Source organism: Streptomyces sp. NPDC041784 (assembly GCF_055591025.1).
In genome coordinates this window covers 67,668-122,554 of sequence record NZ_JBVJAB010000021.1, presented here as the reverse complement: position 1 = coordinate 122,554, position 54,887 = coordinate 67,668, and the positions used below count along the sequence as shown (strand labels likewise).

General features: G+C 71.0%; 59 protein-coding genes and 2 pseudogenes (2 of these 61 cut by a window edge). 44 read left to right on the top strand and 17 right to left on the bottom strand.

Going from position 1 to position 54,887, the window contains the following annotated elements:
• Positions 1-536: the end of a bifunctional salicylyl-CoA 5-hydroxylase/oxidoreductase gene (locus ACZ6D7_RS34560; protein ID WP_469499710.1), read on the top strand. Its footprint begins 1,732 nt before the window's first position; the window shows 536 of its 2,268 coding nt (coding positions 1,733-2,268); the start codon falls outside the window, past its left edge; the stop codon is at positions 534-536.
• On the opposite strand, the gene ACZ6D7_RS34555 is transcribed toward ACZ6D7_RS34560, so the two are convergent.
• The 4 genes from ACZ6D7_RS34555 to ACZ6D7_RS34540 form a co-directional block, all read right to left on the bottom strand.
• Positions 526-867, bottom strand: coding sequence for an elongation factor 1-alpha C-terminal domain-related protein (locus tag ACZ6D7_RS34555; RefSeq protein WP_469499708.1), 342 nt, complete (start codon positions 865-867; stop codon positions 526-528). The genes ACZ6D7_RS34560 and ACZ6D7_RS34555 overlap by 11 nt on opposite strands.
• The gene (locus ACZ6D7_RS34550) at positions 849-1,307 is read right to left on the bottom strand and encodes an adenylyl-sulfate kinase (RefSeq protein WP_469499706.1); all 459 of its coding nucleotides are present in this window, start codon (positions 1,305-1,307) and stop codon (positions 849-851) included. Before ACZ6D7_RS34550 ends, ACZ6D7_RS34555 begins: the two co-directional genes overlap by 19 nt.
• A gap of 102 nt (positions 1,308-1,409) precedes the next feature.
• Complete coding sequence (locus tag ACZ6D7_RS34545; protein WP_469499705.1) at positions 1,410-2,222, bottom strand: PaaX family transcriptional regulator; 813 nt, start codon at positions 2,220-2,222, stop codon at positions 1,410-1,412.
• A 15-nt stretch (positions 2,223-2,237) separates the two neighbouring features.
• A complete protein-coding gene (locus tag ACZ6D7_RS34540) occupies positions 2,238-3,824 on the bottom strand; it encodes an AMP-binding protein (protein WP_469499703.1) in 1,587 nt (528 codons plus the stop codon).
• 215 nt (positions 3,825-4,039) lie between these two features.
• Here ACZ6D7_RS34540 and ACZ6D7_RS34535 point away from each other — a divergent pair, with 215 nt between their 5' ends.
• A complete protein-coding gene (locus tag ACZ6D7_RS34535; RefSeq protein ID WP_469499701.1) occupies positions 4,040-5,170 on the top strand; it encodes an acyl-CoA dehydrogenase family protein in 1,131 nt (376 codons plus the stop codon).
• Positions 5,167-5,568: a RidA family protein gene (locus tag ACZ6D7_RS34530; protein WP_469499698.1), complete on the top strand. Its 402-nt coding sequence runs from the start codon at positions 5,167-5,169 to the stop codon at positions 5,566-5,568. The genes ACZ6D7_RS34535 and ACZ6D7_RS34530 overlap by 4 nt, the downstream gene beginning before the upstream one ends.
• A gap of 44 nt (positions 5,569-5,612) precedes the next feature.
• On the opposite strand, the gene ACZ6D7_RS34525 is transcribed toward ACZ6D7_RS34530, so the two are convergent.
• Complete coding sequence (locus ACZ6D7_RS34525) at positions 5,613-5,807, bottom strand: DUF5999 family protein (protein WP_469499695.1); 195 nt, start codon at positions 5,805-5,807, stop codon at positions 5,613-5,615.
• A gap of 231 nt (positions 5,808-6,038) precedes the next feature.
• Here ACZ6D7_RS34525 and ACZ6D7_RS34520 point away from each other — a divergent pair, with 231 nt between their 5' ends.
• Positions 6,039-6,470 carry a DUF6299 family protein gene (locus ACZ6D7_RS34520; protein WP_469499692.1) on the top strand — a complete coding sequence of 144 codons (432 nt, stop codon included), beginning with the start codon at positions 6,039-6,041 and terminating at the stop codon, positions 6,468-6,470.
• A 51-nt stretch (positions 6,471-6,521) separates the two neighbouring features.
• Here the strand turns inward: ACZ6D7_RS34520 and ACZ6D7_RS34515 are convergent, their stop codons facing one another.
• The 4 genes from ACZ6D7_RS34515 to ACZ6D7_RS34500 form a co-directional block, all read right to left on the bottom strand.
• On the bottom strand, positions 6,522-6,722 hold the full coding sequence (locus ACZ6D7_RS34515) for a Pycsar system effector family protein (RefSeq protein ID WP_469499745.1): 201 nt from the start codon (positions 6,720-6,722) through the stop codon (positions 6,522-6,524).
• On the bottom strand, positions 6,658-6,981 hold the full coding sequence (locus tag ACZ6D7_RS34510; protein ID WP_469499743.1) for a Pycsar system effector family protein: 324 nt from the start codon (positions 6,979-6,981) through the stop codon (positions 6,658-6,660). The genes ACZ6D7_RS34515 and ACZ6D7_RS34510 overlap by 65 nt, the downstream gene beginning before the upstream one ends.
• Positions 6,982-7,042: 61 nt before the next feature.
• Entirely contained in the window at positions 7,043-7,798 is a 756-nt protein-coding gene (locus ACZ6D7_RS34505; RefSeq protein WP_469499689.1) for a Crp/Fnr family transcriptional regulator, read from the bottom strand.
• Between the two features lie 230 nt (positions 7,799-8,028).
• Positions 8,029-8,217, bottom strand: a complete 189-nt coding sequence (locus ACZ6D7_RS34500) for a hypothetical protein (RefSeq protein ID WP_469499686.1) — start codon at positions 8,215-8,217, stop codon at positions 8,029-8,031.
• On the opposite strand from ACZ6D7_RS34500, the gene ACZ6D7_RS34495 reads away from it, so the two are divergent.
• The 6 genes from ACZ6D7_RS34495 to ACZ6D7_RS34470 all read left to right on the top strand — a co-directional run bounded on the left by ACZ6D7_RS34495 (position 8,216) and on the right by ACZ6D7_RS34470 (position 16,820).
• Positions 8,216-9,403: an Hsp70 family protein gene (locus ACZ6D7_RS34495; RefSeq protein WP_469499683.1), complete on the top strand. Its 1,188-nt coding sequence runs from the start codon at positions 8,216-8,218 to the stop codon at positions 9,401-9,403. The genes ACZ6D7_RS34500 and ACZ6D7_RS34495 overlap by 2 nt on opposite strands.
• Before the next feature lie 64 nt (positions 9,404-9,467).
• Positions 9,468-10,535, top strand: a complete 1,068-nt coding sequence (locus tag ACZ6D7_RS34490) for a hypothetical protein (RefSeq protein WP_469499680.1) — start codon at positions 9,468-9,470, stop codon at positions 10,533-10,535.
• A 3-nt stretch (positions 10,536-10,538) separates the two neighbouring features.
• Positions 10,539-12,182 carry a hypothetical protein gene (locus ACZ6D7_RS34485; protein ID WP_469499677.1) on the top strand — a complete coding sequence of 548 codons (1,644 nt, stop codon included), beginning with the start codon at positions 10,539-10,541 and terminating at the stop codon, positions 12,180-12,182.
• Positions 12,179-14,302, top strand: coding sequence for a dynamin family protein (locus ACZ6D7_RS34480; protein ID WP_469499674.1), 2,124 nt, complete (start codon positions 12,179-12,181; stop codon positions 14,300-14,302). Before ACZ6D7_RS34485 ends, ACZ6D7_RS34480 begins: the two co-directional genes overlap by 4 nt.
• The gene (locus tag ACZ6D7_RS34475; RefSeq protein ID WP_469499672.1) at positions 14,299-15,246 is read left to right on the top strand and encodes a TRAFAC clade GTPase domain-containing protein; all 948 of its coding nucleotides are present in this window, start codon (positions 14,299-14,301) and stop codon (positions 15,244-15,246) included. The genes ACZ6D7_RS34480 and ACZ6D7_RS34475 overlap by 4 nt, the downstream gene beginning before the upstream one ends.
• Positions 15,243-16,820, top strand: coding sequence for a dynamin family protein (locus ACZ6D7_RS34470; protein ID WP_469499666.1), 1,578 nt, complete (start codon positions 15,243-15,245; stop codon positions 16,818-16,820). Before ACZ6D7_RS34475 ends, ACZ6D7_RS34470 begins: the two co-directional genes overlap by 4 nt.
• On the opposite strand, the gene ACZ6D7_RS34465 is transcribed toward ACZ6D7_RS34470, so the two are convergent.
• Positions 16,805-18,007 (bottom strand): hypothetical protein, encoded by a 1,203-nt coding sequence (locus ACZ6D7_RS34465; RefSeq protein WP_469499663.1) that lies wholly within the window; start codon positions 18,005-18,007, stop codon positions 16,805-16,807. The genes ACZ6D7_RS34470 and ACZ6D7_RS34465 overlap by 16 nt on opposite strands.
• A gap of 225 nt (positions 18,008-18,232) precedes the next feature.
• On the opposite strand from ACZ6D7_RS34465, the gene ACZ6D7_RS34460 reads away from it, so the two are divergent.
• Positions 18,233-19,405 (top strand): hypothetical protein, encoded by a 1,173-nt coding sequence (locus ACZ6D7_RS34460; RefSeq protein ID WP_469499660.1) that lies wholly within the window; start codon positions 18,233-18,235, stop codon positions 19,403-19,405.
• A gap of 120 nt (positions 19,406-19,525) precedes the next feature.
• Positions 19,526-20,083 carry a DM13 domain-containing protein gene (locus ACZ6D7_RS34455; protein ID WP_469499657.1) on the top strand — a complete coding sequence of 186 codons (558 nt, stop codon included), beginning with the start codon at positions 19,526-19,528 and terminating at the stop codon, positions 20,081-20,083.
• A 21-nt stretch (positions 20,084-20,104) separates the two neighbouring features.
• Here the strand turns inward: ACZ6D7_RS34455 and ACZ6D7_RS34450 are convergent, their stop codons facing one another.
• Positions 20,105-20,284 (bottom strand): hypothetical protein, encoded by a 180-nt coding sequence (locus tag ACZ6D7_RS34450; RefSeq protein WP_469499654.1) that lies wholly within the window; start codon positions 20,282-20,284, stop codon positions 20,105-20,107.
• A gap of 490 nt (positions 20,285-20,774) precedes the next feature.
• Here ACZ6D7_RS34450 and ACZ6D7_RS34445 point away from each other — a divergent pair, with 490 nt between their 5' ends.
• The 14 genes from ACZ6D7_RS34445 (at position 20,775) to ACZ6D7_RS34380 (ending at position 28,235) form a co-directional block, all read left to right on the top strand.
• The gene (locus ACZ6D7_RS34445; RefSeq protein WP_469499652.1) at positions 20,775-21,206 is read left to right on the top strand and encodes an Asp23/Gls24 family envelope stress response protein; all 432 of its coding nucleotides are present in this window, start codon (positions 20,775-20,777) and stop codon (positions 21,204-21,206) included.
• 38 nt (positions 21,207-21,244) lie between these two features.
• Entirely contained in the window at positions 21,245-21,472 is a 228-nt protein-coding gene (locus tag ACZ6D7_RS34440; RefSeq protein WP_469499649.1) for a hypothetical protein, read from the top strand.
• Positions 21,469-21,927, top strand: coding sequence for an Asp23/Gls24 family envelope stress response protein (locus tag ACZ6D7_RS34435; RefSeq protein WP_469499646.1), 459 nt, complete (start codon positions 21,469-21,471; stop codon positions 21,925-21,927). Before ACZ6D7_RS34440 ends, ACZ6D7_RS34435 begins: the two co-directional genes overlap by 4 nt.
• An 82-nt stretch (positions 21,928-22,009) precedes the next feature.
• Positions 22,010-22,333, top strand: coding sequence for a gas vesicle protein GvpO (locus tag ACZ6D7_RS34430; protein WP_469499643.1), 324 nt, complete (start codon positions 22,010-22,012; stop codon positions 22,331-22,333).
• Positions 22,334-22,367: 34 nt separating this feature from the next.
• Positions 22,368-22,835 carry a gas vesicle protein GvpJ gene (gene gvpJ, locus ACZ6D7_RS34425; protein WP_469499640.1) on the top strand — a complete coding sequence of 156 codons (468 nt, stop codon included), beginning with the start codon at positions 22,368-22,370 and terminating at the stop codon, positions 22,833-22,835.
• Positions 22,836-22,847: 12 nt separating this feature from the next.
• Positions 22,848-23,597 (top strand): GvpL/GvpF family gas vesicle protein, encoded by a 750-nt coding sequence (locus ACZ6D7_RS34420; RefSeq protein ID WP_469499742.1) that lies wholly within the window; start codon positions 22,848-22,850, stop codon positions 23,595-23,597.
• A 1-nt stretch (position 23,598) separates the two neighbouring features.
• Positions 23,599-23,853, top strand: coding sequence for a gas vesicle protein GvpG (locus ACZ6D7_RS34415; protein WP_469499637.1), 255 nt, complete (start codon positions 23,599-23,601; stop codon positions 23,851-23,853).
• A gap of 6 nt (positions 23,854-23,859) precedes the next feature.
• Positions 23,860-24,789, top strand: coding sequence for a histone protein (locus ACZ6D7_RS34410; protein WP_469499634.1), 930 nt, complete (start codon positions 23,860-23,862; stop codon positions 24,787-24,789).
• 6 nt (positions 24,790-24,795) lie between these two features.
• Positions 24,796-25,905, top strand: coding sequence for an SRPBCC family protein (locus ACZ6D7_RS34405; RefSeq protein WP_469499631.1), 1,110 nt, complete (start codon positions 24,796-24,798; stop codon positions 25,903-25,905).
• Positions 25,898-26,248 (top strand): gas vesicle protein, encoded by a 351-nt coding sequence (locus ACZ6D7_RS34400; RefSeq protein ID WP_469499628.1) that lies wholly within the window; start codon positions 25,898-25,900, stop codon positions 26,246-26,248. Before ACZ6D7_RS34405 ends, ACZ6D7_RS34400 begins: the two co-directional genes overlap by 8 nt.
• Positions 26,249-26,293: 45 nt before the next feature.
• On the top strand, positions 26,294-27,097 hold the full coding sequence (locus ACZ6D7_RS34395; protein WP_469499626.1) for a GvpL/GvpF family gas vesicle protein: 804 nt from the start codon (positions 26,294-26,296) through the stop codon (positions 27,095-27,097).
• A 15-nt stretch (positions 27,098-27,112) separates the two neighbouring features.
• Positions 27,113-27,340, top strand: coding sequence for a gas vesicle protein (locus tag ACZ6D7_RS34390; protein WP_469499740.1), 228 nt, complete (start codon positions 27,113-27,115; stop codon positions 27,338-27,340).
• Positions 27,337-27,615: a gas vesicle protein K gene (locus ACZ6D7_RS34385; protein ID WP_469499623.1), complete on the top strand. Its 279-nt coding sequence runs from the start codon at positions 27,337-27,339 to the stop codon at positions 27,613-27,615. The genes ACZ6D7_RS34390 and ACZ6D7_RS34385 overlap by 4 nt, the downstream gene beginning before the upstream one ends.
• A 107-nt stretch (positions 27,616-27,722) precedes the next feature.
• Entirely contained in the window at positions 27,723-28,235 is a 513-nt protein-coding gene (locus ACZ6D7_RS34380; RefSeq protein WP_469499620.1) for an SRPBCC family protein, read from the top strand.
• 177 nt (positions 28,236-28,412) lie between these two features.
• Here the strand turns inward: ACZ6D7_RS34380 and ACZ6D7_RS34375 are convergent, their stop codons facing one another.
• Together ACZ6D7_RS34375 and ACZ6D7_RS34370 are read right to left on the bottom strand one after the other, a co-directional pair.
• Entirely contained in the window at positions 28,413-28,799 is a 387-nt protein-coding gene (locus ACZ6D7_RS34375; protein ID WP_469499618.1) for a hypothetical protein, read from the bottom strand.
• Between the two features lie 106 nt (positions 28,800-28,905).
• Positions 28,906-30,438, bottom strand: coding sequence for an FAD-dependent oxidoreductase (locus tag ACZ6D7_RS34370; protein WP_469499615.1), 1,533 nt, complete (start codon positions 30,436-30,438; stop codon positions 28,906-28,908).
• Between the two features lie 156 nt (positions 30,439-30,594).
• Here ACZ6D7_RS34370 and ACZ6D7_RS34365 point away from each other — a divergent pair, with 156 nt between their 5' ends.
• The 5 genes from ACZ6D7_RS34365 (at position 30,595) to ACZ6D7_RS34345 (ending at position 34,387) form a co-directional block, all read left to right on the top strand.
• Positions 30,595-31,071, top strand: coding sequence for an SRPBCC family protein (locus ACZ6D7_RS34365; protein WP_469499612.1), 477 nt, complete (start codon positions 30,595-30,597; stop codon positions 31,069-31,071).
• Between the two features lie 147 nt (positions 31,072-31,218).
• A complete protein-coding gene (locus ACZ6D7_RS34360) occupies positions 31,219-32,280 on the top strand; it encodes a YihY/virulence factor BrkB family protein (RefSeq protein WP_469499609.1) in 1,062 nt (353 codons plus the stop codon).
• 153 nt (positions 32,281-32,433) lie between these two features.
• Entirely contained in the window at positions 32,434-33,423 is a 990-nt protein-coding gene (locus ACZ6D7_RS34355) for an iron-containing redox enzyme family protein (protein WP_469499606.1), read from the top strand.
• A gap of 78 nt (positions 33,424-33,501) precedes the next feature.
• Positions 33,502-34,170: a HemK2/MTQ2 family protein methyltransferase gene (locus ACZ6D7_RS34350; protein ID WP_469499603.1), complete on the top strand. Its 669-nt coding sequence runs from the start codon at positions 33,502-33,504 to the stop codon at positions 34,168-34,170.
• The gene (locus ACZ6D7_RS34345) at positions 34,154-34,387 is read left to right on the top strand and encodes a CDGSH iron-sulfur domain-containing protein (protein ID WP_469499738.1); all 234 of its coding nucleotides are present in this window, start codon (positions 34,154-34,156) and stop codon (positions 34,385-34,387) included. Before ACZ6D7_RS34350 ends, ACZ6D7_RS34345 begins: the two co-directional genes overlap by 17 nt.
• A gap of 181 nt (positions 34,388-34,568) precedes the next feature.
• On the opposite strand, the gene ACZ6D7_RS34340 is transcribed toward ACZ6D7_RS34345, so the two are convergent.
• The 3 genes and pseudogenes from ACZ6D7_RS34340 to ACZ6D7_RS34330 form a co-directional block, all read right to left on the bottom strand.
• On the bottom strand, positions 34,569-36,098 hold the full coding sequence (locus tag ACZ6D7_RS34340) for a UDP-N-acetylglucosamine 1-carboxyvinyltransferase (RefSeq protein WP_469499600.1): 1,530 nt from the start codon (positions 36,096-36,098) through the stop codon (positions 34,569-34,571).
• 64 nt (positions 36,099-36,162) lie between these two features.
• Positions 36,163-36,258 (bottom strand): annotated as a pseudogene (locus tag ACZ6D7_RS34335) (DUF4236 domain-containing protein); the annotation flags it as partial.
• Positions 36,259-36,266: 8 nt separating this feature from the next.
• Positions 36,267-36,914 carry a shikimate kinase gene (locus ACZ6D7_RS34330; RefSeq protein ID WP_469499598.1) on the bottom strand — a complete coding sequence of 216 codons (648 nt, stop codon included), beginning with the start codon at positions 36,912-36,914 and terminating at the stop codon, positions 36,267-36,269.
• A 326-nt stretch (positions 36,915-37,240) separates the two neighbouring features.
• Between ACZ6D7_RS34330 and acnA the strand changes: the two genes are divergently transcribed.
• From acnA to ACZ6D7_RS34295, 7 genes and pseudogenes are all read left to right on the top strand, one after another.
• Positions 37,241-39,958, top strand: a complete 2,718-nt coding sequence (gene acnA, locus ACZ6D7_RS34325; RefSeq protein ID WP_469499595.1) for an aconitate hydratase AcnA — start codon at positions 37,241-37,243, stop codon at positions 39,956-39,958.
• A gap of 134 nt (positions 39,959-40,092) precedes the next feature.
• The gene (locus tag ACZ6D7_RS34320; RefSeq protein ID WP_469499593.1) at positions 40,093-40,818 is read left to right on the top strand and encodes a response regulator transcription factor; all 726 of its coding nucleotides are present in this window, start codon (positions 40,093-40,095) and stop codon (positions 40,816-40,818) included.
• Positions 40,815-42,329, top strand: a complete 1,515-nt coding sequence (locus ACZ6D7_RS34315; protein ID WP_469499591.1) for a HAMP domain-containing sensor histidine kinase — start codon at positions 40,815-40,817, stop codon at positions 42,327-42,329. Before ACZ6D7_RS34320 ends, ACZ6D7_RS34315 begins: the two co-directional genes overlap by 4 nt.
• Positions 42,330-42,524: 195 nt before the next feature.
• A complete protein-coding gene (locus ACZ6D7_RS34310) occupies positions 42,525-42,917 on the top strand; it encodes a hypothetical protein (protein WP_469499588.1) in 393 nt (130 codons plus the stop codon).
• 120 nt (positions 42,918-43,037) lie between these two features.
• The gene (locus ACZ6D7_RS34305) at positions 43,038-43,619 is read left to right on the top strand and encodes a DUF3500 domain-containing protein (protein WP_469499585.1); all 582 of its coding nucleotides are present in this window, start codon (positions 43,038-43,040) and stop codon (positions 43,617-43,619) included.
• A 98-nt stretch (positions 43,620-43,717) separates the two neighbouring features.
• Positions 43,718-44,200, top strand: a pseudogene (locus ACZ6D7_RS34300) (DUF3500 domain-containing protein); the annotation flags it as partial.
• Between the two features lie 397 nt (positions 44,201-44,597).
• Entirely contained in the window at positions 44,598-45,665 is a 1,068-nt protein-coding gene (locus ACZ6D7_RS34295; protein ID WP_469499582.1) for a lytic polysaccharide monooxygenase auxiliary activity family 9 protein, read from the top strand.
• A gap of 289 nt (positions 45,666-45,954) precedes the next feature.
• On the opposite strand, the gene ACZ6D7_RS34290 is transcribed toward ACZ6D7_RS34295, so the two are convergent.
• Complete coding sequence (locus tag ACZ6D7_RS34290; RefSeq protein WP_469499579.1) at positions 45,955-46,950, bottom strand: acetylxylan esterase; 996 nt, start codon at positions 46,948-46,950, stop codon at positions 45,955-45,957.
• A gap of 271 nt (positions 46,951-47,221) precedes the next feature.
• On the opposite strand from ACZ6D7_RS34290, the gene ACZ6D7_RS34285 reads away from it, so the two are divergent.
• The 6 genes from ACZ6D7_RS34285 to ACZ6D7_RS34260 all read left to right on the top strand — a co-directional run.
• Entirely contained in the window at positions 47,222-48,211 is a 990-nt protein-coding gene (locus ACZ6D7_RS34285; protein ID WP_469499577.1) for an ABC transporter permease, read from the top strand.
• Positions 48,208-49,122 carry a carbohydrate ABC transporter permease gene (locus ACZ6D7_RS34280; RefSeq protein ID WP_469499574.1) on the top strand — a complete coding sequence of 305 codons (915 nt, stop codon included), beginning with the start codon at positions 48,208-48,210 and terminating at the stop codon, positions 49,120-49,122. The genes ACZ6D7_RS34285 and ACZ6D7_RS34280 overlap by 4 nt, the downstream gene beginning before the upstream one ends.
• 84 nt (positions 49,123-49,206) lie before the next feature.
• Positions 49,207-50,862, top strand: coding sequence for an ABC transporter substrate-binding protein (locus tag ACZ6D7_RS34275; protein ID WP_469499571.1), 1,656 nt, complete (start codon positions 49,207-49,209; stop codon positions 50,860-50,862).
• Positions 50,859-52,391 (top strand): GH39 family glycosyl hydrolase, encoded by a 1,533-nt coding sequence (locus ACZ6D7_RS34270; protein ID WP_469499569.1) that lies wholly within the window; start codon positions 50,859-50,861, stop codon positions 52,389-52,391. The genes ACZ6D7_RS34275 and ACZ6D7_RS34270 overlap by 4 nt, the downstream gene beginning before the upstream one ends.
• A gap of 49 nt (positions 52,392-52,440) precedes the next feature.
• Complete coding sequence (locus ACZ6D7_RS34265) at positions 52,441-53,121, top strand: hypothetical protein (RefSeq protein WP_469499567.1); 681 nt, start codon at positions 52,441-52,443, stop codon at positions 53,119-53,121.
• Positions 53,118-54,887: the 5' portion of a beta-galactosidase gene (locus tag ACZ6D7_RS34260; RefSeq protein WP_469499564.1), read on the top strand. It continues 252 nt past the right edge of the window; 1,770 of the gene's 2,022 nt are visible here — the first part of the coding sequence; it begins with the start codon at positions 53,118-53,120; the stop codon falls past the right edge of the window. The genes ACZ6D7_RS34265 and ACZ6D7_RS34260 overlap by 4 nt, the downstream gene beginning before the upstream one ends.

The window sequence follows — 54,887 nt, the reverse complement described above, 5'->3', positions numbered from 1 at the left end:
ACGGCGGCTCGCTCGCGAAACGGCTGCGGTTCCCGCTGGAGGTCTTCGACGCCGTACGCGGGGTGTGGCCGGCGGAACGTCCGATGACCGTACGCATCTCCGCCACCGACTGGGCCGAGGGCGGGACGTCGGCGGACGACGCCGTCGAGATCGCCCGCGCCTTCGCCGCGCACGGTGTCGACGCGATCGACGTGTCGACCGGGCAGGTCGTCGCCGACGAGACACCGGAGTTCGGGCGGTCGTACCAGACACCGTTCGCGGACCGCATCCGGCACGAGGCGGGCGTCCCGGTGATCGCCGTCGGCGCGATCTCTTCCTGGGACGACGTCAACTCCCTGATACTGGCGGGCCGTACGGACCTCTGCGCCCTCGCGCGCCCCCATCTCCACGACCCGAACTGGACCCTGCACGCCGCCGCCGAGCAGGGCTACACGGGCCCGGCGGCCGAGTGGCCCGCCCCCTATCGGGCGGGCAGTCGGCCGCCGCGCACCGGGCGCACCGACGCGCCCAAACCCCGTCTGACCCTTATGAGGTGAACCCTGGGAGAGTCACCATGCCGGCGGTCAGGGTCGCGCCGTCGGCCGGGTCGATCAGGAGGAAGGCGCCCGTACGCCGGGAGACCCCGTAGTCGTCCAGCGCGAGCGGCTCGGCCGTGCGCAGCGTGACCCGGCCCAGGTCGTTCACCGCCAGCGCGGAGGCCCCGTCGAGGTCCTTCACGATCGCCTTGACAGTCCTGGTCGTGTGCTTCAGCAGTACCCGGTCGCCGACCCGCAGCGGGCGGTCGGACAGATGGCACACGGCCGCCCGCACGTCCTGGGTGAGCGTCGGCACGTCCGGACCCGCCGTGATCATGTCGCCGCGCGCCACGTCCCGCTGGTCGGCCAGCCGCACCCCGAGGGACTGCGGCGCGTACGCCACCTCGACGGCCGTGCCCAGCACGTCGATGCCGGCGATCTCCGAGGTCTCCCCGGACGGATGGACGGTCCCCCGGTCGCCGACCCGCAGCGAACCTCGGAGCAGGGGGCGATCACCGGGACGACGGACAGGACGCCGTTGCGTGCCAGCACCTCGGAGACGAGCCCGATGCGCTGCACGTTGGTGTTGCGGTCCTCGCGGGAGAAGCCGAGGCCGGCGGAGAGGAAGCGGCGGATCTCGTCGCCGTCCAGGACCTCCACGCGGTGTCCCTCGGCCTTCAGCCGGTCGCCCAGGAGGCGGGCGATCGTCGTCTTGCCCGCGCTCGGCAGACCCGTGAGCCAGACCGTGGCCCCCTGGGCCCTCGGAGTGACGGCCCTTGGCGTGGTGGTCATGCGCAACAGTCCTCTTTCCTACCGGCGTGCAACGCGTCGAACGGTAGGTAAGGAGTCTGAGAGGACCTGTTGGGGAACCTGAGGTTTGGCTGAGTGACTCGTCTACACCCCCGCGAACCCCGCCCCCGCATCCCGGAGCCGCTCGTGCAGCCCCTGGAACACCGCCGTCGACCTCGCACCCGGCCAGTCCGCCGGGAGCAGGCGGGTGGGCAGGCCGGGGTCGGTGTAGGGCAGGTGGCGCCAGGAGTCCAGGGCGAGGAGATAGTCGCGGTAGGCCTCTTCCGGCGGGGTGTCCATGCGCTGCTGCCAGGAGCGCAGCACATGTGCGTGGCGGTCGAGGAACGCCTCGTGGGCCTTGGCGATGGCGGCCAGGTCCCACCAGCGGGCGACGGCCTCGACGGTCGGCGCGAAGCCGAGATGGTCGCCGCGGAAGAAGTCGACGTAGGGGTCGAGCCGGAGGCGCTGGAGGGTGTGCCGGGTCTCCTCGTAGAGACGGGCCGGTGCGATCCACACCCCGGGGGCCGCCGTGCCGAAGCCCAGTCCGGCGAGCCGTGACCTGAGGACATGGCGCTTCTGGCGTTCCGACTCCGGAACGGAGAACACCGCCAGCACCCAGCCCTCGTCCTCGGGGGGCGCCGTGGCGTAGATGCGCTGGTCGCCGTCGTCGAGCAACTGCCGTGCCTCGTCGGAGAGTTCGTAGCCGGCCGCGCCCTGCGCCGTGCGGGCCGGAAGCAGCAGGCCGCGTCGCTTGAGCCGGGACACGGAGGAGCGTACGGAGGGTGCGTCGACGCCCACCGCGGCGAGCAGCCGGATCAGCTCGGCGACGGGCACGGGGCCCGGCGCGAAGCGGCCGTAGGCGCCGTAGAGCGTGACGATGAGAGACCGAGGTGCGGGCTGGTCGGACACGTTGATCATCTTAGGTCGTCGCTGTCAGTCCGTGGCGCGCAGCCTGAACCGCTGGAGCTTGCCGGTCGCCGTGCGCGGCAACGCGTCCAGGAAGACGATCTCGCGCGGACACTTGTACGGCGCCAGCTCCTCGTTGAGGAAGGCGCGCAGGGCCTCGGTGTCGCGTGGCGCGCCCTCGCGCAGGACGGTGAACGCGACGACCACCTGGCCCCGGTGCTCGTCGGGCCGTCCGACGACCGCCGCCTCGACGACGTCCGGGTGGCGCAGCAGGGCCTCCTCGACCTCCGGTCCGGCGATGTTGTACCCGGCCGAGATGATCATGTCGTCGGCGCGGGCGACGTACCGGAAGTAGCCGTCGGGTTCGCGGACGTAGGTGTCGCCGGTGACGTTCCAGCCGTCCCGCACGTACTCCCGCTGGCGGGGGTCGGCGAGGTAGCGGCAGCCGACCGGGCCGCGCACGGCGAGCAGTCCGGGCTCTCCGTCGGGCACGGGCGCGCCGGCCGCGTCCTGCACGCGCGCGTGCCAGCCGGGGACGGGGGTCCCGGTGGTGCCGGGGCGGATGTGCTCGTCGGCGGCGGAGATGAAGATGTGCAGCAGTTCGGTGGCGCCGATGCCGTTGATCAGCCGTAGCCCGGTCCGCTCGTGCCAGGCCTGCCAGGTCGCCGCGGGCAGGTTCTCGCCCGCGGAGACGCAGCGGCGCAGGGACGAGATGTCGTGCCCGTCGAGGTCGTCGAGCATCGCGCGGTAGGCGGTGGGCGCCGTGAACAGCACGCTCACCCCGTGCTCGGCGACCGCGGGCAGCAACTGCCGGGGACCGGCCTGTTCCAGCAGCAGGGCGCTGGCGCCGGCCCGCATCGGGAAGACGACCAGTCCGCCGAGGCCGAAGGTGAAGCCGAGCGGGGGACTGCCGGCGAAGACATCGTCCGGAAGCGGTTTCAGAACGTGCCGCGAGAACGTGTCGGCGATCGCCAGCACATCCCGGTGGAAGTGCAGACACCCCTTCGGCCGACCGGTCGTCCCGGAGGTGAAGGCGATCAGCGCCACGTCGTCGGCCGCGGTGTCCACGGCGGTGTAGGGCGTGCCGGGTGCCGGGCGGCGCAGCAGGTCGTCGGGGGTGTCACCGCCGTACGTCGTGATCCGCAGCCCGGGTATCTCGGCCTTGGCGAGGTCGTCGACGGCGCGGACGTCGCACAGGGCGTGGTCCACCCGGGCGATCTCGCACATGGTGCGCAGTTCGTGCGGCCGCTGTTGGGCCAGCACGGTGACCGCGATCCCGCCCGCCTTCAGTACCGCCAGCCAGCAGGCCGCGAGCCATGGTGTGGTCGGGCCGCGCAGCAGTACGCGGTTGCCGGGGACGATTCCGAGGTCGTGGGTGAGTGTGTGGGCGATCCGGTCGACGCGGGCCCGCAGCTCCCCGTACGTCCAGGTGGGTCCGGACGGGGTGTGGAACACGGGCCGGTCGGGGGCGGCGGCCCGGTCGAGCAGCTCGGCGGCGCAGTTCACCCGGTCGGGGTAGGCCAGCTCGGGCAGCTCGAAGCGGAGGTCGGGCCACTGGCCGGGTGGCGGGAGATGGTCGCGCGCGAAGGTGTCGACGTGGGCCGAGACGTTCATGGGCGTTCGCCCCCTTGCCTGGACGGGCTCCCGGGTGGGCGTCGTGGTGCACTCGCGATGTCCCGCGGCGGTTTCGCAGAGGTCTCGTTGCGGGTCTCGCGGTGCGGTCGCGGTGGCCTCGCCCCCCGAGCGTATCGGGTTGGTGACGACAGTCAATGGGACGCGATACCTTCGGTGGAAGGGCTGCTGGACAGGGACGGCAGAGGGGACTGGCGATGCCCGCATTCTCGCTCGAACCGGCACAGACCGCCTGGCGCGCCGAACTGCGCGCGCTGGCCGCCGACCGGCTGCGCCCGCTCGCCGAGAAGGGCGAACCGGGCCGCGTCAACCGCCCGCTCCTCGCCGAACTGGGCCGGCTCGGGCTGCTCTCCCGGCTGTTCACCTCGGGTGCCGTCGATCTCTGCCTGATGCGCGAGTCCCTCGCCCAGGTCTGCACGGAGGCGGAGACCGCGCTCGCCCTCCAGGGCCTGGGCGCCCACCCGGTGCACGCCCACGGCACCGCCGCCCAGCGGGAGCGCTGGCTGCCCCCGGTCGCCGACGGCACCGCGGTCGCCGCCTTCGCGCTGTCCGAATCCGGGGCGGGCTCCGACGCGGCCGCGCTCTCCCTCGCCGCCGAGCGCGACGGCCCGCACGGCTGGCGTCTGACCGGCGAGAAACGCTGGATCTCCAACGCCCCCGAGGCCGACTTCTACACCGTCTTCACCCGCACGACCGAGGGCGCCGGTGCCCGGGGCGTCACCGCCTTCCTGGTCCCCGCCGACCGCCCCGGCCTCACCGGCACCCCGCTCGACATGCTCTCCCCGCACCCCATCGGCGCCCTGGCCCTCGACGGCGTCCCGGTCACCGCCGACGACGTCCTCGGCGAACCCGACCGCGGCTTCCGTGTCGCCATGGGCACCCTCAATCTGTTCCGCCCCAGCGTCGGAGCCTTCGCGGTCGGCATGGCCCAGGCCGCACTCGACGCGACCCTCGAGTGGACCGCCCAACGGGACGCCTTCGGCGGCAAGTTGAGGGACCTTCAGACCGTCGCGCACACCCTCGCGGAGATGGCCCTGCGCACGGAGGCGGCCCGTCTGATGGTCTACGCGGCGGCCGCCGCCCACGACCGCGGCGCCCCGGACGTCCCCCAGCGGGCCGCCATGGCCAAGCTGCTGGCCACCGAGACCGCGCAGTACGTCGTCGACGCGGCCGTCCAGCTCCACGGCGCCCGCGCGCTGCACCGCGGCCATCTGCTCGAACACCTCTACCGCGAGGTGCGCGCGCCCCGCATCTACGAAGGGGCGAGCGAGGTCCAACGCGGCATCATCGCCCGCGAGTTGTTCGCCGCATGGAAGGCCTCCCGGTGACCGCGGAACGCGTCAACCCGCCCACCCTCTCCCCGCCCACCGGCTTCTCGCACGCCGTGGTCGCCACCGGCTCCCGGCTGGTGTTCCTGGCCGGCCAGACGGCGCTGGACGCCGACGGGAAGATCGTGGGGGACACCCTGCCCGAGCAGTTCGCGCGGGCGCTGGCGAATCTGCTGGCGGCGCTGACGGCGGCCGGCGGCACGGCGTCGGATCTGGCGCGCGTCACGGTGTACGTCACGGACGTCGCCGCGTACCGCGCGGGCGCCGCCGAACTGGGCCGCGTCTGGCGGGAGTTGGCCGGAAGGGACTATCCGGCGATGGCCGTCGTCGGGATCGTACGGCTGTGGGACGAGGAGGCCCTCGTCGAGGTGGACGGGTTCGCGGTGCTGGATCCGTGAACCCGTGCAGGGCGTGCGGGCGTGCAGGGCGTGCGGGCGTGCGGTCAGGCCGCGACGGCCAGGCGCTGGGCGGTCACCCGGTGCGGGTCCACGACACGGCCGTCGGGGAGCAGCTCGCCGGAGTCGTCGAAGACGATCGTGCCGTCGCACAGCAGGCTCCAGCCCTGCTCGGGGTGGGCGGCGACGACGTGTGCGGCGGGGGCTTCGGCAGTGGGGCCGGGGAGCTGGTGGGAACACATGGCGCACCTCCACGTCGGTGGCGGCCGGCCGTGCGGTCGGCCTCGCATGAGTCGACCTTGCGCCCGTCGCGGCGCCATCGCCAGGGGATGCCCACAAGCGTGACAGCACCAGGACATCTCCGGGACGGTTCGACGACGACGGGTGCGGACTCGCCACCGAAGGGGTGACGGTCACCGCGCCGGACCCGTCCGCCCGGTACCAGTGGAGACCCCCACCACAGGAGGTCTTCCATGCTGTTCCGCCCTCTCCTGACCGCGACCGCGAGCGCGGCCCTACTTCTGCTGGCCGCCGCCGCTGCCCCGGCCGCCACCGCCGACCCGCTGGAAAGCGTCACCGTCAACCCGACCGGCCGGATCGCCGCCGACGGCACGATCACCCTCTCCGGCACCTACCGCTGCGTCGGCGCCACGGGCCCCGTCTACATCAGCTCCTCCGTCGGGCAGGGAACCGGCTACGTCAAGCACGGCATCGGCGGCACCCGGGCGGTGTGCGACGGCGCCGAGCACACCTGGGAGAACACCGGCAAGGCATTCCTGGACGCGCCGACGCCCGGCGCGGCGCACGTCGAGGCCATGGTGATGGAGCTGAGGTCCGAGGGCGGCCTGCCGCTGCCCCGTTTCCACGCGGCCCGGCAGCAGGACATCACGCTGACCGAGGGCTGAGCGCCCGTGCAGGCGGGAGGCCCGTAAGTCCTTCCGAAGGGATTCCGGGCCTCACCGCAACAGGATCACCAGGCACAGCAGGACCGCGCCGGCACCCGAGAGGGCGAAGGGCAGTTCGACCCAGCGGTGCTTGCGCCAGGCGATGCGGCTCATGACGACGAGCTGGCGGCTCAGCATCGGCAGCGGGTCACGGGTGGTCAGGGCGTGGCGCAGCCCGTCCGGGTCCCAGTGCCGCATATGGCCGAAGTAGATGGAAGTAGATGAAGTTGTCCGTCGCCTCGGCGGCGGTGCTCTCGCCGCGCATCCGGGGCGCGACGACCAGCATGGCGCAACAGGTCGCGCCCAGCAGCGACAGCAGCCCGGCCACGAAGACGACGAGCAGCGCGACCGGCAGCGTCCGCAGGCCCAGGACGCCGCCGGAGGCCGGCGCGGTGACGGCGGCCGGCGCAGCGGCCTCCAGGGTCAGCGCGAAGCTCGCCTTCGTGTCGACGCGCGCCGTCCACTCGCCCAGCGCCGCGTGGATGCGCCACGCGCTCTCGTAGGGCTGGAGGGCGCCGACGGGGGGATGCCCGTCACGAGGTCTCCCGGGTGGCGATCGTCGTCTCTCGGGTGGCGATCGTCCGCAGCAGGCCCGGCTCCCGGACGAGAACGTTGCGGTAGCGGGTGGTGACCGCTCCGGTGTCGCGCAGCGAGCGCAGCGCCCGCTGCACGCTCGCGTCGGAGATGTTCGCCAGCGCCGCGAGGTCGGTGTGGCTGAGCGGCACACTGATCCGCAGTCCGTCCGGCGACGGCTGGGCGTGGTGCTGGAGCAGGTAGTCCAGCACCCGTGCCACGCGGGTGGTGGCGTCGCCCGAGGCCGCGTCGACCCGGTAGCGGGTGGCGCCGCGCAGTTTGGCGGCCATCGCCCGGTGCATCGCCTCGGCCGCGTCCGCGCTGCCGCGCAGATGCTCCCGCAGCGCCCGCGCGGTCATGACCCGGGTCAGGGTCGGCCGGACCGCGGTCACCGTGGCCGACCGCGGCCGGTCGTCCAGCGCCGCCAGCTCGCCGACGACCTCGCCCGGTGTGCGCAGTGCGAGCAGCACCGTGCCGCCGTCCTGAGCGTCGCTGGTCACCTTGACGCAGCCGGTCAGGATCAGGAACGGGGAGGTCTCCGAGGAACCCTCGCTGATCAGCCTCTCCCCGGCCGCGAAGGTCACCGGGCGCCCCAGCCCGAGGAACCGTTCGGCGGCGTCCGGCGGCAGCTCGGCGAGCAGACTGCCGGGCGTCCAGTGGTATCTGCCGCCCGGGGACCGCCCCCCGCGTCCCGGCCGTATCGCGTCAGTGCGCACTCTGTCGGACCTCCCCCGAAGCCGGGCACGGACAGCTGACATGTTGCCCGGATGTCGTCATGTGACCGGATTCTGCCCGTCCGAAGTGCTCAAGATGTCAGAAACGCCGATACCCGTACGGCGGCACGCGGGGTGTCCTATCTTCGTGCCGCGAGCGGGCACGGCGGGTCGTAGGGGACGGCAACGTGCCCGTGGGGGCTGGGGGGTTCCTTGAACGCGTTCGCGTCCGGTCACGCGTGCGGAGACACGGGTGACCATCCGCCGTGGTCGCTGTCCGTCGACTTCGGTACGTGTTTCACGACGGCTGCCACGGCTGATACGGCCGTCAGGGCGGCCTCCGCAGCCACCGCAGCCACCGCAGCCACCGCGGGCACCGCGGGCACGGTGGCGTCGGCGGCCTCGGCGGTCGGTGTGGCCATGACCGGCACGGCAGTCGCGGCCGCGCCGCCGGTGATGCTGGAGATCGACAACAGCCGTTATCTGCCGTCCGTCGTCGCCCTGGACGCCGACGGGGCGCCGCTGACCGGTCGGGCCGCGCTCCAACGGGCCGTCAACCGGCCCGACCTGACCGAGCGGGCGCCCAAACGGGCGCTGGTCCGGCAGGACGCCGTGCTGCTCGGCGGACGGGCCGTGCCCACCGAGGAACTGGCGGCCGCCGTCCTGCGCCGGGTCCGGGAGGCCGCGCTCGCCGCGCACGGCGGGACGGCACCCGCCAGGACCGTCCTCACCCACCCGGTGCGCTGGGGCGCGGCCGAACTCGGGCGGCTCACCCGGGCGGCCGCCCTCGCCGGGATCGAGGAGCCCGAGCTGCTGCCCGAGCCGGTGGCGGCGGCGCTGCACCACACCCGCACGGCCGAAGTGCCCGAGGGTGCCTGCCTGGCGGTCTACGACCTCGGCGGCGGCACCTTCGACACGGCGGTGTTACGCCGCACCGCGACCGGGTTCGAGACGGTGGCCGTCGGCGGCGACCCGGACCTCGGCGGCGAGGACCTCGACGACTGCCTGGCCGACCTGCTCCGCGAGCGCGCCGTGGCCCGCGACCCCGACCCCTGGAAGGAGCTGACGGAGTCGGGGGAACCGGCGCTCACGGCCCAACTCGCCCTGCTGCGACGGGAGATCGTGGCAGCCAAGGAGGCGCTGTCCACCGCCGGGTCGGTCGAGATCGCCGTACCCGGCTATCCCGAACCCTTCCTGCTGCGCGCCCACGAGTACCGGGCGGCCGCCACCCCGTTGCTGACGCGCAGTCATGAAGTGCTCTCCGCGACCGTGTCGGAGGCCGGCCTCGACGCGGCCGCGCTGCACGCCGTCGTCCTCACCGGCGGCGCCAGCCGGACGCCGCTGATCTCCGACCTGATCGCCGAGCGCGAGGGCCGGCTGCCCGTGCTCAGCGTCGACCCCAAGGCGACCGTGGCGCTCGGTGCGCTCGCGGCCACCATCCCTGCCCCGGCGGGGAGTTCCACTCCGGCGGAGGACTCCGTCCGGCCCGGCCACGGCCCTCGCTCCGGCTCCGGATCCGGGGGCGGCCCGGACCGTGTCGTCCGCGGGCCGCGCTATCTGCGGCCCGACGGCGACCCCGACTTCGAGTTCGACCCCTACGACGACTGAGCCGCCCGCGCCACACCGGGCCGCACCGTCCGCGCACACCACCATCACCCAGGGACCGATCGCCATGTATCAGGCACCCCGTATCACCATGACCATGCTCGGCGCCTCCGGCTGCGGGAAGACGACGTACCTGCACGGCATGTACGCCGTTCTCTCCAGCGGCCTCAACGGCTACTTCCTCTACGCCACCGACCCCGACAAGGACCTCGACCTCGCCGACGCGTGGGACGAACTGTGCGTGGCGGGCACCCTGCCCGAGGCCACCGACGTGGTGCCCGTCGACTACGAGTTCGCCTTCAAACACGGCATGACCACCCTCCTGGAGATCGACTTCCAGGACTACCGGGGCGGCGCCGGCACCGACCGGATGGGCACGGCCGGGGCGTCCGCCGACGTCACCGCGCTGAAGGAGCGGCTGGCCATCTCCGACACCATCATCCTCACCCTCGACGGACAGCACGTCGCCGACTGGATCAACGACGCGGCCGGTGCCGAGGGACTGCGGAACCGGTCCGGAGACCCCATGCACATCGCCCGTTTCTCCCGGGCCATCTCCACCGTCGTGGAGGCCCACGTCCGGGAGGGCAACCAGACCCCGGCGATCATCGTGCTGCTCACCAAGACCGACCTGCTCGCCGACATCACGGGACGGCCCACCCGGGAGGCGCTGGACGTCGTACGGCGCAACCTGTTCGACCTCGTGCCGGTCCTCGCCCACCAGGTCACGGTGCTGCTCTGCCCGGTCCAGATCGGCACGTTCGGCCTGGACCGGCAGGACGCGCTGAAGGTACGGCCCGACCAGGTCAACCCCAAGAACCTGCACAAGCCGATCTCCTTCGCCCTGATGCACTACCTCACCGAGCGGCTGCCCCGTCAGCAGCAGGCCCTGAGCGGGCTCGACCAGCGGCTCGACAGCCAGCGGCAGGAGGTGGAGAGCCTGCGGAACGGCTTTCTGGGCTCCTGGATCAAGCGCGGCCGGATCAATGCCCTGAATTCCTCCATCGACGCCGACCGGACGCGGCGCGGCGAGACCGCCGGGGAGATCAGCGGGGCCCGCGTCTGGGCCGAGCAGATGGCCGAGGACCTGCGCACGAGCCCGATCTACCGGGACGGAAAGCTTCAGGAGGACTGACCGATGAGCGAACAACCACCGTCCTGGTCCGATGACCGGAAGGCAGCGGAAAGGGGTTACTCGGCGGGGCCGGAGTACGCGGCGGAAACCGGCTACCCGGCCGACGCGGACGACTGGGTGGACACGGGTGACCGGGTGGGTGCGGCGGCGGCTTCGCGAGGGGTGGACGCCGACGGGTGGTACGCCGTGGTCTACGGCCGTACCCACCGGGTCGACGAGTGGTGGCGGGCGCTGCCCCCGGGCATGCGGGCCGCCGGTCCGGTGGGGCAGGCGGTGCGGGCCGCGGTGGCCGGCGGTCGCCGACTCGCCGCCGGGCCGCGGCAGTTGCTGGCCCGGGGCGCGCACGGCGTGCTCGTGGGGGCGGCCTGCCGCATCGAGCTGATCGACTCCGACATGGCCGCGGAGCAGCACGGCAGGCCGCTGTACGGCTTCGTCGGCTGGCACCATCCCGACCCGCGTGCGTCCGTGCCCACGCTGACCGTGCTGGCCGAGGGATTCGCGCCCTGGGCGCACGCCGCGTATCAGCAGTACGTCGAGCCTGTCTGGCGTGCGCGTTCGGCGCCGGTGCGCATGTCGGCGCCACAGGCCGCGCCCTGGTCCGCGCACGCGGCGTACCCGCCCGGGCAGGCCGGTGGGCGGGATCCGGAGTGGCTCCCGGCCCGGCCGCACACCCTTCACCTGTTGCCGCAGCGGGAGGCGCGGCGGTGGTGGGACACCGCCGCGCACAGCGAGGTGCAGTGCGTTCTGGCCACCGGGTGGCAGGTGTCCCGGGACGCCGACCCCGCGGTCCTCACCCACGTGTGCGGCGCGGACGTCACCGCCCGGCAGACCGTCCGCCACACCCCGCCGAAGGAGCCCGCGCCGCCCAAAGCCACCCCGGCTCAAGCCCCGGCGCCCGCCGAGGAACGGCCGTCCAAGCCCAGGCACGGACTGTGCCACATCGCCAAACGGGCGGTGGGGCTCGGCTCCGGCAGCTCCGGCGGCTCCGGCGACGACAAGGCTTCGGCCCAGGGCGGACAGCAGGGGGACGGCCCGCAGCCGGGTGGTCACGACGGGCGGGACGCGGAGGACGGGTTCCTCGCCGGGATGGCCCGGGCGGTCGGCGAGTTCGTCGGTCTCGGAAAGCCGGAGCACCCACGGCAGGAGGACTTCGGCGGGCTCACCGGCCCGGCCGCGTACGAGGAGGACCTCGCGTACGACGCCGGGGCCGCCGCGCGTCCTCAGCAGCCCGTGCGTACGCCTCCGCCCGAAGGCCCCGTGTTCGGCCGTACCCGCGAGGTCGCGCCCGAGGACGCCTCGGCCGCGGACGCGTTCGACGAGTGGGACGACGACCCACCGGCCCCCACGGGCCGGCACTCCGGGCGCGCCGCCCAGCCGGGAGGCCGTGGCCCGGCCGGCCGAGGCGGGCTCGGGCGGAGCGACAGGGGTTCCGAGGACTGGGGTGCCGGTCGCCAGGACGACTGGCAGGACGACCGCCAGGACGACTGGCAGGACGACCCGGGGGACGTCCACCGCGACGGCCGTACCACCGCTCCCGGAGACCCCGGCGACTCCGATTCCCGTACCGCTGCACCTCGTACTGCCCCTGGTTGCGCCACTGGTTCCGCCCCCGGCCCCGCCGACCCGTCGATCGGAGAGAACGCATGACCGCCGCACCGCACCCGCTGCACCAGGAAGTCGTCAAGTTCGCGGAGGACGCTGCTCTGTTGCTGGAGCGCGCCGCAGCGGCCGGGGCACCGCCCGCCGGGACCCCGGCGATCCAGGGGGCCACGGCCTCGGACCCCGGACCCAACCCTTCCGCAACGTCCCCGCAAGCATCGGCCCAAGCCGCCGCCTCGGCCGGCACGGCCTCTGCGGCGGCCGCCGCAGGGGCGATTCGGGCCGAGGTCGCCGCCGCCCGGGACGGGGCGGCGACCGTCGTCGTGGTCGGCGAGAAGAAGCGCGGCAAGAGTTCACTGGTGAACGCCCTCGTCGAGCACCGCGACCTGCTGCCGGTCGAGGTCGACGTGGCGACCGGGGTGCACATCCTCGTCCGGCACGCGGAGAAGCCGCACGCGCTGGCGTACGTCGACGGCGGGCAGCGGACGCGGTCCATCGAGCTGAGCGACCTCACCGAGTACGCGGCGGTCGACCCGGTCACGCAGGCGCCGTACCGCGGCGACGTCCACCACGTCGAGGTGGGGATACCCGCGCAGCTACTCGCCACCGGGCTGCGGCTGATCGACACGCCCGGCGTGGGCGGTCTGGTGTCGGGCCACGCCCGGATCACGATGGCGACGCTGCACCACGCCGACGCCCTGGTCTTCGTCGTCAACGGTTCCTCCGAACTCACCGCCTCCGAGCTGGCGTTCCTCGAAGAGGCCACCGCGCGCATCGCCGAGGTGGTGTTCGTGCTGACCCAGACGGACAAGTACCGTTCCTGGCCGCAGGTGCTGGAGCGCAACCGGGAACTCCTCGCCCGGCACGCCCCGCGCTACGCCGCCGCCCCCTGGTACCCGGTCAGCAGCCGGGCCCACCAGGACGCGCTGACCGCGCTCGCCAGGGGTGACGAGGAGCGCGCCGCTCGGCACATGGCGGCCGACGGCTTCGTCTCGCTGCGGTCGGCGCTCACCAGCCGCGTGGCCACGCGCGCCGCGGAGCTGCGGCTGGCCAACATCGTCCACGTCGGCCGGGCGAGCCTGGCCCCGCTGGCCGCCGCCGAGGAGCGCCGGCTGCGCGCGCTGGCCCAGGACCCCACCCTGGTGGACGACATCCAGCGCCAGCGCGACGCGCTGCGCGCCCTCCAGGATTCCGACGCCCGCTGGCGCGGCATGCTGCGCAAGGCCACGCGCGAGTTGGAACGCCGGCTGCGCACCGGTCTCAAGCGCAACATCAACGACCTGCGCCAGCTCGCCGACGCGAAGATCGCCTCGCTCTCGGGGGAGGAACTGGCGGGCGCCCTGCCCCGGGACCTGGAGGCGGGCATCGAGGCGGTCTGGATGGACCTCGACCACGCCACCCGGGAGGGCGTCGCACGGCTCACCGCGCTCATGGAGCGCGAGTGCGGCATCGGCGACGAGGAGTCGTTCGACGGTCTGAGCCGGCCGGACCGGCTGGCCGCGCTGCCGCCGCTGGTGCGCTCCGCGCACGACGGGGGCGGCCTGCTCGGCACGGTCGAGCGGGTCGTCCCGACCCTGAGCACCGGGGCGCTCACGGTCGCCCTCACCGCGATGGCCACCTCCGGTGTCCTGCTGCCGCTGGCCGCCGGCTTCGGCATGATCACGCTGCTCTCCAGGCGCCGCCGCAACCGCGACGAACTGGTCCGGGCCCGCGGCGACGGCAGCCGATACGCGCAGCGCGTCATCAACGAGCTGGAGACCGAGGTACCGCCCAAGATCACCGAGGCCGTGGACGAGGTCGGCGAGCGGCTCGCCGAGCGCCTCGGCGACCGCATCACCGCCCAGCGCCGTCTGCTGGAGGACGAACTCGCCAACCTCCAGCGCCACGCCCGCGCCTCCAAGGAGCAGCGGGCCGCGCAGCGCGAGCGGGCCCAGCGCCGGATGGCCGCCCTCTCCGGCCTGCTGCGCCGCGCCGACGACCTCACCCACCGCCTGGCCGCCGAACCCGGGCCGCAGCCCGTCCCGTCGTCCGTTCCGGCGTCCGGGCCGTCGTCCGCCTCCGCCTCCGACCTCGCCTCTGACCTCGCCCCCGACCCCGCCTCCGACGTCGACCCTGATGCCGCCCCCGGGCCCGCCGGCCCGCGCGCCACCGCCGAGGACCGCACATGAACATCGTCATGCTGGGCCACAGCAACGCGGGCAAGACGACCTACATCGCGATGATGTACGCCCTGATGCGCAAGGGATACGGCGGTTTCAAGGTCCGTGCCGAGGACGGCGGCCTGGACCGCGAACTGCGGGCCGCCGCCGACGCCGTCCGGCAGGGCAGCTATCCGCCGCCCTCCTCACGGCGCGAGCAGCACGTCTTCCGTCTCTCCCACGGCCGCCGCACCGTCGCAGGGTTCACCTGGACCGACTATCGCGGCGGCGCCCTCAACAGCCGTACCGACGACGAGGAGACCGCCCGGGTGCTGGCGGAGCTGACCGAGGCGGACGGGATCGTCGTCTTCGTCGACGCCCACCACCTCGCCCACGACACCCGCGGCGGACGTGAGGTGCGGCGGCTGACGGTCCTGCTCCAGCGGGCGATGGAGGGCCGCACCAGCCGGATCCCGGTCGTCCTCGCGTACACCAAGGCCGATCTCCTGACAACGGACGACGCCTGGGCGCGCGCCACCGCGCCGCTGGATCCGCTCCAGCAGTCACTGGAGCGGGCCTCCATGGTGCGGGGCGCCACCGTCGCCCTGTCCTGCGGGCCGCGGCCGGCCGGGGTCCAGGTGCCCGTGCTCTGGTGCCTGGCGCAGCACCTGAGCATCCGGGTGGAGGACCTGGAGCACGAACTGGCCGTCAGCCGCCGCCTCGCGGAGGAGGCGAAGAACAAGGCCGGGCTCTGGAACAGTTTCGTCTCCACCCTGGACGGCGTGGAGAGCGAGTACCGCAAGTGGCAGCGCCACGAGCAGGAGGCCAAGGCGGAGGCGGCCGAACTCGCCCCGCTGAAACGTCCGGCGAAACGGTTGCTGGCCGCGCTGGAGAAGGCCCGCGAGCAGACCGCCCCGCCCGTCCCGGCCGGGCGGGGTCACCGCCCCGCCCGTCCCGGCCGGGCGGTGACATGAACGCCGCGAGCGGCGCGACCGGCGCGAGCGGCGCCGGTCCCGAGCAGGGCGAGCTGTGCACGGCCGCGGCCCGCCTGGTGGACACCGCCCTGGAATCCCTGACGCCCGAGGCCGGAACCGTCACCGCCGCGCTGGAGGCCGTACGGGACCGGCTCGCGGAGGGACGGCTGCGGATCGCCGTCGGCGGCCGGATGAACGCAGGCAAGTCCACGCTCGTCAACGCCCTGCTCGGACAGCGGCTCGCGGCCACCGCCGCCACCGAGTGCACCATGGTGGTGGCCTGGTTCCGCCAGGGTGTGCAGAACAAGGTGCGGGTCCGCCGGCTCGACGGCCGCGCCTACGACATCCCCGCGCACCCGGGCGGCGGCATCCCGCGCGATCCGGGCCGGCTCGGCAGCCCGCCGGAGGAGATCGCCGAACTGCTCGTCGACGTCACCAGCAGCGAACTGACCCGGCGTCACATCCTCATCGACACCCCGGGGATGGACACCCTCAGCGGTCTCGACGACGTGGCCCTGCGCGCGCTGGCCCAGGCCGACGCCCTGCTGTACGTCATGCCGCACCCCGGCGCCGGGGACGCGGAGGCCCTCCAGTCGCTGCGCCGCCAGGCCGGGCCCCGGATGACCGCGATGAACGTCCTCGGCGTCCTCAGCCGTATCGACGAACTCGGCACCGGCACCGGCACCCCGTGGCCGCGTGCCCGCAGGGTGGCGGCCACCTACACCACCCGCCTCACCGGCATGGTCTCCCACGTCGTCCCGGTCGTCGGCCTGCTCGCGCAGACCGCGGGCGGTGACGAGTTCACCGAGGACGACACCACGCTGCTGCGCCGACTCGCCGACGTGCCACGGGAGGCGCTGGAGGAGGCGCTGTACTCGCCGGAGGCGTTCGCCGCGTGGGAGGACGGCCCGCTGGACCGGTCCGGACGGCTGCGCCTGCTGGACCTCCTGGGCACCTACGGCATCGCGCTCGCCGTCGGCCTCCTCACCGGCGCCGACGGCGGCCCCGCCGTACGCGGCACCGGCGCGCTGCTCGACCGGCTGCGGTCCGCCTCCGGACTGGACGCGCTCGTAGGGGAGATACAGGTGCGCTTCGTGGCCGCCGCCGACCGGCTGCGCGCCGCGTCCGCCCTCCAGGCCCTGGACGACCTGGCCCTCGCCGTGCCGGGTGCCACGGACCCCGCCGCAGGCGACGCGCTGGCCGCCCTGCGGTCCGGGGTGGCCGCACTGCGCCGACACCCACTGCTACGGCAGACCGAACTCGGCGCGGCTCTCGCCGAGTTGGCGAACGGCACGCTGTCGCTCGGCGACTCCGAGGCGGCCGCGCTGGTCGCCCTGGCGACGGGCACGGACGCCGCGGCCTGTCTGCGCCTGCCGCCGGACGCGACGGCCCGCGACATCGCCCGGGCGGCGGGGAAGGCGGCGGCCGGCTGGCGGGTGCGGGAGGCCTCCGGCCCCCGGGCGGTACGGCGCCACGCGCGCACGGCACGGGAACTGTGCGAGGAGTTCCACTTCCGCTCCGCCGAACCGGCCCGTCACCAGGCCCGTCACCAGGCCCCTCACCAGCCCGGATGATGCGGATCGACGGGGAAGCCGCCGAGACCGGGGTCGTCCGGGACGTGCGGGTCGGCGAGGTCGTCCTGGGAGAGGGGATCGTCGGGGTCGTCCGAGAGGCCGTACGTGTCGCGGTCGTACGCGTCCGGGTCGTACGCGTGGTGCTCGTACGGGGACGGGTGCGGATCGTGGCTGCCGTCGGGGGTGTCGTCGTCGGCGTCGTCGTCCGACTCGTCGGCCTCAGAGGCGTATCGGTCCTGAGACGCGGTGTAGTGCTCGCCCCAGTCGTGGGAGACGGAGGGGGACGGGTCCGGGTAAGGGCCGTCCGGTGCGTACGGGCCGTCCATGACATGGTCGGCGGTCGTGGCGGCGGCCTCGGCGGTGTCCGCCGTGCGGGCGGCGCCCGAGCGGTCGGCGGGGTGCGCGGGAGCGTCCGCGTGGCCGCCGGCGTCGCCCTCCGTGTGCGGCGAGGGCTGTGATGGCGAGGCGGTGGGCAGCATCAGCAGCGTCCCGCCGACCAGGACGGCCGCCTCGCCGGTCCGCTCCGCGAGGGAGCGCCGGGGACGTGCCAGCGGGCCGTCGGCGGGGACGACGGGAAAGCCCAGCGGCGCGGTACGGCCGCGCGGCAGGGCGCCCAGCCACGCGTCGGCCGCGAACTTCTTCGCCTTGATCTCCACCCGCACCTTGCGCAGCGTGGCCGGCGGCAGTCCGCCGACGCCGCGTTCGAAGAGGTCATGGTAGAGGTCGTCCGGCACGATCAGCGCCATGTCGCTGCCCTGCGCCGCGGCGAGTTCCTTGCGCAGCGCCACCGAGTCCAGCAGCCGTGAGGCCAGTTCGACCGACCAGGCCACGAAGCCGAGCCGGGCCTGCCGCACCGAGCCCTGGGCCAGTGCCACCCGCAGCCGGATCAGATGCTCCTCGGGGACCCGCGCGTTGAGCAGCGGGAGCATGTCGCGCAGGCCGAGGATCAGTCCCGGGACGGCCTGGTCCTCGTCGATCTCCGGTGGCAGCAGAAGCAGTTGGCCGTCTCCGCGGTCCTGCCGCTCGCAGCCCCGCCAGGGGACGCCCGCGTTGCGGCAGGCCTGGTCCAGCGCGTGCGCCACGCCGTCCTGGACCTTCGCCTGGGCGGCGTAACTGCGGCCGCTGTAACGCTCGACGTCGACGACCAGACACAGTCTGCGCCGACTCTTCACCCGTTCGTCCCCCATGGAGCCCCCACTCCTCGCGCACCGGGCCCCTCACCGGCCCGACCGGTCCACGGGGCAGCGTAGCCACGGGACCGCACGCCCGGCGCGTTCTCCTCACAAACCGTCACCGCACCACCGTCGCTGGGGGGCGAACCGATTCCGGTGCCAGGAGGCCCTGCCGCCGCGGCTGGACGTCTTCGTGCGGAGCCCTCGCGCGGGGCGGTTACTCCTGTAAGGCTCGGACGCGTGACGTACGTAGTGACCGTTGACATCTGCATCCCGGAGGGCACTCCGGAGATGGACCCGCTCCAGCGCGCCGGCGCCGTGGCGCTCATCGAGGACGGATTCGACTCCGTCCGGGCCGTCGAGGGGCCCGACGGCGTGCAAGTCGATGTTCTCGACACCATCGTGGCCGTCCACCCGGGCGGCGCCCTGCTCAAGGTCGTCGTGGAGGCTCCGGCCCTGGAGTTCGCCGAGGACTCGGTGCACGCGCTCGCGGACGAACTGCTGGAGCGCACCGAGCTGTTGGCGGACTGGACGATCGACCGGTGCGAGGTCGAACTCCACCAGGACCTGGCCAGGAAGAGCCTCGACGCCGCCGAAGGTCCTGACGCCCCGCCCGACGACCCCGCCGCCCGCAAGGCCCGCCACACCCAGAGCCCGACGACCGAGGGCACCGACGCGGGCCACGACGCCGACGACAAGACCTCGGCCGTACGAAGCCGGATGCTGAGGTCGGCGAGCAGACTGCGCTCCTTCCCTCCCGCCGCGTTCGGTGTACCCGACGATGAGGACGAGTTCGAGGAGGGGGAGGGCGGCGACGAGGTGTTCGCCGTCTCCCGGGAGAGTGCCCGGCTCGCCGCGGGTGCGCTGGTCCACGCGACGGACGCCCTGGTGGACGAACTCTTCGAGGACGTGCAGGTCCTGACCCAGGAGGACGCCACGGTCGCGGAATGCGAGGGACCCCTGTGGCACCTGGAACGCCTTCCGGACCGCTACGCGCTCCAGTACGACGCCCGCTTCGCCCGCCGCTTCCTGGTGACCGTGATCGCCCTGACCACCCGCTTCACCGACGGAAGCTTCCAGCGCCTCAGCTGCGTCGCCGAGGAACTCGCCCTGAGATTCCTCCTCGGCCAGGCGACCACGACCCTGGAACTCCACGGCCTTCTCGACGACGACGTGTCGGCCGCTCTCGCCGCCTTCGTCGACCATGTGTACGAGGACATGGACCACGAGTGGCTCTACGACGACTCGACGGACGGGATCACCGACGGCGTCACGGACGGAATCGACGAGGCCGTGGCGGGTGCGGTTCCGGGATTCGCGCCCAGGGCGTTCCGGTCGTGGTTCACCCCGTTCCACGAGGGCAGATACGTCCACCCGTCCGTGGCGGACGAACCCGACGGGGTGGCGCAGTGAGCTACCGGGCGGTGGGCGCCCGGACGGCGACGTAAGGGTTTCGTCATCTCCCGCGGAGCTCGGGAGGGCCGCTCGCACCGTTGAATGGGGTGGCGACAGGCACACTCTCGGGAGGCGGGGATGGGGCGCGTGCGGAAGGTACTGACCAGTCCGTTGGTCATCGGGGCGCTGGTGGTGGCGATGGCCGGGTTCGGTTTCGGGCTGTACTGGTTCCAGCCGTGGAAGCTGTGGCAGGACGAGACCGTCGAGGAGCCCCTGCCCGCGGTTGTGGCGACCGCTCCTCCCGCGGCGGCGCCCTCCGGGGCATCGTCCTCGCCGGCCGGGCCGCGGACGCTGGCGAGCGGTCGGCTCATCAGCCACGAGCACACGACGTCGGGCACGGTGAAGCTCGTACGACTGGACGACGGCTCCCACGTCGTCCGGCTGGAGCAGCTCGACACCAGCAACGGGCCGGACCTGCGCGTGCTGCTGACCGACGCACCGGTGAAGGAGGGGACGGGCGGCTGGCGCGTCTTCGACGACGGGGAGTACGTCAGCCTCGGCAAGCTCAAGGGCAACAAGGGCAGCCAGAACTACGCCGTGCCCGACGGCATCGACCCCGCCCGCTACACCAGCGTCAGCATCTGGTGCGACCGCTTCGACGTCTCCTTCGGCGCCGCCGAACTCGCCCGCGCCTGACGCCGGAAGTCCTCGGACGGCCTACCCGGCGGCAGAGCCGGGCATGTCCAGGAGCACCAGGGCGTCGTGCTCCGGCTCGTCGAACAGGCTGTGGGCGGCGGGGTGGCGGAAGACGTAGCGGGCGATGTTGCGGTCCTTGGCCGGCCATGCTCGCGAGGGTGCGCAGATGCTCGTGCTCGTCGTCCTCCAGGCGCAGGGCACGGGCGAGGGAGTCCACGACGGACGGGCCGGGGCGGGTCTCCTTGCCGCGTTCGAGGGGTGCAGTAGTCGATGGTGATGCCGGCTGGCGAGGGCGGCAGGTTCCTCGCGGCGCAGCCCGGGCGTGCGGCGCAGCCCGGTCCCTGGCGTGAGCCCGGTCTCGGAGGGCGTCAGCCGAGCGCGTCGGGCCCGCAGGAAGCGCCCCAGCTCGGTGCCGCCCTCGGCGCACGCTGCCGCCGCCGGCCGGACTGTCGGGCGTCGTCGTGCTGCTTGCGGCGGTGGCGGCCTGCGAGACCTGGTGGTACGCGGAACTGCGCCGGAGCGTCCGTCCGGACCAGGGCCGGACAGGGGCGCTCGCTCCGCCGCCTGGTTGACCACCCTGCCCCGCCTTCAGGGGCCATGAATCCGGTGAAATGTCATAAAATATGATGTGGCGTAAATAAATGGTGTCAGGTATCGGCTATCAGGTATCAGCTAAGGGAGGAATGTCCTCATGGCTGAGAACACCGGCGCAGAGCAGGGCGGTGCGCCCGGTTCTCGCGGCCGGACGACCATCGCCGATGTGGTGGTGGAGAAGATTGCCGGTTTGGCCGCACGGGACGTGATCGGTGTCTACGCGCTGGGTAGCGGATTCGCGCGCTCGATGGGATCCATGCGGGAGCGGATGCCTGGCGCCGGTAGCGGCAGATCCGCCAAACGCGGGGTCAGCGTAGAGGTCGGAGAGCGGCAGGCTGCCATCGATCTGGAGATCGTCGTCGACTACGGCGTCTCGATCACGGACGTGGCCGGTGCGGTGCGGGAGAACGTGATCTCCGCGGTGGAGCGGATGGCGGGTCGGGACGTCGTGGAAGTCAACATCATGGTCAGCGACGTGAAGCTTCCCGATGAGGAGGACGAAGGGGAAGTGTGGCAGCGGGTCCAGTGACCGGGGCGGGGCAGCCCGCTCGAGTGAAGGAGCGCGTGATGAGCAGGGCCGTGGTGGGCTTGATCGCCGGAATGGCGCTGGGTTTCGCCGCGTATTTCGGTGACTTCTGGGCCTTCCTGCTGGTGCTGGGCCTGGGCGCCGTCGGTTTCGTGGCCGGGCGGTTCATGGAAGGTGATCTCGAAGCGGGCGACTTCGTCCGCCGCCGGGACCGGCAGGAGCGGATCCGCGACGACCGGCGACGGGCTCGGGGAGACTGGCGGCAGTGACCGGTGAGGCCGGTCGGCGTCCGGGCATCCCCCGAGCGGAGCGCGGTGCGATCACCGTCGCCGACCGGGTCGTGGCGAAGATCGCTTCCCAGGTGGCGCGCGAGGCGCTGAGCCGGTCCACCGAGTCGGCCGGCCACGTACCCCCCGGCCGCCGGACGCCAAGCGTGACCACCTCCGTGCGGCGGGCACCGGAGCGGAGTACCGCAGTACGACGAGACGCCGAGTCCGCCGCCGGACGGCAGGCGGTGCTCGGCGAGGCACGGCTGCGCATCACAGTCGAGCTCGGCTACCCGTCCGACATCGGGGCGCAGTGCGCCGCGGTGCGCCGGGAGGTCACCGAACGGCTCAGGACATGGGCCGGCATGGAGGTGACCGACCTCGCGGTGTCGGTCGAGAGGCTGCACTCGGCGCACACGCGGCACACGCGGCACACGGGCCAGGAGAGGGTGAGGTGAGCGCACGCCTGGCGGGCCGGCACGTGCGCCCGACTGCTTCGCTCAAGGTGCGCGTCGTCCGATACCGATCAGACTTGTATTCATGGCAGAAGAACGTCGGCCGCGCGCCGGGAAATCCTCGACGACAGCCGCTCGTCGCCGCACGGCAACAGTGCGGGGAGCGGAGCATGCCGCGCGTGCTGCTTGCCGGAGCCTGGAGGGGCTGATCGGCCACCCCACGGAGGGCGTATCAGCGGTGAGACGTACCGACGACGGTTGGTGCGTCGTCGTGGACGTCCTTGAGCTGCCCCGGATTCCGGACACGACGAGCCTGCTTGCCTCGTACGAGGTGCAGCTCGATCAGGACGGCGAACTCCTTGAGTACTCCAGGGTCCGCCGCTATCGGCGAGGGTCCGCCGATGAGTGACCCCAGGTTTGCCTGACAAGCGGAAGGACGCCCTATGCCTGCGACCACCTACTCCGACGAGGTAGTGGCGTGCCCACCGCGCGCCAGCACGTTGTACGACGTGCTGGAACTCATCCTTGATCGGGGCATGGTGATCGACGTGTTCGTCCGGGTCTCCCTGGTCGGCATCGAGATCCTCAAGATAGACGCGCGCATCGTCGTGGCGAGTGTGGACACCTACCTGAGGTTCGCGGAAGCGTGCAACCGGCTGGACCTGGAGCGTGATTCCGGCAGCACCACCGTTCCCGAGCTGTTCAGCGGAAGGGCTGCCAAGTCCATCGGCAAACGCAAGGTCCGCGAGGCCGCGGAAGGCGTGGGTGACACCGTGCGCAAGGCGGTCGGGGGCCGGGGCGACGACACCGACGAGCCTGACGAGGACGAGGAAGAGCAGCAGGAACGGCCGAGGAAGCGGCGTGCTCCCGCCCGTGGCGGTACGAGCCGACGACGACCCGTGGAGGCATGAGTCGTGACAGTCGTGACAGCCGACGGTGTGTACGTCTACGCGATCATCCGGGCGAGGAGACGATTGCCGACGGACGTGGGCGGTGTGGGCAGCCCGGCTGCCCCGCTGCGAACGATCCAGCAGGGGCGGGTCGCCGCTGTCGTCAGTGAGGCTCCCCCGAATCTGCGCGCCAGACGACGCGATCTGCTGGCCCACCAGGAAGTGTTGCTGCGCCTTTCGGACCAGGGTCCGGTACTGCCCATGCGGTTCGGGATGGTCGCACCGGACGAGGAGACGGTGCGGGGTCAGCTGGCCGCCGGCGAGGCGGACCACATGGCCGCACTGGAACATCTCTCCGACGGGGTCGAGGTCAACGTCAAGGCGTTCCCGGCACAGAACGCGTTGAGAAGCCTCCTCGCGGACGACAAGAAACTCCGGCGGCTGCGGGACGAGGCGCTTCGGCGGCCCGGGTACGAAGCCAACCTCCGACTGGGTGAAGCCGTGGCGGCCGCTCTGGAGAGCAGGGCCGCGGAAGCCGGTCGGGGACTTCTGCGCGAGCTCACACCCAGGGCCCGTGCGGTTGCCTCGGGGCCCGAAGTCCAGGGATGCGTGCTGAACATGTCGTTCCTCGTCGACCGCGGCGACAGCGACGACTTCCGAAGCGCGGCGGAGCAATTCGCCGAGACGCACTCCGAACGTGTCGAGGTGCGTCTCGCGGGCCCGCTGCCCTGCTACAGCTTTGTCTCCGCTGGAGGCAGGCGTGTTCGGACCGTCGGAGTCTGACATGGGACTGATCACCGGACTGCTCACGCTCCCCATCGCACCGGTCCGCGGCGTGATGTGGGTGGCGGAGAAGCTCAACGACGCGGCTGAGCGCGAGTTGCACGACCCAGGAGTGCTCCGTGCCCAGCTGGCTCAGCTGAACCGGGAACTCGAAGACGGAGACATCAGCTTGGAGGAGTTCGAAAGGGAAGAGGAACGGCTGCTCGACCGGCTGCATGCCGCACGGGTCTGCCCTGCGCCGAACGATCGAAGGTGAGCACTCATGGATGACAAGGAAAAGGTGGCGCTCGCGGCCGCTGTAGTGGGCGGCTATGTGCTCGGCCGGACGAAGAAGGGCCGACTGGCTCTGTCCGTGGCGACCTATCTCGCGGGTCGGCGATTCGGCCTCGAACCTCGTCAGCTCGCGGCCGAAGGGATGCGCAGGCTGGGGGAGATTCCGCAGTTCGCCGAGTTGCAGGAGCAGTTGCGAGGGGAAGTCCTCGAAGCGGGCCGCAAGGCAGTGACTGCCGCTGCCGACCGGGGCATGAGCACGCTTGCCGACGCCCTCAGCGACCGCACGGCCCGGATCGGCCAGAAGGCGGACGAGGACGAGGACGAGGCGGAGGAGTACGCGCCGGAAGACGAAGACGCGGAGTACGAGGAAGAAGAAGAGGAAGAGCCGGAAGAGCCGGAGGAGGAAGAGCCGGAGGCCGAGTACGAAGAGGACCAGGAGGCTGAGGGAGAGGAAGAGGGCCAGCCGGAAGACGAATACGAGGCCGAGGCCGAGGCCGAGGCCGAGGGCGAAGAGGAAGAGGAAGAGCCGGAGGAGGAAGAGCCGGAAGAGGAGCGGCCCCCGCGGCGCCGCGGTTCTCCGCGATCGGCTCGGTCCCGCAGGACACCCGCACCGGCGGCACGCAAGAAGGCCGCTCCCGCGGCTCGGGCGGCCAAGGCCGCGCCACGGAAGGCTGAACCGGCCAAGAAGACGGCGGCGAAGAAGTCCGCCGCCGCCAAGAAGGCCGCTCCCGCCAAGAAGTCCGCGGCCAGGAAGACGGCGGCGAAGAAGACCGCTCCTGCCAGGAAGACGGCGGCGAAGAAGACCGCTCCTGCCAAGAAGGCAGCGGCGAAGAAGACCGCTCCTGCCAAGAAGTCCGCGGCCAGGAAGACGACGTCATCGAAGCGAGCAGCATCCAAGCGCGTCGATCGTCGGAGGTAGCCAGTCATGACCAAGACGGAGAAAGACCAGCCCACAGAGGAAGCGTCGGGTGTGGACCGGCTCCGCGAAGAGCTGGCCAACTTCCTCTCCGCGCAGGTGGAGAATCTCGCCGAGAAGGCGGGTGACAAACTGACCGACGTTACCGGGAAGCTTTCCGATGCGGCCGAGAACGGTGGCTCGCTTCCCGCGATCGGCTCCCGCATCCTCAAGGGCGACTCCCCGCTGAAGGCATTCGCTTCGGAGAAGGCCAAGGGTGTCAAGGACAACGTTGTGGGGAAGGCCAAGGAAGCCTTCGGCGGAGGGAAAGGGAAACGCAAGTCCAACGGCGGCAAGGTCATGAACATCATCGAGGTTCTCGATGTGGGAGTGCCCCTGCGTGACGCTTACGACCACTGGACACAGTACGACCAATTCAGCAGCTTCGCGAAGGGCGTTCGCGACGTTTCGAAGAGTGACGAGGTGGAGAGCGACTGGAAGGTCAAGGTCGGCCCTTTCTCGCGCAGCTTCAAGGCGACCGTTCAGGAACAGATTCCTGACGACCGCATCGTCTGGACCTCCGAAGGGTCCGAGGGAACCACCCGCGGCGTGGTCAGTTTCCATGAACTGGCACCCACCCTGACGCGCATCGTCCTGGTCGTGGAGTACTACCCGTCCGGGTTCTTCGAGAAGACGGGCAACCTGTGGCGGGTCCAAGGGCGCCGCATGCGACTGGACTTCAAGAACTTCCAGCGGTACGTCACCCTCACCGATGAAGAGCCCGAAGGCTGGCGCGGTGAAATCCGTGACGGTGAAGTCGTCGTGTCCCACGAGGACGCCATGGAGGAAGAGCAGGCCGAGCAGGAGGAATCCGAGGGCGAGGAGCCCGAGGAGCCCGAGGGTGAAGACGAAGGCGAGGCCGGGGAAGGCGCCGACTCCGCATACGAGGACGAAGACGAATCCGAAGGCGTCTACGAGGACGAGGAGGACGAGGAGGGAGAGGGGGCGGAGGACGAAGGCGAACCGGAAGGCGCATACGAGGACGAGGAAGAGGAGGAAGCGGAGGACGAGGAGGAGCCGGAGGACGAGGACGTATCCGCGTCCAGGAAGCGACGAGGGCAGAGGCGACGCCGTGTCTGACGTCGAATTCCGGCAGAGGTCCTACCCCGTCTCAGGCCCGCAGACCACCAACCTTGCCGACATCCTGGAGCGCGTTCTCGACAAAGGGATCGTGATCGCCGGGGATATCAAGATCGACCTCCTCGACATCGAGCTGCTCACCATCCGGCTCCGCCTGTTCGTGGCGTCCGTGGATACCGCGAAGAAGGCCGGAATCGACTGGTGGGAAACCGATCCGGCACTCAGCTCGCGCGCTTCCCGCAGCGCCCTTCAGGAGGAGAACCGCGCATTGCGTGAGCGTCTGGAGGCGCTCGAATCCAGCACGAAGGACGAATTGCCCAAGCGGCGACTGCCCAAGCGGTGACCCCGCAGCGATGCCCCCAGCGAGGACCAAGGAGAACCGAGACACATGACGGAGCGCGGCCCTGAGCGTTCGGACGCCAACGCCACCTATGTGTTCGCTGTCTGCTGGAACCCGGACCCGTCGGCCGTCGCCGGGCTGCCAGGTGTCACCGACGAGGCGCCTGTGAGCACGCTGCCGCTGGAGACACTGACAGCGATCGTCCAGACCGTCCGAGCACGCGACTTCACCAACGAGGCCTGGCAGGCGCGCCTGTGCGACCAGCGGGAACTGGAGCGATACGCACGCGCTCACCACGAGGTCGTCTCCGCGGTCGCCGCCTGCTGCCCCACGGTTCCCCTGCCGATGGCCACGCTCTACCAGAGTGCGGAGAGGGCGCGGGACGCGCTGGCCGACGAGGCGGACCGGTTCCACGCGGCGCTCGAGCGCGTTGCGCACCACGCCGAATGGGGCGTGAAGGTGTACGTGCCGCCCTGCCCGCCGGACGATGCGATCCGCAGCACCACGCCGACCGACCGGTCCCGCCCGGCGCCCGGAGCCGGCCTCGCCTACCTGGACCGCAAGCGGGGCGCGCAGGAGCGCCGCGAGCGGCGTCAGGACGACGCGCTGCAGGCCGCGGAAGCAGTGGATGCCGAAGTCCGCCGCCTCGCCGCAGCGTCCCGACGGCTGCGGCTGCATGGCCCCCAGGCTTCCGGGGAACGGCGGGTTCAGGTCCTCAACGCGACCTATCTGGTGGCAGAACACCGTGCCGACGAGCTCACCCTGCTGACACAGGCGCTGCGGGAACGGACCGGGGCGCAGATCGAGCTGTCAGGGCCGTGGGTGCCCTATTCGTTCGTCGGCGAGGTGTAGGCCGTGACGCATCACATGACGCATGACGTGGCGCCCTGGGACAGCCCCGGGCCCCTGGACGGCCCCATCGGGGTTCCGCTCGTCGACCTGCTGGACCGTGTCCTGGCGACCGGCGTGGTGATCAGCGGTGACCTGGTCATCGCCATCGCCGACGTTCCGCTGGTACGCCTGTCGCTCCATGCTCTGCTGTCGTCCGTCAGTGAACGCGTCCCGGCGCCCTGGGCGGACGGAGGCCCGCTGTGACCGGCTCTCGACTCGACCTGGACTCCGAAAAGGTGGGACATGACCTCGTCACCCTGGTTCTCACCGTGGTCGAACTCCTCCGACAGCTGATGGAGCGCCAGGCGATTCGCCGCATCGAGCAGGGCGATCTCAGTGATGAACAGGCTGACGAGATCGGAACCACGTTGATGCTGCTCGACCAGCGGATGACAGAACTCTGCGAGCAGCACGGAGTGCGTCCGGAGGATCTCAATCTCGACCTCGGACCACTCGGCACCCTTTTGCCCCAGAACTGAAGTCGGACGCCCTCGTACGGCCCAGAAACGGCCGGGCATCCACTTTCTGGTTGGCAGCCCTCGGCAGGGACACTTGGCGAGGAACGTGACGACTGCGGGAGGTGCCCGTGGCAGTGAGGTATCGGCTGGTCAAAGCGAGTCCGCGGACGGTGTGGGCCGTTCTGTCGGACGGCGACCGCTACACGGAGTGGGTGGTGGGCACCTCGGCGTCCCGGCAGACGCGGGGTCGATGGCCGGAGGTGGGCGCCGCGCTCTCCTACGAGGTCCGGTTCGGCCCGGTCCGCCTGGCCAACGAGACGGTTGTGCGGCGGTCCGAGGAACCGATCGCTCTGGAGCTGGAGGCGAAGGCGGGCGCGCTCGGCACGGCACGGATCGCGTTCGAGCTGCGCCCATGGGGTGAGCACTGTCTGCTCATCGTGGACGAGCATCCGCTGGAGGGCGCCGGCGGCCTGCTGCACAACGCGGCGGCGGAGGTCGTCATCCAGCTGCGGCACCGTGCCGTGCTGGCTCGCCTCGCCCGTATCTGCGAGGCGGAGGACGAGGCGGACGAGGAGATCGCCGAGGGCACGAGCACGGCCTCGGCGGCCGGGCCGCGCGCCCGGGGAAGCGGCGATGCCTGATGCCGCCGACCAGCAGCGCTAGTGACGCGCACCGCCCTGCATGGCCGACCGGGCACGCGAGTCACCGGCCGGACGTCCACTGCGACGCCCGGCGGTGAGCAGCCCATGGCTCGCGCGTGACAAGTGAAGGCGATCGGCCTGGGCGGTCGGGATCTCGGTACCTGGCGACCTGGCGACCTAGCGCGGGCGGCGCCGGGACGGTGGGTCCTGAGGGTCGATGCCGGTCGTCGCGGAGGCGTCCTTGGTGCCGCTGGGGCGCTGGGAGCGACCTCTGCGTCCCGTGTCCCTCCGGCCCTTCTCGTCCGTGTCGGCATACTCCTCGCCGCGTGCGCCGACGCTTTCCACCGAGTCGCCCGGTACGGACTTCCTCTCTTCCTTGGACTTCGTCCGTCCTGGGCCCTTGCCGCCGCCGTGTTCGGCGGTATGGAAGGAACGATGGGCGCTGGGATTGTCCTGCTGACGTGTCTCGTCCACGTCGGGAGACCAGCCGTGCTGTTCAGTGCCCTTGTGACGGCTGGGGCCCTGACCGTGCGGCGGCTGGGACGGCTGTGGCTTCTTCGCCATGGGGTGACCTGCCTGTTCGACGGGGGCGACGCCTGTACGCCACCACATTGGGGCAATTATCCTGCTTTGCGCTTTAGGTGTGTGTTGCAGCTACTTTCGGTCACGTCTATTCCGCGAGGTCGCGCTTTTCCAGCGGACGTACGGCAGGACCCTGGAGCACCCGCCCGTCCGGGGCGAAGCGCGATCCGTGACACGGGCACTCCCACGCCTGCTCCGCGTGGTTGAACGACACCATGCAGCCGAGGTGGGTGCAGCGGGCCGAGACGGCCTGAAGCGAGCCGTTCTCGTCCCGGTGGACGGCGTACTGCCGTGTGCCCCGGCGCACCACGGCGCCGTGGCCCGGGGGGATGTCGTCCGGCGAGGGGCCCGTCAGGGGTGACAGCCGGTCGCCGACGAAGTGCCGGGCGACCTGGGCCTGGTGCTTCAGGAAGGACACTCCCTCGCGGGCCACGGAAGCCAGGCGGCGCGGGTCGTAGAGGCGGTCCCAGGCGACCTCGCGGCCGATGATCAGATCGCTGAGCAGCCGGCCCGCCATGATGCCGCCGCTCATGCCCCAGCCGCCGAATCCGGTCGCCACGTAGGTGTGCCGGCTGCCGGGGTGGAAGGGGCCGACCAGCGGTACGGAGTCGGTCGAGTCGTTGTCCTGCGTGGCCCAGCGGTGGGTGAAGGTGAGCCCGGCGAAGCGGTCGTCGGCCCAGGCGGACAGCCGGGCGAACCGTTCCTCGACGTCCGCGGTGCCGGGGGTGAAGTGTTCCCCGGTGACGATGAGCAGGCGTTTGCCGTCCCGGTACGGCGCACTGCGCACGGAGCGCGTCGCCTGTTCCGGTGTGATGTACATGTCCCGCGGGGCGCGGTCCTCGTCGATGGTGGCGGCGACGACGAGTTCACGGCGTGGGCTGAGGCGGGTGAACAGCAGGGCCCGGTCGAAGGCGGGGTAGTGCGTGGCGATCACGACCTCGCCCGCGCGGACGGACACACCGGCGTCCGTCCGCAGGACGCAGGGTTCGCCCTCGGTGAGGCCGACGACGCGCGTTCCCTCGTACACCGTGCCGCCGCGCCGGCGCAGGTCGTCGGTGAGTGCCAGCAGGTACTTGCGGGGATGGAACTGAGCCTGCCCGCTCACCCGGACCGCGCCGGCGACCGCGAAGGGCAGCTCCGTCCCGGTCACGAACTCGGCCGGCAGACCCGCCTCACGCGCGGCTTCGGCCTCCGCCCGTAACGTATCGACGCGCCGCGGATCCTCGGCGTAGGTGTAGGCCGCCGTCTCCTCCCATTCGCAGTCGACGCCGAGTTCGTCGACGATCTCGCAGGCGTGCCGGATCGCCGCGGTCTGCGAGACCGCGTACAGGCGTGCGCCCTCGGGGCCGCGGGTGTGGCGCAGGTGGTCGTAGACCAGGGTGTGCAGGGCGCTCAGTTTGGCCGTCGTGTGGCCGGTGACCCCGGCGGCGACGCGGCCGGCCTCGAAGACCGCCACCTCGCGTCCTTGCCGGACCAGCTCCCAGGCCGTGGTGAGTCCGGCGATGCCGGCGCCGACCACGGCGACGTCGACGGTCAGATCACCGGACGGCGGGGGAGCGGGGTCGCCGGGCGGTGCGGTCTCCAGCCAGTAGGACCCCTGGATTCCTGTCTCGGCGTTCATGGCGGCCGAGTGCCCCTGGTGGTGCGCGATACGCCTGATCCACCCGATACGCAGTTCTTCGTACCTCTGGACCCAGGTATTTGGCTGGACCCCGGGTATTCGGCTGGACCTGGGTACCCGGCGTCGTGCGGAACGACCGCCTGTGAGGAGGAAGCGATGAGCACGGTGAAGGAAGCAGTGGACGTCGAGGTCCCCGTCCATACGGCCTACAACCAGTGGACGCAGTTCGAGGAGTTCCCGAACTTCATGGAGGGCGTCGAGGAGGTGAGGCAGCTCGACGAGCGGCACAATCACTGGACGACCAAGATCGGCGGGGTGCGGCGCGAGTTCGACACCGAGATCGTCGACCAGCTGGTGGACGACCGGATCACCTGGCGGGTCGTGGACGGCGAGACCCGGCAGCGGGGATCGGTCAGGTTCCAGCGGCTGGACGACACCCACACCCGGGTGGAGCTCACGATGGACGTCGAGCCCAGCGGCATGGCCGAGAAGGGCGCGGACATGCTCGGCATGATCGACCGTCAGGTCAAGGGGGACCTGCACCGCTTCAAGGACTACATCGAACAGCGCGGGGGCGAGACCGGCGCCTGGCGAGGACGCATCCGGCCCGGGAATCCCGGCGCGGCCTTCTGACGACTCGGGACGCGGAACGAGCTCCCGGAGGGGAGCCCATCCACACCCGGGTCCGTACTCCTCAACCAGTCCGCCTGCAGGCGGACTGGTTGAGCAATTTGCGCCGAATGTGGGTATAGGTGCTGTTCGGTCGGATACCCGTACGGAATGACACGAACGATAAGAAGGCATGGAAGGCACGGCGGGGACGTCACGTCCGGCCAGGAGGCCGAAACCGGGCGGACAACGGTTGCCGGGCAGGACGAGCAGGTGGAGCGGCAGGCGCCGGACAGTCCGACGGACCTGCCCGAAGGCTCCTGGAGGACGGTGCTGAAGGGCACCCTCAAGGAGTTCAAGAAGGACGAGCTGACCGACCGGGCGGCGGCGCTGACCTACTACTCGATCCTGGCGCTGTTCCCCGCGTTGCTGGCGCTCGTGTCGCTGCTCGGCATCGTCGGACAGTCGGCGACACAGGCGGTGCTGGACAACATCCAGAAGCTCGCCCCGGGCCCGGCGCAGGACATCCTGCGCAACGCCGTGCAGCAGATGCAGGGCAAGGGAGGGATCGGCTCGATCATGGCGATCGTGGGCCTGGTGCTGGCGGTGTGGTCGGCGTCCGGCTATGTCGCGGCGTTCATCCGCAGCGCCAACGCGGTCTACGACGTTCCCGAGGGCCGTCCGGTGTGGAAGGTGCTGCCGGTGCGGGTCGGCGTGACCGTGCTGCTGATGGTCATGGCTGTGATCAGTGCGCTGATCGTGGTGTTCACCGGTGGTCTGGCCCGGCAGGTCGGCACCACGCTCGGGGTCGGTGACACGGCGCTCACCGTGTGGTCGATCGCGAAGTGGCCGGTGCTGGTGGTCCTGGTCACGGTGATGATCGCGGTCCTGTACTGGGCGACCCCGAACGCGAAGGTCCGCGGCTTCCGCTGGATCACTCCGGGCAGTTTCCTCGCCCTGCTGATCTGGATGATCGCCTCGGCGGGATTCGCGTTCTACGTGGCGAACTTCGGCTCGTACAACAAGACCTACGGCACCCTCGCCGGGGTGATCATCTTCCTGGTGTGGCTGTGGATCACGAATCTGGCCATCCTGCTCGGCCTGGAGTTCGACGCGGAGATGAACCGCCAGCGTGCTGTCGCGGGCGGTCACCCGGCCGAAGAGGAGCCGTACGTCACGCCGCGAGACACCCGGAAGTGGGACGAGGAGGACCGCCGCCGGGCCGGACCCTGAGGTGGCGGGCACGTGCGTGTGGCCGGACTCTGGAAGAGGGGGATCGACTGCTGGCCAGGCGGGCGAGGCCAACGTCGGACAGGGGCGTGGCGGTGGCGTGTGCGCCTGCGCTCACCCAGGTGAGAAGCCCTGGATCACGGGTACTCGGTCCCCATGGATTTCCCACCGAGAGAGCCGACCCTGCCGCGCGCCCGTGGTCGGATCTCGGCGGCGATCGGCGGATACCTGCGGAATGCGGGGCCGCTCCCGGACGAAGAGACGCTTCTCAGCGCCACCCCGCTCGGAGATGATCTACAGCTGGCCCTGTATGTCTGCTACGAGCTGCATTACCGGGGATTTGCCGACGTCGATGCCGACCGTGAATGGGATCCCGACCTGCTCAACGTCCGAGCCGCCATCGAGCAGCCCTTTCTCGAGGCCCTCCGTGACGCGGCGCCCAGGAACAGGCGCGCTGATGAGGCATTGGAGGAACTGCTCGTCGAACCCGTCGACGGGAGCGGCGTCAGCCATTTCTTGCAGCATGAGGGTGAGCTGTGGCAGTTGCGCGAATATGCCGCACAGCGGTCGCTCTACCACCTCAAGGAAGCCGACCCGCATGCCTGGGTACTGCCCCGATTGTGGGGGAGGGCGAAGGCGGGAATGGCGGCCGTGGAGTTCGACGAGTTCGGCGGAGGTCGCGCGGATCGTGTGCACGCCCGCCTGTTCGCCGATCTCATGGCCGACCTCGACCTGAACACCTCGTACGGGCACTATCTCGACGCGGCCGGTGCCGAAGCCCTCGCCATCGTGAACATGATGTCCCTCTTCGGCCTGCACCGCGCGCTGCGAGGAGCCCTGGTGGGGCATTTCGCCGCCGTCGAGATCACCTCGTCCCCGGGTTCGCGGCGCCTCGCCCAGGCCATGCGGCGCACCGGCGCCGGACCGGCCGCCGAACACTTCTACGACGAGCACGTGGAGGCCGACGCCGTGCACGAACAGGTCGTCCGCCGGGAAGTCGTCGCGGGCCTCCTCGAGGAAGAGCCCCACCTCGACGGCGATGTCGCCTTCGGAGTGGAAGCCACCACGTATCTCGAAGACCGCCTTGCCGAGCGCCTTCTCGGCGCGTGGCGGACCGGGGAGTCATCGCTGCGCCTACCTGTCTGATCTGCGAGTCTGCGAGTCGGCCTGCAGGCGGCGAACAAGGTTCTCGCGCAAGCCGCGCGAACCGGAGATGAAACCCCCATGACCACGGTTACTCTGCCCGGCGTCTACACCCCCCAGGACGACACCGACCTGCTCGTCCGACACCTGCGCAACGAATACCTGTGCCCCGAACCCCTTCCCCCACAGGCCGAAGTCCTCGACGTGGGCACGGGCACAGGCGCCGTCGCCTTGGCCGCGGCCCGGCTCGGCGCACGCGTCACGGCCGTCGACATCTCCTGGCGAGCGGCTCTGAACGCAAAGGCCAACGCGGTGCTGGCTCGACTCCCGCTGCGCGTCAGACGCGGCGACCTGCTGGCCCCGGTGTCGGGCCGATCCTTCGACCTCATCCTGTCGAACCCGCCGTACGTGCCGGCCCCCGCCGCTTCGTGCCCCCGACGGGGCTCGGCGCGGGCCTGGGACGCCGGACACGATGGCCGTCTCGTGCTGGACCGCATATGCCAGGACGCACCCGTGCTCCTGCGGCCCGGCGGGGTGCTGCTGCTGGTCCAGTCCGCCCTGAGCGGTCCGGAAGAGTCGCTGCGGCAGTTGCGGGCGAGGGGCCTGCGCGCCGGAATCCTGGCACACCACCGCATCGCCTTCGGCCCCGTCCTGCGTTCCCGGAAAGGCTGGCTGCGCGGCTGCGGCCTGGTCGAAGACGACGACGAGAAGGAAGAGCTGGTGATCATTCGTGCTGTACGACGTGGATGAACGTCGCTGCCGCATAACCGCCCAGCGAGCGGGACCGCTGCTGGTCGAAGGCCCGGTGGAGGTCACTCTGGAGGACGGCACCACCGTGTCGTCCGACCGGTTCTGTGTCGCCCTGTGCACCTGCCGACGCAGTCGGACCTACCCGTGGTGCGACACCAGCCATCGCAGGTCCGAGCGCCCCGGGCATCCGCAGGACGCCATCCGATCCGACTCCTGAACTCCCGGACTGTTCTACCGGCGTCGGCGTCGGCAGGACTGTCCGCGGGGCACGCCGCCCTTCATCCGTGACGGCCCGACGGACGGGTGCTCGCGGAAGGCCACGCCGAGGGCGCGGCAGCCGTGCACCCCGTCCAGGCCCGCGTGCGCGCAGGTCGGACAGGGTGCGGCGGCACCGCCCCTCAGATGTCGCGGAAGATCTCGATCTGCGCCCCGACCGAGTTCAGCCGCTCGGCGAGGTCCTCGTAACCGCGGTTGATGACATAGACGTTGCGCAGCACGGACGTGCCCTCCGCCGCCATCATCGCCAGCAGGACGACCACCGCGGGCCGCAGGGCCGGCGGGCACATCATCTCGGCCGCGCGCCAGCGGGTGGGGCCCTCGACCAGGACGCGGTGCGGGTCGAGGAGTTGGAGGCGCCCGCCGAGGCGGTTGAGGTCGGTGAGGTAGATCGCGCGGTTGTCGTAGACCCAGTCGTGGATGAGGGTCTTGCCGGACGCGACGGCCGCGATGGCCGCGAAGAAGGGGACGTTGTCGATGTTCAGGCCGGGGAACGGCATCGGGTGGATCTTGTCGATCGGCGCTTCCAGCTTGGAGGGCCGGACGGTGAGGTCCACCAGCCGGGTGCGGCCGTTGTCGGCGACGTACTCGGGCGTGCGGTCGTGGTCGAGGCCCATCTCCTCCAGGACCGCCAGCTCGATCTCCAGGAACTCGATGGGGACCCGGCGCACCGTCAGCTGCGACTCCGTCACCACCGCGGCGGCGAGCAGGCTCATCGCCTCGACCGGGTCCTCGGAGGGGGAGTAGTCGACGTCGACGTCGATGTCCGGCACACCGTGCACGGTGAGCGTGGTGGTGCCGATGCCCTCCACCTTCACGCCCAGCGCCTCCAGGAAGAAACACAGGTCCTGGACCATGTAGTTGGAAGAGGCGTTGCGGATGACGGTCACCCCGTTGTGCCGCGCGGCGGCCAGCAGCGCGTTCTCCGTGACCGTGTCCCCGCGCTCGGTCAGCACGATCGGCCGGTCCGGCCGTACGGCGCGGTCGACGACGGCGTGGTACTGCCCCTCCGTCGCCGCGATGTCCAGCCCGAACCGGCGCAGCGCGATCATGTGCGGCTCGATGGTCCGCGTGCCGAGGTCGCAGCCGCCGGCGTAGGGCAGCTTGAACTGGTCCACGCGGTGCAGCAGCGGGCCGAGGAACATGATGATGGAGCGGGTGCGGACGGCGGCCTCGGCGTCGATCGCGTCCAGGTCCAGCGCGGCCGGCGGCACGATCTCCAGATCCACCCCGTCGTTGATCCAGCGGGCCCGCACGCCGATGGAGCTGAGCACCTCGAGCAGGCGGTAGACCTCCTCGATCCGGGCGACCCGGCGCAGCACCGTCCGGCCCCGGTTGAGCAGCGAGGCGCACAACAGCGCCACGCAGGCGTTCTTGCTGGTCTTCACGTCGATGGCGCCGGACAGTCGACGGCCGCCCACCACGCGCAGATGCATCGGTCCCGCGTAGCCCAGTGAGACGATCTCACTGTCCAGTGCTTCACCGATTCGAGCGATCATCTCAAGGCTGATGTTCTGGTTGCCGCGCTCGATGCGGTTGACCGCGCTCTGGCTGGTTGCGAGCGCCTCGGCCAGCTGTGCCTGTGTCCAGCCCCGGTGCTGCCGGGCGTCACGAATGAGCTTGCCGATGCGTACGAGGTAGTCGTCTGCCATGAGGCTGAGGCTATCTCAGATATGAGATGGTGCCTCATGGGGGGTCCATTCGAGTGATGCTTCGTCAATGCCGCCTGGGGGTACGTGTACGACGCCACCCGAAAGGTCCGGGCGAATCCACCGATGTCGTGCGACGTCCCGTGCTGCTGTGCGGGAGCCGTCTTCCGTCTACCCCGGCTCCGCCGTTCCATGGCCGCCGTTGAGGGCGCCGCCGCCGCGCAGCAACCGGTCCGCCGTTCTGCCCGGCGGCTCCTCCCCGGTGTGTACGGTCCGGGTCGCCATCTGCCGTACGGCCGGGTCGTCCAGCCACTGCGCGAGGAAGTCGTGCCCGTCGACGATCCAGCCGCTGCCCTTGGTGTCCGCGCAGCGCCGTCGCAGTACCGCCAGGGACACCGCGCGGTCGGGTGAGGGCAGCAGGTGCACGACGTCATGGCAACGGGCCAGTGCGGCGCACGCAGTGGCGAGTGCCGCCGGGTCGGTGTAGCTGGTGTGCCCGGCGCCCAGCGCGACCACCGTGCCCGGGCGCTCGGCGACCACCCGCGCCACGGCGTGCGCCCGGGCCGGCTCCCACTCGGTCTCGGCGGCGAGCCGCCCCACCGCCCCGATCCGCTCGCGCACCCGTGCGATGCTCCAGCCCACCTCCGCGTAGTACCGGTCGCCGATGGCGTCCAGATCCACGAACGGCACCCCGGCCCGAGCGGCGACCTCCCGCCCCAGCGTGGTCTTCCCGGCACCGGCCGGCCCGATGAGCACCATCAGGGGCGCGGCGTCGTTCTCGGTGCGACCGGGGGTGGGAGGTATGGCGGGGGTGGTCATGGAGGCCTCACGGGGGATCGTCGGGATCTTCGAGATCGTCGGATCTTCGGGGTCGTCGAGATCGCTCGGGTCCGGGCGAGTCAAGCAGCGGCCGCGACCGGGGCGCTACGCGATTTCCCGCCGTCGGGGCTCGGGAGGGGCGAGCCCGGGCATGACCATCCAGCCCCCATGTACTAGAGTTATCTCGACATCGAGATATCTGCCGAGGCGCACCGCAGCCGCCACCCTAGTAAGGGTTACCTAACTTAGCCTGACCTTAGCGGATCGGCCAAGCCCGCGTGGCGGCAGGATGCGGTGGTACGCGCACATCAATGAAGGAGACCGTCGTGTCGGCGAACAGCTTCGACGCCCGCAGCACGCTGCCGGTGGGCGACGAGTCGTACGAGATCTTCCGCCTGGACAAGGTGGAGGGCTCGGCCCGACTCCCCTACAGCCTCAAGGTCCTGCTGGAGAACCTGCTCCGCACGGAGGACGGCGCGAACATCACCGCCGACCACATCCGCGCCCTCGGCAACTGGGACTCGCAGGCCCAGCCCAGCCAGGAGATCCAGTTCACGCCGGCCCGCGTGATCATGCAGGACTTCACCGGCGTTCCCTGTGTCGTCGACCTCGCCACCATGCGTGAGGCCGTCAAGGAGCTGGGCGGTGACCCGGCGAAGATCAACCCGCTGGCCCCGGCCGAGCTGGTCATCGACCACTCCGTCATCGCCGACAAGTTCGGCACCAACGAGGCGTTCGCGCAGAACGTCGAGCTGGAGTACGGCCGCAACAAGGAGCGCTACCAGTTCCTGCGCTGGGGTCAGACCGCGTTCGACGAGTTCAAGGTCGTCCCGCCGGGTACCGGCATCGTGCACCAGGTGAACATCGAGCACCTCGCCCGGACCGTCATGGTCCGCAACGGCCAGGCGTACCCCGACACCCTGGTCGGCACCGACTCGCACACCACCATGGTCAACGGCCTCGGCGTCCTCGGCTGGGGCGTCGGCGGCATCGAGGCCGAGGCCGCGATGCTCGGCCAGCCGGTCTCCATGCTCATCCCGCGCGTCGTCGGCTTCAAGCTCACCGGTGAGCTGAAGCCCGGCACCACCGCCACCGACCTCGTGCTCACGATCACCGAGATGCTGCGCAAGCACGGCGTCGTCGGCAAGTTCGTCGAGTTCTACGGCGAGGGCGTCGCCGCCACGTCCCTGGCGAACCGCGCCACCATCGGCAACATGTCCCCGGAGTTCGGCTCCACCGCCGCGATCTTCCCGATCGACGACGAGACCCTGAAGTACCTCAAGCTCACCGGCCGCTCCGAGCAGCAGGTCGCGCTCGTCGAGGCGTACGCCAAGGAGCAGGGCCTCTGGCTGGACCCGAAGGCCGAGCCGGACTTCTCCGAGAAGCTCGAGCTGGACCTGTCGACGGTCGTCCCGTCGATCGCCGGCCCGAAGCGCCCGCAGGACCGCATCGTCCTCGCCAACGCCGCCCAGCAGTTCACGCAGGACGTACGCAACTACGTCGACACCGTGGACGAGGCGGGCCAGGAGTCCTTCCCGGCCTCGGACGCCCCGGCCATCCACCCCAACGGCGCCCCGTCGAACCCGGTCACCGTCACCGCCCCCGACGGCTCGACGTACGTGATCGACCACGGCGCGGTCACCGTCGCGGCCATCACCTCCTGCACCAACACCTCCAACCCGTACGTCATGGTCGCCGCCGCGCTGGTGGCCAAGAAGGCGGTGGAGAAGGGCCTGACCCGCAAGCCGTGGGTCAAGACCACCCTGGCTCCGGGCTCGAAGGTCGTCACCGACTACTTCGACAAGGCGGGCCTCACCCCGTACCTCGACAAGGTCGGCTTCAACCTCGTCGGCTACGGCTGCACCACCTGCATCGGCAACTCCGGCCCGCTGCCGGAGGAGGTCTCCAAGGCCGTCAACGACCACGACCTCGCGGTCACCTCGGTCCTCTCCGGCAACCGGAACTTCGAGGGCCGGATCAACCCCGACGTCAAGATGAACTACCTGGCCTCCCCGCCGCTGGTTGTCGCCTACGCCCTCGCCGGCTCCATGAAGGTGGACATCACGCGCGAGGCCCTCGGCACGGACCAGGAGGGCAAGCCGGTCTTCCTGGCCGACATCTGGCCCTCCGAGGCCGAGGTCAACGACGTCGTGGCCAACGCCATCGGCGAGGACATGTTCAACAAGTCCTACCAGGACGTCTTCGCGGGCGACGCCCAGTGGCAGGCCCTGCCGATCCCGACCGGCAACACCTTCGAGTGGGACGCCGAGTCGACCTACGTCCGCAAGCCCCCGTACTTCGAGGGCATGACGATGGAGACCACCCCGGTCTCCGACATCACGGGCGCCCGCGTCCTGGCCAAGCTGGGCGACTCGGTCACCACCGACCACATCTCCCCGGCCGGCGCCATCAAGGCCGACACCCCGGCCGGCAAGTACCTCACCGAGCACGGTGTGGAGCGTCGTGACTTCAACTCCTACGGCTCCCGCCGAGGCAACCACGAGGTCATGATCCGCGGTACGTTCGCCAACATCCGCCTGCGCAACCAGATCGCGCCGGGCACGGAAGGCGGCTACACCCGCGACTTCACCGTCGAGGGCGCGCCGGTGGCGTTCATCTACGACGCCTCCCGCAACTACATCGAGCAGGGCATCCCGCTGGCCATCCTGGCCGGCAAGGAGTACGGCTCCGGCTCGTCCCGCGACTGGGCCGCCAAGGGCACCGCGCTGCTCGGCGTCAAGGCCGTCATCGCCGAGTCCTACGAGCGCATCCACCGCTCGAACCTCATCGGCATGGGCGTCCTGCCGCTCCAGTTCCCGGAGGGTGCCTCCGCCGAGTCCCTCGGTCTGACCGGCGAGGAGACCTTCTCCTTCACCGGCGTCGAGGAGCTGAACAACGGCACCACCCCGCGCACGGTGAAGGTCACCACCGACACCGGCGTCGAGTTCGACGCGGTCGTCCGCATCGACACCCCCGGTGAGGCCGACTACTACCGCAACGGCGGCATCATGCAGTACGTGCTGCGCAGTCTGATCCGCAAGTAAGCGGCTCCGCAAGGCAGTTGAGGGCCGTACCCCCGTCGCCGGGGGTGCGGCCCTTCGCCGTGTTCGTCCCGGGTCATCGCCGACCCTCAGGCTGAACACAGGCTTCCCCCAGCCGGCCGGGACAGGATCGGGACATGACTGGCACCCCCGGGACCCGAACCGGCCGCGTCCGCGTGCTCATCGTCGACGACGAGCCGGCACTCACCGAAGTGCTGTCCGTGGCGGTCACCGAGGCGGGCTGGCATCCCTACCCGGCGGCCGACGGGCAGAGCGCCCTGCGCGTGGCCCGGGGCTGCGCCCCGCACGCCGTCGTCCTCGACGGCATGCTCCCCGACCTGGACGGCATCCAGGTACTGCGCCGCCTGCGGTACGAGAGCCCCGAACTGCCCGTCCTCATGCTCACCGCCCGCGACGCCCCGGAGTACCGCATCGACGGGCTGGCCAACGGCGCCGACGACTACGTCACCAAACCCTTCTCCCTGGAGGAGGTCGTGCTGAGACTGCGCGGACTGCTGCGCCGCTCCGGCGCCGAACGCACCCGCGCCGCCGACGACGTACGCGTCCTCGGCGGTCTGGTGGTCACCGCCCGGACCCGGGAGGTGCACCGCGACGGCGCCCCGGTCGCGCTCACCGCCAAGGAGTTCGACCTGCTCAGCCTGTTCATGGAGCACCCGCGCCAGGTCCTGAGCAAGGCGCAGATCCTCGACCACGTCTGGAGCAGCTCCTTCGACGGCGGCGGCAACCTCGTCGAGGTGTACATCTCCAGCCTGCGCCGCAAGCTCGACCGGGGCCGCGCGCCGATGATCCACACCGTGCGCGGGCTGGGGTACGCGATCAGGCCGGTGGAGGACGGGAGATGAACCTCCGCCGGCTCCGGGGCCGTTCCCTGCGCACCCGTCTCCTCCTCCTCATCACCGCCATCCTGGTCGCCGTGTGCGCGGCCATGGCCCTCACCACCGTCTTCGCCCAGCGCGCCTACCTGCTGGGCAACCTCGACGACCGGGTCACCAACGCGGCCGAGCGCAGCCTGGGCGGGGCCTCGCTCCACCCGGACCTCACCGGTGACCTGACCTTCCTCAACGAGAGCGGCCACCCCGCCGGCATGCTCGCCGCCCGCCTGGACGCCGACGGCACGATCCTCGCGGCGGCCACCGTGGGCCAGGACGCCCCGCCGCAGAACCTCACCGCCGCCCAGATCGCGGCCCTGGCGGACATCGGGACCGACGGGTCGTACCACACCCGAACGGTCCCCGGCCTGGGCACCTACCGCGTCACCGCGCTCGACCAGGACGGCGTCCGCGTCCTCACCGGCCTCCCGATGGACGACGTCCAGGACATGATCAGCGGCCTGGTGGTCATCGAGGCCGCCGTCGCGGCGGCGGGCCTGACCGCGGCCGGCTGCGTCTGCGCGGTGGTCATACGACGACAGCTGCGCCCCCTCGGCCGGGTCGCCGCCACCGCGGTCGAGGTCTCCCGGGCACCGCTCTGCCGAGGCGAGGTGACCGGTCTCACCCGTGTTCCCGAACGCGACACCGATCCCGGCAGCGAGGCCGGCCAGGTCGGCGCCGCCCTCAACCGCATGATCGACCACGTGGAGTCCTCGCTCGCCGAACGCCAGCGCAGCGAGGAGCGGGTGCGCCGCAGCGAGGAACGCATGCGGCGCTTCCTGGCCGACGCCAGCCACGAACTGCGCACCCCGCTCGCCTCGATCTCCGGCTACGCGGAGCTGATGAACCGCGGCACCGACCGCATCGAACCGGGCATGGCCTGGCGCCGGGTCACCGCGGAGTCGGCCCGGATGACCGGCCTGGTCGAGGACCTGCTCCTGCTGGCCCGCCTGGACGAGGGCCGGCCGCTCCAGTCGGCCGAGGTGGACCTGGCGTCGCTGGTCGCCGAGGCGGTGTGGGACGCGCGGGCCGCCGGCGACGGTCACGACTGGCAGCTGGAGCTGTGCCTGGACGCCCCGCCGCTGGTCCTCGGCGACGAGGCCCGCCTCCACCAGGTGGTGGCCAACCTGCTGGCCAACGCCCGCGTCCACACCCCGGTGGGCACCCGGGTGGTGGCCGTGGTCGAGGCACGCGACGGCCTCGGCACGATCCGCGTCCGCGACGACGGTCCCGGCATCCCGCCCGCTCTCCTGCCGACCGTCTTCGAACGCTTCACCCGGGCCGACGCCTCCCGCGCCCGGGCCACCCAGGGCGCCGGCTCCGGCCTCGGCCTCGCCATCGTCGCCGCGATCACCGCGGCCCACGGCGGCCGGATCGACGTCCGCAGCGAGCCGGGCCGTACCGAGTTCACCGTCGAACTGCCCCTGACGGGCGAGACGGGCGCGGACACTCTGACCTGGAGTTCACGGGCGTCGCTGCGGTGAGGCGGGGAGCCGGCCGAGCCGCTCTCCCGCCCGCGTCGCGGCCACGTCCCGCCCCGAGGGACGCTCTTGGCCGAAAACCTCCTCCCTGACTCTTCTGACGTCCACCCGTCTCCTGTACACCCGTGCGAGTGGCGTGACTACCCTTGATCGACAGCGGGCGGACAGCGCCCGGTCGGAGCGGGGGGGGGACACTCGATGTGGGACGGGCCGTTCTATCGCGTCCGGCGTGACGGGTACGAGATCTGTTTCGTACCCGACGCCTACACACCTCTCGACGAGATCGACGACGTCGACATGTGGGTGACCTTCGACAGCGGGGAACGCTGGTCGGGGACCATCTACACCCTCGACGTCGTGCACCGTGTGATGGACAAGCGGCGCGGGACCGACGAGTGCCTCGGCGGCCGCTACTTCTATGTCTGGGACGGGCTGATCGTCCGCGACAAGGGAATCGCCGAGATGGTCGAGGTCGTCGACGAAATGGTCCGCACCGGGGACTACAGGAGCGTCTTCCGGGACGTGGGCCCGACAGAGGACCCGGAGGACGAGGAGGAATCGGAGAACTCGGAGGACCCGGAGGACGCTTGACGGTGACCTGGAGTGCGTTTCTTCCGTTTCCGCTCAGTTTCCGCCCCCAGAGTCGTCCCCGCGCAGCCGGAAACACGACGCGAAACCGGTCGCCGCGCCCACGCCGGTCGCCGCACCTTCATGCGCAAGGTCTTCTTCGCCGGCGGCGCCACCGCCGTCGCGACCATGGGCGGCGCCGGGGCCTGGGCAGCGATGGCCGACGACACCACCGGCACGGCGGACGCCTCCGCCTCGGCCTCCGCCTCGGCCTCCGCCTCGCCGAGCGGCGCGCCCAGCGGGGGTCCGGGCGGCGGGGCCGGTGGAGCCATGCCCACGGAGGGCATCACCGAGGAGTTCTTCGGCCTCACCACCGACGGCAAGCGGATCGACGACCTCTACCCGATCCACTCCCAGGGCGTCGACACCGCCCCGGTGATCGCCGCGGCCGAGGCCTTCCTCGCCGGGCTGAGCGACAGCGAGAAGTCCGACGCGCAGTTCACCGTGCACTCCACCGAGTGGCGGCTGTGGTCCAACACCGACGCCTACTCCCGCCAGGGCGTCTCCATCGCCGACCTCTCCGACGAGAAGAACGCCCTCGGCGAGGCCCTGCTCAAGGCCGCCCTCAGTGCCCAGGGCCTGGAGACCACCCAGCTCACCCGGAAGATCAACAAGGCGGCCTGCGAGGCCGTCAGCAACACCCAGTACGCCGAGGCGTACTACTGAACGATCATGGGGACGCCGTCCGCGGCCGAACCCTGGGGCTTCCAGTTCGACGGCCATACCTGGTCGTCAACTATTTCGTCCTCGGTGACCAGGTCGTCATGAGCCCCTGCTTCTGGGGCTGCGAACCAACCTCGATGGAGATCGACGGCACGAGGACCGAGGTGATGCAGGAGGAGATCGAGGCGGCCCTCGCGGTCGTCAACTCCCTCGACTCCACCCAGCGGTCGAGGGCGATCCTCAAGTCCGAGAAGGACAACGACGAGATCACCGCCGGCGCCTTCACGGACAGCGCGGTCGTCGAGTACAAGGGCCTCCTCGCCACCGGGCTCACCGCCGCCCAGCGCAAGCTGTTGCTCACCCTGGTCCAGCGTTTCGTCGGCAAGGCCAAGGACGAAGTGGCCAAGATCCAGATGAGCCAGATCAGGAAGCACCTGAACGAGACCTACTTCGCCTGGATGGGCGGCACGGCCGACGACTCGGCCTTCTACTGCCGGATCCAGAGCCCCGTCATCTGGATCGAGATCGACTGCCAGTCGCCGTTCGCCTTCGGCTCGCTCTACGGCGAGACCAACGGCGGCGACCCGACCCAGCAGCACCTGCACTGCGTGGTCCGCACGCCCAACGGCAACGACTACGGCAAGGAACTCCTGCGCCAGCACCTCCTGACCTCCCCGCACCACCACGGAGACCGGCAGTTCCCGACAGCGCCGTACGCGCCCGTTTACAAGTGGGCCGTACGGCGCTACCTTCCGCCACAGGTGAGGTGGGAGCGCTCCCATCACGTTACCCGGCGGACCGGAACCCGCCCGGACCCGGGAGCGTTCCCGCCTCGCGCACCCGCACCCCACCCCATCGCGCTCGACCCCCGCACCCCCACCCCCCGTGCATCCCAACCCCCACCCCCCCGCACGCCCGCACGAACTCCCCATACGCGCACGGTCCGTACATGGAAGGACGGACTCCGTCATGTCTTCTGTCATGATCACAACAGCAGTGCCGAGGTCGCGGTCACGCGGCAGAGCCCTGCTCCTCGTCCTCCTGGCCCTGGTGGCCACCGTCCCGGCCCTCGGTCTCATCGTCACGACCGGCGGCAAGGCCGAAGCCCACGGAACCCCCATGAAGCCGGGCAGCCGCACGTTTCTGTGCTGGCAGGACGGTCTGACCGACACCGGTGAGATCAAGCCGATCAACCCGGCCTGCAAGAACGCCCAACAGGTAAGCGGCACCACGCCGTTCTACAACTGGTTCTCCGTCCTGCGCTCCGACGGCGCCGGCCGCACCCGCGGCTTCGTCCCGGACGGCCAGCTGTGCAGTGGCGGGAACACCAACTTCACCGGTTTCAACGCCCCCCGCGACGACTGGCCGCTGACCCACCTCACCTCCGGCGCGACCGTCGACTTCTCGTACAACGCCTGGGCCGCGCACCCGGGTTGGTTCCACGTCTACGTCACCAAGGACGGCTTCGACCCGACCCGGACCCTCACCTGGGACGACATCGAGGACCGGCCCTTCCTCAGCGTCGACCACCCGCCGCTCAACGGCTCCCCGGGGACGGTCGAGGCCAACTACTCCTGGACCGGGCAGCTCCCGGCGAACAAGTCGGGCCGCCACATCATCTACATGGTCTGGCAGCGCTCGGACAGTGCCGAGACCTTCTACTCGTGCTCCGACATCGTCTTCGACGGCGGAAACGGCGAGGTGACCGGTGTCCACGAGCCCGGCAACCCCTCCGAGCCCGTCCCCGGCACCTGCACCGCCACCCGCCGGACGACCGGCAGCTGGAACGGCGGCTACCAGTCCGAGGTGACCGTCACCAACTCCGGCGACGTCCCCATGCTCGGCTGGATGGTCGACTGGGCCCTGCCGACGGGGCAGTCGGTCGCCAGCCTCTGGAACGGCAACGCCACCTACAACGGCCAGGCGGTGATGGTCCACAACGCCGACTGGAACGGCTCACTGAGTCCGGGGCAGAGCACGACCTTCGGCTATGTGGTCACCGGCTCCGGCGGCGACAGCGCCACGACCCTTCCCTGCCGGGTGGGGTGACCTGGTGGGGTGACCGAGTGGGGTGACCGGGTGGGGTGACCGGGCGGGGTGACTCCGACCCCGCTCCGGGCGGACCCGGTGGGCAGCGAGCCGCGCGCCCGCCGGGTCCGCGAGCGGGCCGCCCCCTGGGGGGAGTAGGGCGGTCCGGGGCCCGACCCGGACGGTGCCACGGGCCGGAAGTCGAGGCCGGAAAGGCGTGAGACAACGTTGTCGCAACGCCGTCGGCGACTTTACCGTGTCACCGCTCGCCGCCGCCAATTGGGGTGCCGGTCAAGGAAGTTGCGGAGATCTACACCGTCACCACCCGCGCCAGCCACTCCAGTTGCCGCCGCACCTGTTCCGCCTCGCCCCCTTCATGCCCGTTGAACGGGTACGCGTGGATCTCCCGGCGCGGATCCGCGCCGCCCCCGCTCAGCTCGCCGTAGCGGTTGAACGCCGCGTACGCGCCGCTCGGGGGGCACACCGTGTCGCGCAGGCCGGTGCCGAAGTGGGCCGGGGCGTGGGCGCGGCGGGCGAAGGAGACGCCCTCCATGTAGGAGAGCGTGCGGAACGCGGCCTGTTCGGCGCCGCGGTGGACGGAGAGGTAGGCGGTGATCTCGCCGTAGGGTGCCGCGTCGGTGAGGTCCAGGGCGCGGCGGATGCCGCACAGGAACGGGGCGGTGACCAGGACCGCGGCGAGATCGGGAACCAGGCCGGCCACCGCCAGGGCCAGTCCGCCACCCTGGCTGTTGCCGGCGGCGGCGGTCCTCGCGGGGTCCACGCCGGGCAGCGCGCGGACCGCCGTCACCGCGCGCACCGCGTCCGTGATCAGCCGGCGGTAGTGGTGGTCGTGCGGGGAGAGCAGGCCGCGCACCGCAGGGCCCGGGCCGCCGGAGGCGTGGGCGTGCGGGTCGGGGGTGGCGCCGCCGTTGCCGTACTGGTCGCCCTGGCCGCGGTTGTCCATCAACAGGTGCGCGTACCCGGCGTTCACCCAGGTCAGCCGCTCGTGCGGGAGGCCCCGGCCGCGGCCGTAGCCGACGTACTCGACAACGGCGGGAAGCGGTCCCCGGGCGTGCGCGGGGAGGCTGAACCAGGCCCGGACCGGCTCCCCGGCGAAGCCGCGGAACGTGACGTCCCAGGTGTCTGTCAGGCGCAGTCCGGTCTCCACCGGGCGGACCGACACCAGGGGTTCGTGCTGCCCGGCGTCCTTGAGGGTGTCCTGCCAGAACGCGTCGAAGTCGGCGGGCTCGTCGAGGCCGGGGCGGTGGCGTTCCAGCTCCGCCAGGGGCAGGTCGAACGCGGGCACGGGGCACCTCGCAGGGGTCGTGGGCGAACGATCGTTGCGTATCCCGTCCAGAAATTTGCGGAGGACGGGTAGCACCGGACTCCCCGGTTCTACCCCACCCGTGGACGACTTCAACGCCGTATGACGTCCCACCGGTCCACCGTGCAGCACCCATTGACAGCGCTTTCCGTGTGCCCTTACGTTGCCGCAGAGTTACCGGTAAGGGCACGAAAGTTTCGAGAGCGCATGTGGCGAGTCGAACGTTTCGAGTGACGCCCCGGGAGGCCCGAGCATGAGCACCTCCACCACGTCGGCCCCACCCCCAGGAACCCAGGACCCACCGCCGAAGACCCGGCACGGCCCCGAGCGGCCGGCCCCGCGCCGGGGCTGGCGGCACGCGCTGCGCCGGGACTGGCAGCTGTACTCGCTGGCCGTGCTGCCGCTGCTGTTCTTCCTGGTCTTCCGCTATCTGCCGATGATCGGCAACGTCATCGCCTTCCGCCGCTTCGAGCCCGGCGGCTCGATCCTGGGCGAGCAGTGGGTGGGGCTGCGCTACGTGCGGATGTTCCTGTCCGACCCGACCTTCTGGCAGGTCTTCCGCAACACGCTGTGGCTGGGTGCGCTCACCCTCGTCTTCTGTTTCCCGATCCCGATCGTGCTGGCGCTGCTGCTCAACGAGGTGCGCCGACGCTCGCTGAAACGGTTCGTGCAATCGGTTTCGTATCTGCCGCACTTCCTGTCGATCGTGATCGTCGCGGGCATCACCCTGCAGATGCTCGCCACCGACGGGCCCGTCAACCATGTGCTGGGCTGGTTCGGCCAGGATCCGGTCCGGTTCATCCAGGAACCCGGCTGGTTCCGCACGATCTACGTCGGCTCGGAGATCTGGCAGACCGCCGGCTGGGGCACGATCCTCTACCTCGCCGCGCTGACCACGATCGACGAGGACCTGTACGAGGCCGCCCGGATCGACGGCGCCAACCGGTGGAAACAGATCTGGCACGTCACCCTGCCGGGCATCCGCCCCACCATGGTCACGCTGCTGATCCTCAACATCGGTACGTTCATGGCAGTCGGTTTCGAGAAGATCCTGCTGCTCTACAACCCGCTGACCTACCCGACGGCCGATGTGGTCTCCACCTACCTCTACCGGGCCGGCGTCGAGTCCAACAGCTTCAGCTACGCCGCCGCGATCGGTCTGTTCGAGGCGGTCATCGGCCTGGTGCTGATCACCTCCGCGAACCAGCTGTCGCGCCGCGCGGTGGGGACGAGCCTGTGGTGAGCCCGCCGACCTCCCTGTCCGGGCGTCCGCGCACCTCGGTGAACCAGCCCACCAGCGGATACCGCGTCTTCCAGGGCGTCAACGGAGTGATCCTCACCCTGGTCGTGCTGGTGACCCTCTACCCCTTCGTCAACATCGTCGCCCGGTCCTTCAGCGGCGAACGGCAGATCCGCGCCGGTGAGGTCACCCTGTGGCCGAAGGGGTTCAACCTCACCACCTACGACATCGTCCTCCGGGACACGATGTTCTGGCGCAACTACGGCAACACCGTCTTCTACACGGTCGTCTCCACCGTCGTGGCCATGCTGCTGACCACGTGCTACGCCTACGTCCTGTCGAAGAAGAACCTCAAGGGGCGGGGCGTCCTCGTCGGGGTTGCCGTGTTCACCATGTTCTTCTCCGGCGGACTGATCCCGAACTACGTCCTGGTCACCAGCCTCGGCCTGAAGAACTCCGTCTGGGCGATCGCCCTGCCCAACGCCATCAGCGTCTTCAACCTGCTGGTGATGAAGGCCTTCTTCGAGAGCCTGCCGACCGAACTGGAGGAGGCCGCCGAGATCGACGGCCTGAGCACGTACGGCATCCTGCTGCGGATCGTGCTGCCGCTGTCCAAGGCGGTGATCGCGACGATGGTGCTCTTCTACTCGGTCTCCTTCTGGAACTCCTGGTTCTCGGCCTACCTCTACATGGACCGCACCGAGCTGATGCCGGTGACCGTCTATCTGCGCAACCTCATCTCGGGCGCCACCACGGGCGGCAACGCCGGCGCCGCCACCGAGCAGCTCAGCCAGGTCGGGGCGAACATCCAGGCGGTCACGATCGTGCTCACCGCGCTGCCCATCCTCTGCGTGTACCCCTTCGTCCAGCGCTACTTCGTCTCCGGCGTGATGCTCGGCGCGGTCAAGGGCTGACAGCCGCCGGACATCCACACCCCACCCCGCACCCCCGCACGTCCACGCCCCATCTCGCTCGTCCGACGGAACAAGGGAGTGTCCGTGAAGAACGCAGGCCAGCTCTCACGACGTCAGATACTCGCGGCGGCCGGTTTCATCGGCCTCGCCACCCTCACCGGCTGCGGCAGCGGCGACGACGGAGGGGACTCCAAGGACCTCTCCAAGAAGCAGAACGGCGCGATGAAGGAGTACCGGGCCGGCCAGCAGTTCAAGGCGTCAGAGCCGCTCTCCTTCTCGATGCTGCACAACAACAACCCCGTCTACCCGCTGAAGGACAGCTGGCTGTTCTGGAAAGAGCTCACGCGCCGAACCGGCGTCACCCTCGAGCCGGTCGACGTCCCGCTGAGCGACTACGAGAAGAAGCGCAGCGTCCTCATCGGCGCGGGCGACGCCCCGTTGCTGATCCCGAAGACGTACCACCCCTCGGAGGTCGCCTTCGTCGCGTCCGGCGCGATCCTCCCGGTCAGCGAGTACGTGCACCTCATGCCCCACTTCCAGGACAAGGTCAGGAAGTGGAAGCTGGAGCCGGAACTCGACTCCATCCGCCAGTCCGACGGCAAGTACTACCTCCTGCCCGGCCTGCACGAGAAGGTCAAGTCCGGCTACTCGCTCTCGCTGCGCACCGACGTCCTCGGCAAGCTCGGCCTGAGCCTGCCCACCACCTGGGACGAGGTGTACGAGGTCTTCAGGGCGATCCGGGCCGAATACCCCGACCGCTACCCCCTCTCCGACCGCTGGAGCACCAACACCCCCTACCCCGTGGGCGCGTTGCTCAGCTACCTGGGCCAGTCCCACGGCGTCCGGGCCGGCTGGACGTACGACAACATCAGCTACGACGCGAAGGCGGGGGAGTTCGTCTTCACCGGCGCCCAGGACGGCTACCGCACGATGGTCGAGTACCTGAGAAAGCTGGTCGCCGAGAAGCTGATGGACCCGGAGAGCTTCACCCAGACCGACGACGAAGCCGTGCAGAAGCTGCTGGGCGAGAAGTCCTTCGCGATCAGCGCCAACCCGCAGGAGCTGGTCCAGAACTACCGTTACAACCTGGAGAAGCAGGTCAAGGGCTCGACGATCGAGATGGTGCCCGTGCCGCTCGGCCCGGCCGGCCCGGTGGTGACCGGCGGCGCCCGGCTGGAGAACGGCGTCATGATCTCCAGCAAGGCCCTCAAGAGCGACACCTTCGTGGCGATGATGCAGTTCGTGGACTGGCTCTGGTACTCCGACGAGGGCCAGCGGTTCGCCAAGTGGGGTGTGCAGGGCACCACTTACTCGTTCTCCGGCGGCCAATACGAGCTGGAGCCCGGCATCAGCCTCATGGGCTCCGATCCCGACGCGCCCAAGGACCTCCAGAAGGACTACGGCTTCTTCAACGGCGTCTTCACCTACGGCGGCAGCTGGGCGCTGGTCTCCTCCTCGTTCGGCCCGGACGAGCAGAAGTTCCAGGACGCCATGTCCCAGCGCGAACAGCTGCCCATCGGCCCGGCGCACCCGTTGCAGTCCGTGGAGCAGGAGCAGGCCTCGCTCTGGGACACCCCGCTGCGCGACCACGTCACCCAGAACACGCTCAAGTTCGCCCTCGGCAAGCGTCCGCTGTCCGAATGGGACGACTACGTCGCCGAGTTGAAGGCCAAGAACATGGACCGGCTCGTCGACCTGCACAACAAGGCACGCGAGCGATTCAAGAAGGAGAACGGGTGATCCGGGTCCCGGCCGAGCCGGTCGGCCGGCTCTCCGACGCCTGGCGGCAGTGCGTGGGCACCGGCCGGATCGAACTCGCCCTGCGCCGCGACTACCAGGACTCCCTCGCCCTGCTCCAGCGCGACATCGGGTTCCGGTACCTCCGCGGCCACGGCCTGCTGAGCGACGGCATGGGCGTGCACCGGTCCTACGACCACGACGGCGGCCGCCGGGTCCACCACTCCTTCACCTACGTCGACCAGGCCGTCGACGCGTATCTCGCCCTGGGCATCCGCCCGTTCCTCGAACTCGGCTTCATGCCCGCCGAGTTGGCCTCCGGTGATCAGACGATCTTCTGGTGGCGGGGGAACGTCACCCCACCGCGCGACCACCGCGAGTGGGCCGCTCTCGTCCGGAACACCCTCACCCACCTCGTCGACCGCTACGGCCTCGACGAGGTCCGCACCTGGCCGATCGAGGTGTGGAACGAACCCAACCTCCCCGACTTCTGGGAGCACGCCGACGAGCAGGCCTACCACCGGCTGTACGAGATCACCGCGCACACGGTGAAGGAGGTGGACGCCGGACTCCAGGTCGGCGGGCCGGCGATCTCCCCGGGCGCCGACGACTGGCTGGACCGGTTCGCGGAGTTCGCCGAACACCGGGACGTCCCCGTCGACTTCGTCTCGAAGCACGCCTACACCTCCGGCCCCGCGCAGCACGTGCCGTTCGGCGTCCACCAGACCCTGGCCCCGGCGAGGGACCTGCTCGACCAGTTCGCCACGCCCCGCGAGCGTCTCAAGGGCACCCGGCTGGCCGGACTCCCCGTCCACATCACGGAGTTCAACTCCTCCTACCGCCCCGACAACCCGGTCCACGACACCGCCTTCCACGCCGCCTACCTCGCCCCGGTGCTGGCGTGGGGCGGGGACCTCGTCGACTCCTTCTCCTACTGGACGTTCAGCGACATGTTCGAGGAGATCGGCGTCCCCACCGCCCTCTTCCACGGCGGCTTCGGGCTGCTCACCCACCGCCAGATCAGGAAACCGACCTACCACCTGTACGCCTTCATGGCACGGACGGGCCCCGACCTCCTGGCGCGCGGCGACGACCACCTCGTCACCCGCCACCCCGACGGCCGGGTCACCGTCCTGGCCTGGGCGCCCGTCGACCCGACCGGCGAGACCCCCGGCCCCGACCGGCACGCCCTGCGGCTCTCCGTCCCGGTCGGCGGACACCGGCCCTTCCCGGTCGGCGGACGCGAGGCCTTCGTCCGCCGGTCCACCGTGGACGAAGAGCGCGGAAACGCCTACACGACATGGCGCCACATGGGCAGCCCCCGCTCCCCGAGGCCCGGACAGCTGGACGTCCTGCACGAGGCCGCCGAACCCGCCCGCAGCCACCACCGGCTGCCCGTACACGACGGACGGGCCGAACTGCACCTGACCCTGGCCCGCCACGAGGTCACCCTCGTCGAGCTGACCCCGGTCGCCGACGAGACCCCGCCCTGGTGGGACGAGGGACGGCTGCTCGGCCGGGAGGCGCCATGAGCGGCCCGGTAACCGATTCCGTCACCGTGCCGCCCCGCCGGGAGACGTCATGAGCAGCACGGCAACCGATTTCGGCACCGGTGTCCTCTCCCGCGCCGCCGCCCTGCTGCACACCCTGCTCACCGTCGAGGCCCTGCTCCTCGCCGCCGCCTCACCCGGCCTCGTCGCCCTGTTCTTCCTGAGCCCCGACCCCGCCAACCTGCCCCTGGCCGCCGTCTGCCTGCTGCCGCTCGGCCCCGCCCTCTCCGCCGCGCTGTACGCCCTGCGTCACCGCGGCCACGACCTCACCGACCTGCACCCGGCCCGGGCCTACACCCGTGGCTGGCGCCTCAACGCCGTACCCGCCCTCAAGCTCTGGACACCCCTGCTGGCCTGGCTCACGGTGATCGTCTTCACCCTCACCCACTTCGCCGCCACCGGCCTGCCCCGCTGGTGGGCGGTCCTGCTCGGGCTGATCGGCACGGTCTCGCTCCTGTGGGGCGCCCACGCGCTCGTCCTCACCTCGCTGTTCGCGTTCCGCTCCCGCGACACCGCCCGCCTCGCCGCCTACTTCCTGTTCCGGCACGGACGGGCCACGCTCGCCGCGGCCTCCCTGTGCGTCCTGACCGCCGGTCTCACCGCCCTGCTGACCGAGGCCCTGCCCGCCCTGCTCGCCGCCCCGCTGCTGCTCTCCCTGCTGCACACCGAGCGCCCGGTGATCGCCGAGACCGAGGAGGACTTCACCGTATGACCCCGAGGAGCCCCAAGATCCCCTACGGCGGCGACTACAACCCGGAGCAGTGGCCGGAGGAGGTCTGGGACGAGGACCACCGGCTCTTCACCCGGGCCGGCATCGACACCCTCACCGTCGGCGTCTTCTCCTGGTCGCTCACCCAACCCGCCGAGGACGTCCACGACTTCACCATCCTCGACCGGATCCTCGACCGGGCCGCCGCCGAGGACCGGCAGGTCTGCCTGGCCACCGGCACCGCCGCCCTCCCGCCCTGGCTCGCGAAGAAGTACCCCGAGGTCAACCGCACCGACTTCGAGGGCCGCCGGCACCGCTACGGCCAGCGCCACAACTTCTGCCCCAGCTCGCCCGTCTACCGCCGCCTGGCAACCGCCCTCGCCGCCCGCCTCGCCGAACGGTACGCGGACCACCCGGCGTTGCTCGCCTGGCACATCAACAACGAGTACGGCGGCGCCTGTTACTGCGATCTGTGCGCCGAGGCGTTCCGTGGCTGGCTGCGCGCACGGCACGGCACCCTCGACGCCCTCAACGACGCCTGGTGGACCGCCTTCTGGTCGCACCGCTACACGGGCTGGGACCAGATCGAGCCGCCGAGTGCCCTCACCGAGCACTGGCGCGGCCCCGACCACACCGCCTTCCAGGGCATCACCCTCGACTACCAGCGCTTCATGACCGACGCCCTGCTCGGCTGCTTCACGGCCGAGAAGGAGGCCCTGCGCGCCCACGACCCGGACACCCCCGTCACCACCAACCTCATGGGCGCCTACCGCCCCCTCGACTACCACCGCTGGGCCCCTCACCTCGACTTCGCCTCCTGGGACAACTACCCGCCCCTCGACGCCCCGCCGACCCGGCCCGCCCTCGCCCACGACCTGATGCGCGGCCTCAAGGACGGCGCCCCCTTCTGGCTGATGGAGCAGACCCCGTCGACCACCGCCTGCCGGGACGTCAACCCGCTGCGCAGACCGGGGGAGTTGCGCCTGGCCACGTTCCAGGCGATCGCGCACGGTGCCGACGCCGCCCTCTACTTCCAGCTGCGCGCCTCCCGCGGCGCCTGCGAGAAGTACCACGGGGCGGTGATCGGCCACGCGGGGCGTGACGACTCCCGGGTCTTCCGTGAAGCAGCCGCACTGGGGCGCGAGTTGAGCGACCTCGGCGCGGTCACCCTGGGCGCCCGCACCCCGGCACGCACCGCGCTCCTCTTCGACTGGGACAGCTGGTGGGCCCTGGAGATCTCCGACGGCCCCTCCCGGCTCGTCCGGTACACCGACGTCGTCCACCACTACTACCGGGCCGCCCGCGAGGCCGGTGCCGACGTGGACGTCGTCCCGGTCACCGCCGACCTCACCCCCTACGACGTCGTCCTCGCTCCTGTCCTCCACCTGGTCAAGGGAGACCTGGCCGAACGCCTGGAGGAACTGGCCCGGCGCGGCGGCACCGTCCTCGCCACCTTCCTCACCGCCCGCTCCGACGTGCACGACCTGGCCTTCCTCACCGACGTCCCCGGCCCCCTCGCCCCCCTGTTCGGCATCCGCGTCGACGAATGGGACGCCCGCCCGGAGGACGTCGTACAGCCCGTGGAACTGGGGGAGCTGACCGCCGAGGCCCGGCTGGTCTTCGAGATCGTCCGGTTGCGCGGCGCCGAGCCGGTCGCCGCCTACGGCGCGGACTTCTACGCGGGCACCCCGGCCGTGACCCGCAACCGCTTCGGAGACGGCGAAGCCTGGTACGTGGCGACCGCCCTCGACCAGCCCGGCGTCGACCAC

What these genes read in the sequence shown, in the direction of transcription:
- ACZ6D7_RS34520 (WP_469499692.1), top strand. Translation starts at nt 6,039, where the DNA reads ATGCTGTTCCGCCCTCTCCTGACCGCGACCGCGAGCGCGGCCCTACTT.
- ACZ6D7_RS34410 (WP_469499634.1), top strand. Translation starts at nt 23,860, where the DNA reads ATGGATGACAAGGAAAAGGTGGCGCTCGCGGCCGCTGTAGTGGGCGGC.
- ACZ6D7_RS34390 (WP_469499740.1), top strand. Translation starts at nt 27,113, where the DNA reads ATGACGCATGACGTGGCGCCCTGGGACAGCCCCGGGCCCCTGGACGGC.
- ACZ6D7_RS34350 (WP_469499603.1), top strand. Translation starts at nt 33,502, where the DNA reads ATGACCACGGTTACTCTGCCCGGCGTCTACACCCCCCAGGACGACACC.
- ACZ6D7_RS34500 (WP_469499686.1), bottom strand. Translation starts at nt 8,217, where the DNA reads ATGGCCACACCGACCGCCGAGGCCGCCGACGCCACCGTGCCCGCGGTG.
- ACZ6D7_RS34470 (WP_469499666.1), top strand. Translation starts at nt 15,243, where the DNA reads ATGAACGCCGCGAGCGGCGCGACCGGCGCGAGCGGCGCCGGTCCCGAG.
- ACZ6D7_RS34340 (WP_469499600.1), bottom strand. Translation starts at nt 36,098, where the DNA reads ATGGCAGACGACTACCTCGTACGCATCGGCAAGCTCATTCGTGACGCC.
- ACZ6D7_RS34315 (WP_469499591.1), top strand. Translation starts at nt 40,815, where the DNA reads ATGAACCTCCGCCGGCTCCGGGGCCGTTCCCTGCGCACCCGTCTCCTC.
- ACZ6D7_RS34365 (WP_469499612.1), top strand. Translation starts at nt 30,595, where the DNA reads ATGAGCACGGTGAAGGAAGCAGTGGACGTCGAGGTCCCCGTCCATACG.
- ACZ6D7_RS34485 (WP_469499677.1), top strand. Translation starts at nt 10,539, where the DNA reads ATGAGCGAACAACCACCGTCCTGGTCCGATGACCGGAAGGCAGCGGAA.
- ACZ6D7_RS34480 (WP_469499674.1), top strand. Translation starts at nt 12,179, where the DNA reads ATGACCGCCGCACCGCACCCGCTGCACCAGGAAGTCGTCAAGTTCGCG.
- ACZ6D7_RS34440 (WP_469499649.1), top strand. Translation starts at nt 21,245, where the DNA reads ATGAGCAGGGCCGTGGTGGGCTTGATCGCCGGAATGGCGCTGGGTTTC.
- ACZ6D7_RS34310 (WP_469499588.1), top strand. Translation starts at nt 42,525, where the DNA reads ATGTGGGACGGGCCGTTCTATCGCGTCCGGCGTGACGGGTACGAGATC.
- ACZ6D7_RS34535 (WP_469499701.1), top strand. Translation starts at nt 4,040, where the DNA reads ATGCCCGCATTCTCGCTCGAACCGGCACAGACCGCCTGGCGCGCCGAA.
- ACZ6D7_RS34465 (WP_469499663.1), bottom strand. Translation starts at nt 18,007, where the DNA reads ATGGGGGACGAACGGGTGAAGAGTCGGCGCAGACTGTGTCTGGTCGTC.
- gvpJ (WP_469499640.1), top strand. Translation starts at nt 22,368, where the DNA reads ATGCCTGCGACCACCTACTCCGACGAGGTAGTGGCGTGCCCACCGCGC.
- ACZ6D7_RS34540 (WP_469499703.1), bottom strand. Translation starts at nt 3,824, where the DNA reads ATGAACGTCTCGGCCCACGTCGACACCTTCGCGCGCGACCATCTCCCG.
- ACZ6D7_RS34330 (WP_469499598.1), bottom strand. Translation starts at nt 36,914, where the DNA reads ATGACCACCCCCGCCATACCTCCCACCCCCGGTCGCACCGAGAACGAC.
- ACZ6D7_RS34285 (WP_469499577.1), top strand. Translation starts at nt 47,222, where the DNA reads ATGAGCACCTCCACCACGTCGGCCCCACCCCCAGGAACCCAGGACCCA.
- ACZ6D7_RS34445 (WP_469499652.1), top strand. Translation starts at nt 20,775, where the DNA reads ATGGCTGAGAACACCGGCGCAGAGCAGGGCGGTGCGCCCGGTTCTCGC.
- ACZ6D7_RS34395 (WP_469499626.1), top strand. Translation starts at nt 26,294, where the DNA reads ATGACGGAGCGCGGCCCTGAGCGTTCGGACGCCAACGCCACCTATGTG.
- ACZ6D7_RS34430 (WP_469499643.1), top strand. Translation starts at nt 22,010, where the DNA reads ATGGCAGAAGAACGTCGGCCGCGCGCCGGGAAATCCTCGACGACAGCC.
- ACZ6D7_RS34295 (WP_469499582.1), top strand. Translation starts at nt 44,598, where the DNA reads ATGATCACAACAGCAGTGCCGAGGTCGCGGTCACGCGGCAGAGCCCTG.
- ACZ6D7_RS34545 (WP_469499705.1), bottom strand. Translation starts at nt 2,222, where the DNA reads ATGATCAACGTGTCCGACCAGCCCGCACCTCGGTCTCTCATCGTCACG.
- ACZ6D7_RS34495 (WP_469499683.1), top strand. Translation starts at nt 8,216, where the DNA reads ATGACCGGCACGGCAGTCGCGGCCGCGCCGCCGGTGATGCTGGAGATC.
- ACZ6D7_RS34370 (WP_469499615.1), bottom strand. Translation starts at nt 30,438, where the DNA reads ATGAACGCCGAGACAGGAATCCAGGGGTCCTACTGGCTGGAGACCGCA.
- ACZ6D7_RS34265 (WP_469499567.1), top strand. Translation starts at nt 52,441, where the DNA reads ATGAGCAGCACGGCAACCGATTTCGGCACCGGTGTCCTCTCCCGCGCC.
- ACZ6D7_RS34320 (WP_469499593.1), top strand. Translation starts at nt 40,093, where the DNA reads ATGACTGGCACCCCCGGGACCCGAACCGGCCGCGTCCGCGTGCTCATC.
- ACZ6D7_RS34355 (WP_469499606.1), top strand. Translation starts at nt 32,434, where the DNA reads ATGGATTTCCCACCGAGAGAGCCGACCCTGCCGCGCGCCCGTGGTCGG.
- ACZ6D7_RS34360 (WP_469499609.1), top strand. Translation starts at nt 31,219, where the DNA reads ATGACACGAACGATAAGAAGGCATGGAAGGCACGGCGGGGACGTCACG.
- ACZ6D7_RS34490 (WP_469499680.1), top strand. Translation starts at nt 9,468, where the DNA reads ATGTATCAGGCACCCCGTATCACCATGACCATGCTCGGCGCCTCCGGC.
- ACZ6D7_RS34475 (WP_469499672.1), top strand. Translation starts at nt 14,299, where the DNA reads ATGAACATCGTCATGCTGGGCCACAGCAACGCGGGCAAGACGACCTAC.
- ACZ6D7_RS34415 (WP_469499637.1), top strand. Translation starts at nt 23,599, where the DNA reads ATGGGACTGATCACCGGACTGCTCACGCTCCCCATCGCACCGGTCCGC.
- ACZ6D7_RS34405 (WP_469499631.1), top strand. Translation starts at nt 24,796, where the DNA reads ATGACCAAGACGGAGAAAGACCAGCCCACAGAGGAAGCGTCGGGTGTG.
- ACZ6D7_RS34455 (WP_469499657.1), top strand. Translation starts at nt 19,526, where the DNA reads ATGGGGCGCGTGCGGAAGGTACTGACCAGTCCGTTGGTCATCGGGGCG.
- ACZ6D7_RS34375 (WP_469499618.1), bottom strand. Translation starts at nt 28,799, where the DNA reads ATGGCGAAGAAGCCACAGCCGTCCCAGCCGCCGCACGGTCAGGGCCCC.
- ACZ6D7_RS34305 (WP_469499585.1), top strand. Translation starts at nt 43,038, where the DNA reads ATGCGCAAGGTCTTCTTCGCCGGCGGCGCCACCGCCGTCGCGACCATG.
- ACZ6D7_RS34525 (WP_469499695.1), bottom strand. Translation starts at nt 5,807, where the DNA reads ATGTGTTCCCACCAGCTCCCCGGCCCCACTGCCGAAGCCCCCGCCGCA.
- ACZ6D7_RS34550 (WP_469499706.1), bottom strand. Translation starts at nt 1,307, where the DNA reads ATGACCACCACGCCAAGGGCCGTCACTCCGAGGGCCCAGGGGGCCACG.